At 70.7% G+C, this 54,496-nt stretch carries 57 protein-coding genes; 26 read left to right on the plus strand and 31 right to left on the minus strand.

Translation table 11 applies throughout. The features are described 5' to 3' along the window. Window positions 1-1,201, plus strand: a 1,201-nt coding sequence (locus tag G537_RS45505; RefSeq protein WP_162146175.1) for a calcium-binding protein, incomplete at its 5' end; no start/stop codon positions are given. A gap of 58 nt (window positions 1,202-1,259) precedes the next feature. Here the strand turns inward: G537_RS45505 and G537_RS0129725 are convergent. The 8 genes from G537_RS0129725 to G537_RS0129760 all read right to left on the minus strand — a co-directional run bounded on the left by G537_RS0129725 (window position 1,260) and on the right by G537_RS0129760 (window position 9,838). Beyond that, window positions 1,260-2,261, minus strand: coding sequence for an ABC transporter substrate-binding protein (locus G537_RS0129725; RefSeq protein ID WP_026873143.1), 1,002 nt, complete (start codon window positions 2,259-2,261; stop codon window positions 1,260-1,262). Between the two features lie 30 nt (window positions 2,262-2,291). Continuing rightward, the gene (locus G537_RS0129730) at window positions 2,292-3,245 is read right to left on the minus strand and encodes an ABC transporter permease (RefSeq protein ID WP_245579167.1); all 954 of its coding nucleotides are present in this window, start codon (window positions 3,243-3,245) and stop codon (window positions 2,292-2,294) included. Next, complete coding sequence (locus G537_RS0129735) at window positions 3,242-4,162, minus strand: ABC transporter permease (protein ID WP_034853499.1); 921 nt, start codon at window positions 4,160-4,162, stop codon at window positions 3,242-3,244. Before G537_RS0129735 ends, G537_RS0129730 begins: the two co-directional genes overlap by 4 nt. A 229-nt stretch (window positions 4,163-4,391) precedes the next feature. After that, window positions 4,392-5,222: an ABC transporter ATP-binding protein gene (locus G537_RS0129740; RefSeq protein ID WP_051249304.1), complete on the minus strand. Its 831-nt coding sequence runs from the start codon at window positions 5,220-5,222 to the stop codon at window positions 4,392-4,394. Between the two features lie 3 nt (window positions 5,223-5,225). Further along, entirely contained in the window at window positions 5,226-6,482 is a 1,257-nt protein-coding gene (locus tag G537_RS0129745) for a Zn-dependent hydrolase (protein WP_026873147.1), read from the minus strand. Window positions 6,483-6,524: 42 nt separating this feature from the next. Beyond that, complete coding sequence (locus G537_RS0129750) at window positions 6,525-7,046, minus strand: hypothetical protein (RefSeq protein ID WP_034853500.1); 522 nt, start codon at window positions 7,044-7,046, stop codon at window positions 6,525-6,527. A 94-nt stretch (window positions 7,047-7,140) separates the two neighbouring features. Then, window positions 7,141-8,421, minus strand: a complete 1,281-nt coding sequence (gene preA / locus G537_RS0129755) for an NAD-dependent dihydropyrimidine dehydrogenase subunit PreA (protein ID WP_026873149.1) — start codon at window positions 8,419-8,421, stop codon at window positions 7,141-7,143. Window positions 8,422-8,479: 58 nt separating this feature from the next. Then, on the minus strand, window positions 8,480-9,838 hold the full coding sequence (locus G537_RS0129760; RefSeq protein WP_026873150.1) for an NAD(P)-dependent oxidoreductase: 1,359 nt from the start codon (window positions 9,836-9,838) through the stop codon (window positions 8,480-8,482). Between the two features lie 236 nt (window positions 9,839-10,074). Here G537_RS0129760 and G537_RS0129765 point away from each other — a divergent pair, with 236 nt between their 5' ends. Then, entirely contained in the window at window positions 10,075-10,626 is a 552-nt protein-coding gene (locus G537_RS0129765; protein WP_026873151.1) for a putative glycolipid-binding domain-containing protein, read from the plus strand. Window positions 10,627-10,636: 10 nt separating this feature from the next. Here G537_RS0129765 and G537_RS0129770 read toward each other — a convergent pair whose 3' ends face one another. Both G537_RS0129770 and G537_RS40720 read right to left on the minus strand, forming a co-directional pair. Continuing rightward, entirely contained in the window at window positions 10,637-11,566 is a 930-nt protein-coding gene (locus G537_RS0129770; RefSeq protein WP_026873152.1) for a bifunctional helix-turn-helix transcriptional regulator/GNAT family N-acetyltransferase, read from the minus strand. Window positions 11,567-11,619: 53 nt separating this feature from the next. Beyond that, a complete protein-coding gene (locus tag G537_RS40720) occupies window positions 11,620-12,213 on the minus strand; it encodes a CGNR zinc finger domain-containing protein (RefSeq protein WP_051249305.1) in 594 nt (197 codons plus the stop codon). 76 nt (window positions 12,214-12,289) lie between these two features. On the opposite strand from G537_RS40720, the gene G537_RS40725 reads away from it, so the two are divergent. Genes G537_RS40725 through G537_RS0129790 form a run of 3 tightly spaced genes read left to right on the plus strand, consistent with a single transcriptional unit; the run spans window position 12,290 to window position 14,582 of the window. Beyond that, window positions 12,290-13,180 (plus strand): DMT family transporter, encoded by an 891-nt coding sequence (locus tag G537_RS40725; RefSeq protein ID WP_051249306.1) that lies wholly within the window; start codon window positions 12,290-12,292, stop codon window positions 13,178-13,180. A gap of 46 nt (window positions 13,181-13,226) precedes the next feature. Further along, a complete protein-coding gene (locus G537_RS40730) occupies window positions 13,227-13,919 on the plus strand; it encodes a TetR/AcrR family transcriptional regulator (RefSeq protein WP_245579168.1) in 693 nt (230 codons plus the stop codon). A 60-nt stretch (window positions 13,920-13,979) separates the two neighbouring features. Further along, on the plus strand, window positions 13,980-14,582 hold the full coding sequence (locus tag G537_RS0129790; RefSeq protein WP_026873153.1) for a hypothetical protein: 603 nt from the start codon (window positions 13,980-13,982) through the stop codon (window positions 14,580-14,582). 4 nt (window positions 14,583-14,586) lie between these two features. Here the strand turns inward: G537_RS0129790 and G537_RS0129795 are convergent, their stop codons facing one another. After that, window positions 14,587-15,606, minus strand: coding sequence for a S1C family serine protease (locus tag G537_RS0129795; protein ID WP_034853501.1), 1,020 nt, complete (start codon window positions 15,604-15,606; stop codon window positions 14,587-14,589). 192 nt (window positions 15,607-15,798) lie between these two features. Here G537_RS0129795 and G537_RS0129800 point away from each other — a divergent pair, with 192 nt between their 5' ends. After that, a complete protein-coding gene (locus G537_RS0129800) occupies window positions 15,799-16,278 on the plus strand; it encodes an Lrp/AsnC family transcriptional regulator (protein ID WP_026873155.1) in 480 nt (159 codons plus the stop codon). A gap of 141 nt (window positions 16,279-16,419) precedes the next feature. After that, a complete protein-coding gene (locus G537_RS0129805) occupies window positions 16,420-16,908 on the plus strand; it encodes a peptidylprolyl isomerase (RefSeq protein ID WP_245579169.1) in 489 nt (162 codons plus the stop codon). A 195-nt stretch (window positions 16,909-17,103) separates the two neighbouring features. Here G537_RS0129805 and G537_RS40735 read toward each other — a convergent pair whose 3' ends face one another. Beyond that, window positions 17,104-17,805 (minus strand): hypothetical protein, encoded by a 702-nt coding sequence (locus G537_RS40735; RefSeq protein ID WP_051249307.1) that lies wholly within the window; start codon window positions 17,803-17,805, stop codon window positions 17,104-17,106. 135 nt (window positions 17,806-17,940) lie between these two features. Between G537_RS40735 and G537_RS0129815 the strand changes: the two genes are divergently transcribed. Then, window positions 17,941-18,915, plus strand: coding sequence for a dipeptidase (locus G537_RS0129815; RefSeq protein WP_026873157.1), 975 nt, complete (start codon window positions 17,941-17,943; stop codon window positions 18,913-18,915). Between the two features lies 1 nt (window position 18,916). Here the strand turns inward: G537_RS0129815 and dmeF are convergent, their stop codons facing one another. The 3 genes from dmeF to G537_RS0129830 are packed head-to-tail and all read right to left on the minus strand — an operon-like array spanning window position 18,917 to window position 20,371. Next, window positions 18,917-19,894: a CDF family Co(II)/Ni(II) efflux transporter DmeF gene (dmeF, locus tag G537_RS0129820; protein ID WP_026873158.1), complete on the minus strand. Its 978-nt coding sequence runs from the start codon at window positions 19,892-19,894 to the stop codon at window positions 18,917-18,919. Between the two features lie 17 nt (window positions 19,895-19,911). Beyond that, window positions 19,912-20,097, minus strand: coding sequence for a hypothetical protein (locus tag G537_RS42515; RefSeq protein ID WP_051249308.1), 186 nt, complete (start codon window positions 20,095-20,097; stop codon window positions 19,912-19,914). A gap of 7 nt (window positions 20,098-20,104) precedes the next feature. After that, entirely contained in the window at window positions 20,105-20,371 is a 267-nt protein-coding gene (locus tag G537_RS0129830) for a metal-sensing transcriptional repressor (protein ID WP_026873159.1), read from the minus strand. Between the two features lie 139 nt (window positions 20,372-20,510). Here G537_RS0129830 and G537_RS42520 point away from each other — a divergent pair, with 139 nt between their 5' ends. Next, window positions 20,511-21,218: a phosphatase PAP2 family protein gene (locus G537_RS42520; RefSeq protein ID WP_051249309.1), complete on the plus strand. Its 708-nt coding sequence runs from the start codon at window positions 20,511-20,513 to the stop codon at window positions 21,216-21,218. After that, the gene (locus tag G537_RS0129840; RefSeq protein ID WP_051249310.1) at window positions 21,215-22,099 is read left to right on the plus strand and encodes an AEC family transporter; all 885 of its coding nucleotides are present in this window, start codon (window positions 21,215-21,217) and stop codon (window positions 22,097-22,099) included. The genes G537_RS42520 and G537_RS0129840 overlap by 4 nt, the downstream gene beginning before the upstream one ends. 141 nt (window positions 22,100-22,240) lie before the next feature. Here the strand turns inward: G537_RS0129840 and G537_RS0129845 are convergent, their stop codons facing one another. Beyond that, the gene (locus G537_RS0129845; protein WP_026873161.1) at window positions 22,241-22,420 is read right to left on the minus strand and encodes a hypothetical protein; all 180 of its coding nucleotides are present in this window, start codon (window positions 22,418-22,420) and stop codon (window positions 22,241-22,243) included. Window positions 22,421-22,519: 99 nt separating this feature from the next. Between G537_RS0129845 and G537_RS40750 the strand changes: the two genes are divergently transcribed. From G537_RS40750 to G537_RS0129885, 8 genes are all read left to right on the plus strand, one after another. After that, on the plus strand, window positions 22,520-23,116 hold the full coding sequence (locus G537_RS40750; RefSeq protein WP_034853503.1) for an SCO family protein: 597 nt from the start codon (window positions 22,520-22,522) through the stop codon (window positions 23,114-23,116). A 77-nt stretch (window positions 23,117-23,193) separates the two neighbouring features. Next, a complete protein-coding gene (locus G537_RS0129855) occupies window positions 23,194-23,679 on the plus strand; it encodes a hypothetical protein (protein WP_026873162.1) in 486 nt (161 codons plus the stop codon). A 172-nt stretch (window positions 23,680-23,851) separates the two neighbouring features. Then, window positions 23,852-24,601 (plus strand): electron transfer flavoprotein subunit beta/FixA family protein, encoded by a 750-nt coding sequence (locus G537_RS0129860; protein ID WP_026873163.1) that lies wholly within the window; start codon window positions 23,852-23,854, stop codon window positions 24,599-24,601. A 16-nt stretch (window positions 24,602-24,617) separates the two neighbouring features. Then, a complete protein-coding gene (locus tag G537_RS0129865) occupies window positions 24,618-25,556 on the plus strand; it encodes an electron transfer flavoprotein subunit alpha/FixB family protein (RefSeq protein WP_026873164.1) in 939 nt (312 codons plus the stop codon). Between the two features lie 270 nt (window positions 25,557-25,826). Then, the gene (locus G537_RS0129870) at window positions 25,827-26,609 is read left to right on the plus strand and encodes a GNAT family N-acetyltransferase (protein WP_026873165.1); all 783 of its coding nucleotides are present in this window, start codon (window positions 25,827-25,829) and stop codon (window positions 26,607-26,609) included. After that, entirely contained in the window at window positions 26,606-27,868 is a 1,263-nt protein-coding gene (locus G537_RS42525; protein ID WP_051249311.1) for an aldo/keto reductase, read from the plus strand. The genes G537_RS0129870 and G537_RS42525 overlap by 4 nt, the downstream gene beginning before the upstream one ends. Next, window positions 27,865-28,632, plus strand: coding sequence for a cytidylyltransferase domain-containing protein (locus G537_RS0129880; protein WP_026873166.1), 768 nt, complete (start codon window positions 27,865-27,867; stop codon window positions 28,630-28,632). Before G537_RS42525 ends, G537_RS0129880 begins: the two co-directional genes overlap by 4 nt. Before the next feature lie 8 nt (window positions 28,633-28,640). After that, entirely contained in the window at window positions 28,641-29,930 is a 1,290-nt protein-coding gene (locus tag G537_RS0129885; protein ID WP_026873167.1) for an aminotransferase class III-fold pyridoxal phosphate-dependent enzyme, read from the plus strand. 104 nt (window positions 29,931-30,034) lie between these two features. Here the strand turns inward: G537_RS0129885 and G537_RS40760 are convergent, their stop codons facing one another. The 8 genes from G537_RS40760 to G537_RS0129925 form a co-directional block, all read right to left on the minus strand. After that, window positions 30,035-30,562, minus strand: coding sequence for a PRC-barrel domain-containing protein (locus tag G537_RS40760; protein WP_081689144.1), 528 nt, complete (start codon window positions 30,560-30,562; stop codon window positions 30,035-30,037). A 129-nt stretch (window positions 30,563-30,691) separates the two neighbouring features. Then, window positions 30,692-31,792 (minus strand): DUF4167 domain-containing protein, encoded by a 1,101-nt coding sequence (locus G537_RS45570; RefSeq protein WP_026873168.1) that lies wholly within the window; start codon window positions 31,790-31,792, stop codon window positions 30,692-30,694. Between the two features lie 150 nt (window positions 31,793-31,942). After that, entirely contained in the window at window positions 31,943-32,821 is an 879-nt protein-coding gene (gene prmC / locus G537_RS0129900; protein ID WP_081689145.1) for a peptide chain release factor N(5)-glutamine methyltransferase, read from the minus strand. A gap of 2 nt (window positions 32,822-32,823) precedes the next feature. Further along, window positions 32,824-33,903, minus strand: coding sequence for a peptide chain release factor 1 (gene prfA, locus G537_RS0129905; RefSeq protein WP_026873170.1), 1,080 nt, complete (start codon window positions 33,901-33,903; stop codon window positions 32,824-32,826). An 89-nt stretch (window positions 33,904-33,992) separates the two neighbouring features. Further along, window positions 33,993-35,132, minus strand: a complete 1,140-nt coding sequence (gene ispG / locus G537_RS0129910) for a flavodoxin-dependent (E)-4-hydroxy-3-methylbut-2-enyl-diphosphate synthase (RefSeq protein ID WP_026873171.1) — start codon at window positions 35,130-35,132, stop codon at window positions 33,993-33,995. 106 nt (window positions 35,133-35,238) lie between these two features. Further along, window positions 35,239-36,438: a helix-turn-helix domain-containing protein gene (locus G537_RS0129915; protein ID WP_026873172.1), complete on the minus strand. Its 1,200-nt coding sequence runs from the start codon at window positions 36,436-36,438 to the stop codon at window positions 35,239-35,241. Between the two features lie 156 nt (window positions 36,439-36,594). Further along, the gene (gene ptsP, locus G537_RS0129920) at window positions 36,595-38,877 is read right to left on the minus strand and encodes a phosphoenolpyruvate--protein phosphotransferase (protein WP_034853505.1); all 2,283 of its coding nucleotides are present in this window, start codon (window positions 38,875-38,877) and stop codon (window positions 36,595-36,597) included. 13 nt (window positions 38,878-38,890) lie between these two features. Beyond that, on the minus strand, window positions 38,891-40,111 hold the full coding sequence (locus tag G537_RS0129925) for an aspartate kinase (protein WP_026873174.1): 1,221 nt from the start codon (window positions 40,109-40,111) through the stop codon (window positions 38,891-38,893). 172 nt (window positions 40,112-40,283) lie between these two features. On the opposite strand from G537_RS0129925, the gene ubiG reads away from it, so the two are divergent. From ubiG to G537_RS0129945, 4 genes are all read left to right on the plus strand, one after another. Continuing rightward, complete coding sequence (gene ubiG, locus G537_RS0129930) at window positions 40,284-41,030, plus strand: bifunctional 2-polyprenyl-6-hydroxyphenol methylase/3-demethylubiquinol 3-O-methyltransferase UbiG (protein ID WP_026873175.1); 747 nt, start codon at window positions 40,284-40,286, stop codon at window positions 41,028-41,030. Next, on the plus strand, window positions 41,027-41,926 hold the full coding sequence (locus tag G537_RS40765; RefSeq protein WP_051249313.1) for an NAD-dependent epimerase/dehydratase family protein: 900 nt from the start codon (window positions 41,027-41,029) through the stop codon (window positions 41,924-41,926). Before ubiG ends, G537_RS40765 begins: the two co-directional genes overlap by 4 nt. A 126-nt stretch (window positions 41,927-42,052) precedes the next feature. Continuing rightward, on the plus strand, window positions 42,053-43,195 hold the full coding sequence (locus tag G537_RS0129940) for a glycosyltransferase family 4 protein (protein ID WP_026873176.1): 1,143 nt from the start codon (window positions 42,053-42,055) through the stop codon (window positions 43,193-43,195). Then, a complete protein-coding gene (locus tag G537_RS0129945) occupies window positions 43,183-44,130 on the plus strand; it encodes an NAD-dependent epimerase/dehydratase family protein (RefSeq protein WP_026873177.1) in 948 nt (315 codons plus the stop codon). The genes G537_RS0129940 and G537_RS0129945 overlap by 13 nt, the downstream gene beginning before the upstream one ends. A gap of 166 nt (window positions 44,131-44,296) precedes the next feature. Here G537_RS0129945 and G537_RS0129950 read toward each other — a convergent pair whose 3' ends face one another. The 3 genes from G537_RS0129950 to G537_RS0129960 form a co-directional block, all read right to left on the minus strand. Further along, a complete protein-coding gene (locus tag G537_RS0129950) occupies window positions 44,297-45,250 on the minus strand; it encodes a Wzz/FepE/Etk N-terminal domain-containing protein (RefSeq protein ID WP_026873178.1) in 954 nt (317 codons plus the stop codon). Then, on the minus strand, window positions 45,247-46,629 hold the full coding sequence (locus tag G537_RS0129955; RefSeq protein WP_026873179.1) for a UDP-N-acetyl glucosamine 2-epimerase: 1,383 nt from the start codon (window positions 46,627-46,629) through the stop codon (window positions 45,247-45,249). The genes G537_RS0129950 and G537_RS0129955 overlap by 4 nt, the downstream gene beginning before the upstream one ends. Before the next feature lie 220 nt (window positions 46,630-46,849). Then, a complete protein-coding gene (locus tag G537_RS0129960) occupies window positions 46,850-47,269 on the minus strand; it encodes a DUF1178 family protein (RefSeq protein WP_026873180.1) in 420 nt (139 codons plus the stop codon). A 67-nt stretch (window positions 47,270-47,336) separates the two neighbouring features. Between G537_RS0129960 and G537_RS0129965 the strand changes: the two genes are divergently transcribed. The 4 genes from G537_RS0129965 to G537_RS44815 all read left to right on the plus strand — a co-directional run bounded on the left by G537_RS0129965 (window position 47,337) and on the right by G537_RS44815 (window position 50,510). Further along, entirely contained in the window at window positions 47,337-47,909 is a 573-nt protein-coding gene (locus G537_RS0129965; protein ID WP_211230556.1) for a class I SAM-dependent methyltransferase, read from the plus strand. An 83-nt stretch (window positions 47,910-47,992) separates the two neighbouring features. Beyond that, complete coding sequence (locus tag G537_RS0129970; RefSeq protein ID WP_026873182.1) at window positions 47,993-48,997, plus strand: Gfo/Idh/MocA family protein; 1,005 nt, start codon at window positions 47,993-47,995, stop codon at window positions 48,995-48,997. Beyond that, window positions 48,994-49,686 carry a gamma-glutamylcyclotransferase gene (locus G537_RS0129975; RefSeq protein WP_245579170.1) on the plus strand — a complete coding sequence of 231 codons (693 nt, stop codon included), beginning with the start codon at window positions 48,994-48,996 and terminating at the stop codon, window positions 49,684-49,686. The genes G537_RS0129970 and G537_RS0129975 overlap by 4 nt, the downstream gene beginning before the upstream one ends. A 101-nt stretch (window positions 49,687-49,787) precedes the next feature. Then, entirely contained in the window at window positions 49,788-50,510 is a 723-nt protein-coding gene (locus tag G537_RS44815; protein WP_051249315.1) for a hypothetical protein, read from the plus strand. Window positions 50,511-50,555: 45 nt separating this feature from the next. Here the strand turns inward: G537_RS44815 and G537_RS0129985 are convergent, their stop codons facing one another. The 4 genes from G537_RS0129985 to grxC form a co-directional block, all read right to left on the minus strand. Continuing rightward, window positions 50,556-52,445: an ABC transporter ATP-binding protein gene (locus tag G537_RS0129985; protein WP_081689147.1), complete on the minus strand. Its 1,890-nt coding sequence runs from the start codon at window positions 52,443-52,445 to the stop codon at window positions 50,556-50,558. Window positions 52,446-52,616: 171 nt separating this feature from the next. Further along, complete coding sequence (locus G537_RS40775) at window positions 52,617-53,276, minus strand: YukJ family protein (protein ID WP_051249316.1); 660 nt, start codon at window positions 53,274-53,276, stop codon at window positions 52,617-52,619. A 10-nt stretch (window positions 53,277-53,286) separates the two neighbouring features. Next, complete coding sequence (locus G537_RS0129995; protein ID WP_026873185.1) at window positions 53,287-54,138, minus strand: carbon-nitrogen hydrolase family protein; 852 nt, start codon at window positions 54,136-54,138, stop codon at window positions 53,287-53,289. A gap of 19 nt (window positions 54,139-54,157) precedes the next feature. Then, the gene (gene grxC / locus G537_RS0130000; RefSeq protein ID WP_026873186.1) at window positions 54,158-54,427 is read right to left on the minus strand and encodes a glutaredoxin 3; all 270 of its coding nucleotides are present in this window, start codon (window positions 54,425-54,427) and stop codon (window positions 54,158-54,160) included. Between the last annotated feature and the right edge of the window lie 69 nt (window positions 54,428-54,496).

Here is a 54,496-nt window from a genome sequence, read left to right on the forward strand (position 1 = left end):
CGGCACCGCCTATCGCGACACCCTGTTCGGCGGCAACGGCAACGATTCGATCTCCGGCGGCTCCGGCAGCGACACCCTCGTCGGCGGCAACGGCAACGACGTGCTTCGCGGTGGTGACGGCAGCGACCGGTTCATCGGCGGCGCGGGCGTCGATACCGTCAGCTACTACGGCACCAATATCGGCGTCACCGTGAACCTGCAGACCGGAACGGCCACCGGCGGTGAGGCGCAGGGCGACAACTTCAGCGGCGTCGAGAACGTCAACGGCTCGAGCGTCGCCGACACGCTGACCGGCAACGCCGGCGCCAACAGGCTGCAGGGCTATGACGGCAACGACATTCTCCAGGGTGGGGACGGCCAGGACGTCCTGGTCGGCGGCGTCGGGGCCGACCGTCTCGAGGGCGGCGCCGGCGTCGACACCGCCAGCTACTGGGGCGAGACGGTCGGGGTCACCGTGGATCTGTCCACCGGCAGGGGCAGCGGCGGCAATGCCCAGGGCGATGTCCTGGTCTCGATCGAGAACGTCTCCGGCAGCCGGGGCAACGATACCCTCACCGGCCATGCCGGCGTCAACGCCCTGGCCGGCTATGAGGGCAACGATGTGCTTCGCGGCGGCGCCGGGGCTGACCGCCTCGACGGCGGCACCGGCATCGACACCGTCAGCTACTACACCAGCGGCACCGGGGTCAGCGTGAACCTGACCGCCGGCACGGGCACCGGCGGCGAGGCCCAGGGCGATGTCCTGATCGGGGTCGAGAATCTCTCCGGCAGCCAGGGCAACGACACCCTCATCGGCAATGCCGGCGCCAATGTCCTGCAAGGCTGGAACGGCGCCGACACGCTTCGCGGCGGGGCGGGCAAGGACACCCTGACCGGTGGGGGTGGCGCCGACCGTTTCGTCTATGCCTCGGCCGGCGACAGCATGGTCGGCGCCAATGCCGACCGCATCACCGACTTCAGCCGGGCGCAGGGCGACAAGATCGACCTGTCGCTGATCGACGCCAACACCGGGACGGCGGGCGACCAGGCCTTCACCTTCATCGGCTCGGGCCTCTACACCCATCATGCGGGCGAGCTGCGCTTCGCCGTCAGCGGCGGTCAGACCACCATCGCCGGTGACATCAACGGCGACGGCCAGTCCGACTTCCACATCGTGCTCAGCGGCGCCGTCTCCCTGCAGGCGTCCGACTTCGTTCTATAAGGGACCAAAAGGGGAGGGCCGGCTCTCGCCGGCCCTTTTTTTGTCGACGGATGCCGCCCTACTTGCCCATCGCCTTGTCCCAGGCGGCATGGGTCCAGGCGGCGTCGCCCGGGTCCTTGGTGATCACCGGGTCGCTCTTGCTGGCCAGCAGCACCTGCACCGTACGCTTGTACGCCTCGGGGTCGAGCCAGCCGATCTTGTCGTCCGACACGGTGATCAGCTTGGCGATGTTCTCGGCCATGCGGGTCTGCACCTCGTCGGTGGTGGCGCCCGACGCGTCGGCCTCGGCCACGATCTGGCCGGCCTCGTCCGGATGCGCCTTGGCATAGGCCCACCCCTTCGCCGAGGCCTTGATGAAGCGGGCCAGCCGGTCGACATAGGCCGGGTCCTTGAGCTGGGATTCGAGCGCGTAGAGCCCGTCCTCCAGCGTCGCCACGCCCTGGTCCTCGTAATAGAAGGTGATCAGGTCGCTCTCCGGCACGCCGGCGTCGATCACCTGCCAGTATTCGTTGTAGATCATGGTCGAGATGCAGGCCGCCTGGTTCTGCAGCAGCGGGTCGACGTTGAAGCCCTGGCGCAGCACCTTGACGTCCGGATTCGCGCCCGAGGTCGACAGGCCCAGCTTGCCCATCCAGGACAGGAACGGATACTCGTTGCCGGCGAACCAGACGCCGAGGGTCTTGCCCTTGAAGTCGGCCGGCGACTTCACGCCGCTGTCCTTCTTGCAGGTCAGCATCATGCCGGAGCGGTTGAAGACCTGCGCCACATTGACCAGCGGCACGCCCTTCTCACGCGCGGCCAGCGCCGCCGGCATCCATTCGACGATGACGTCGGCGCCACCCGCCGCGATCACCTGCGGCGGGGCGATGTCCGGTCCGCCGGGCTTGATCGTGACGTCCAGCCCAGCCTCCTCGTAATAGCCCTTCTCGGCGGCGACGTAGTAGCCGCCGAACTGGGCCTGGGTGACCCATTTCAGCTGGATGGTGAAGGGGTCCGCCGCCTGCGCCGGGCCGAAGCCCAGCGCCATCGCCGCGGCCAGTCCCAGAATGGTTTTTTTCATGTGAAGCCTCTCCCGTTCGTCAGAGCCTGTTCAGCGTGTGGTTCCCCGCATCGAAGGGTGCCAGAAGGTCGTCGCCCGCTCCACCAGGGCGAGGAGCCCGTAGGAGGCGGAGCCGGCGACGGCCGCGACCAGGATGGTGGCCCAGACCATGTCGACATTCAGCCGCGCCACCTCGGTCGAGATGCGGAAGCCCATGCCGTAGATCGGGGTGCCGAAGAACTCGGCCACGATGGCGCCGATCAGGGCCAGGGTGGCGTTCAGCTTCAGTGCGTTGAAGAGGAAGGGCAGCGCCCCGGGCAGCCGCAGCTTGCACAGCGTCTGCCAATAGCTGGCGGCGTAGGACCGCATCAGGTCGCGCTCGATCGCCCCGGCGGATTCGAGCCCGGCCAGCGCGTTCACCAGCATCGGGAAGAAGGTCATGACCACGACCACGGCGGCCTTGGAGTGCCAGTCGAAGCCGAACCACATGATCATGATCGGGGCGATGCCGACGATCGGCATGGCCGAGACGGCGGAGCCGAGCGGCAGCAGGCCGCGCTGCAGGAAGGGCGAGCGGTCGATCGCCACTGCCGTCAGGAAGCCGGCGCCGGAGCCGATCAGGAAGCCCGGTATGGCCGAGCGGATGAAGGTCTGGACGAAGTCCACCCACAGCGTGTCGGTGCTGGCGGCGAAGCGCGCGGCGATCTGCGACGGCGCCGGCAGCAGGATCTGCGGCACCTGGAAGCCGGTGACCAGCGCCTGCCACAGCCACAGCAGCAGGGCGCCGAACAGGATCGGCACGGCGATGCCGGCGGTCCGGCCGGGAATCGGCGACAGGCCGCGCAGCGCCGCCCAGGCGGCCGCCACCGCCGCGACGATCGGCAGGGCGATCCAGGCGGTGCCGGAGGCGAAGACCCCGCCCGCGCCGATCCACCACAGGACGAAGCCCGCGAGGATCATTGCCAGGAGCAACCAGCCGAGGCTGTGCAGCACCCGCGCGCTCATCCCTGGCCTCCGCGGCTGACGACCACGGCGCGCTCGGCCAGGGTGACGGCGAAGACGCAGAGCAGGGCCAGGAGCGCCGCCATGACCAGGGCCGACCAGAGCTGGATCATCTGGCCGAAATAGGAGCCGGTCAGGAGCCGCGCGCCGATGCCGGCCTGGGCGCCGGTCGGCAGCTCGCCGACGATGGCGCCGACCAGCGCCAGCGAAATGCCGATCTTCAGGCTGGGGAACAGGAACGGCACCGCGGCCGGCCAGCGCAGTTTCCAGAACACCTGGGCACCGCTGGCGGAATAGGTGCGCAGCAGGTCGAGCTGCAGCGGGTCGGGCGAGCGCAGGCCCTTGACCATTCCGATGGTCACCGGGAAGAAGCTGAGATAGGCGGAGATGATCGATTTCGGGATCACCCCGGTGAGGCCGAGATTGCCGAGCACGACCACGATCATCGGCGCGATCGCCAGGATCGGCACGGTCTGGCTGGCGATCACCCAGGGCATCAGCGACCGGTCGAGCGTCGGCACATGGACGATGCCGACGGCGAGCAGGATGCCGAGCAGCGTGCCGAGGACGAAGCCGAGCAGGGTCGAGCTCATCGTCACCCAGGCGTGGTAGACGAGGCTGCGGTTGCTGGTCACCGGCCGCCCGACGGTGTTGGTCCAGAGGTCGGCCGCCACCTGGTCCGGCGTCGGCAGCAGCGGCCGATCCAGCTTCCAGACGGCCTCGAAGAACTGCGCGGTGGTCCAGTCCGGCCCCGCGCGGTTCAGCCGCTCCACCGCCGCCGGCGCGTTCAGCCAGAACGACCCGAGATACCAGACCACCAGCAGCACGCCGAGCACCGTGGCCAGCGGCAGCGCCCGCCCGCCTTTCAGCCGCGCCCAGGCTCCCGACCGGGCGGGCAGGGATTCGGCGAGGACGGTCATGCGGTGGCCCTCAGGGCGAGAGCCTGCCTATCCGAGTCCCCCCTCCCCTCGCGGGAGGGGGATAGGGGGAGGGGGTTGTCGATCGAAGGGCGGAGGCGCTTTCGACCTATGCCGATCACCCCCGCCAGACAGTCCGATGCAGGCGCTTGCTGCCGGAACCCCCTCCCCCTGCCCCCCTCCCGCGAGAAGAGGGGGGACAAGGAGTGAGGCCGGCCCAAGACGGCGGGGATCATTCGTAGGAATGCCCGGCCCGCAGGCCTTCGCGGACCTGCTGGGCGATGGCGAGGAATTCCGGGGTCTCGCGGATGTCGAGGTCGCGCTGGCGCGGCAGGTCGCTCTCGATCACGTCGAGGATCCGGCCCGGCCGCGGCGACATCACCACGATCTTGGAGGACAGGAACACCGCCTCCGGGATCGAATGGGTGACGAAGATCACGGTCAGGTTGGTGCGGTTCCACAGGTCCAAGAGATGGACGTTGAGGTTGTCGCGCGTGATCTCGTCAAGCGCGCCGAAAGGCTCGTCCATCAGCAGCAGCTTCGGCGCGAAGCCGAGGGCCCGGGCGATCGACACGCGCTGCTGCATGCCGCCCGAGAGCTGCCAGGGGAACTTCTTCTCGAACGGACCGAGGCCGACGGTGCCGAGCGCCGCCCGCGCCCGCTCCTGCCGCTCCGCCGCCGGCACGCCCATGATCTCGAGCGGCAGCTCGACGTTGCGGCGGACGTTGCGCCAGGGATAGAGGGCCGGCGCCTGGAACACATAGCCATAGGCGCGGGCCAGCCGCGCCTGCTCCGGCGTCATGCCGTTCACCGTCATCAAGCCGGCGGTCGGCTGCACCAGGTCGGCCACCACCCGCATCAGCGTGGTCTTGCCGCAGCCGGACGGGCCGATCAGCGACACGAACTCGCCTTCGCCGATGGTCAGGTCGACATCCTGCAGCGCCACCACCGGCGCATCGGCGGTCTGGAAGGTCAGGCCCAGGCGACGGGCCTCGACCACCGGCGGCGCGGCGGAGGCCGCCGCCTTCGGGGACTGCTCCGGCCGGACCGCCGACACCGCCATGGCTCAGGCCGCCTTTCCGGCCTGTTCGAGCGAGCGGTCGTAGTCGAGCACGGCGCGCAGCAGCACATTGGCCCCGGCGGCGGCGTGGTCGAACTCGATGCTCTCTTCCTCGTTGTGGCTGATGCCCTCGCGGCACGGCACGAAGATCATCGCGGTCGGCGCCACCCGGGCGATATAGGCCGAATCATGCCCGGGGCCGGAGACGATGCGGCGATGGGTGAAGCCGTTGGCCCGGGCCGCGTTCTCCACCGCGTCGATGCAGCCCGGGTCGAACTTCACCGCCGGCGAATCCCAGATCGCCTCGACCTTGACCTCGAGCTTCAGCTCGGCCGCGATCCGGTCGATCGCCGCCCGCGCCTCCTTCTCCATCACCCCGATCTTCGCATCGTCGGGGTGGCGATAGTCGATGGTGAAGAACACCTCGCCCGGGATGACGTTGCGGCTGTTCGGCCGCACCTCGACCAGCCCGACCGTGGCGACCGCATCGGCCGTGGCGTCGCCGACCGCGATCACCGCCTCGATCATCCGGGCGGCGCCGCGCAGCGCGTCGCGGCGCAGCCGCATCGGGGTCGAGCCGGCATGGCTCTCGCGGCCGGTCACCGTCACCTCGTACCAGCGCATGCCCTGCACGCCGGTGACGACGCCGATCACCTTCTCCTCGGCCTCGAGGATCGGCCCCTGCTCGATATGCAGCTCGAAATGGGCGCCGAGCTTGCGCTGCCCGACGGGGGCGGGGCCCTTGTAGCCGATCCGCTCCAGCTCGTCGCCGAAGCGCCGGCCCTCGCGGTCCTCGCGGCTGTAGGCGTACTCCTTGGTGAACACCCCGGCGAAGACGCCGGAGGCCAGCATCGCCGGGGCGAAGCGGGAGCCCTCCTCATTGGTCCAGTTGATCACCTCGATGGGCGCGTTGGTCTCGTAGCCGGTGTCGTGAAGCGTGCGCAGCAGCTCCAGCCCCGACAGCACGCCGAGGATGCCGTCGAACTTGCCGCCCGTCGGCTGGGTGTCGAGATGGCTGCCGACGCAGATCGGCGGCAGCGAATTGTCCCGGCCCGGCCGGCGGGCGAACATGTTGCCGACTTCGTCGACCGTGACGGTGCAGCCGACCGCCTCGCACTGGCGCCGGAACCAGTCCCGCACCTGCTTGTCGAGATCGGTGAGGGTCAGGCGCTTCACGCCGCCCTTCGGGGTCTTGCCGAACTCCGCGGTCTCCATGATCGCGTCCCAAAGGCGCTGCGGGTCGATCTGGATGTTCTGCTGCATCGTCACGTCCTCGGACTCACGTCCTCTGGCCCGATCCCGCGATCAGGCCGGCTTGCGGATGAAGTTGGCTTCGATGGTGGAGGCCGGCTGCCCCGCCACCTCGCGGGTGTAGGCCAGCTTCAGATGGCTGCCGTCGACCAGGGTGCGGCGGTACAGCTGGCGCTCGACCTTGCCGTCCTGGGTGGTGCCGACGACCTCGACCGTCAGGGTCGGGCCGGCCAGGCTGGCGGTGGCATAGGCGCGGTCGGCCGGCACCGTGGCGGTCCAGAAGTTCGGCCGGGTCGAGGGTTGGAAGGCCAGCTCGCGCTCGCGGAACTCCAGCCCGTCGCCGGGCTGCCCGGCCTGGACATTGCGCCAGAACAGCCGGAAGCCGCCATCGGTCCGCGGCTCGACGATCACCGCCGCGGCCCGCTGCACCTCCTCCTCGCTCGAGCCGATCCAGGAGCCGGCGAAATCGTCGATCTTCGCCTCCGCCACCGGCCGGGAGGCCGGTTCACCGCCGGCGCATCCGGCGAGCGCCGCGGCCATGATCCCCACCAGCACCGCGCGTCGCATGAGAGCCATTATTCCCCTCGCTTCGTGTCGAATGATCGGAAGGCCGCCATCATGACCGATCGCTCCCGAACCGACGATGCCAAATCGCATCAGAATGAGGGGTTTATTCGGCGGCGTCCTTGCGCATCGGGTTGTTGGGGTGGTGCTGCCAGTTCAGATAGGGCAGGCCGGTGTCGACCGGCTTCATGGTGATGCAGTTGTCGACCGGGCAGACATGCATGCACAGGTTGCAGCCCACGCACTCCGCCTCGTTGATCTCGTAGCGCCGCGCGCCCTCCGGCGTGCGCAGCTTGAAGATCGACTGGTGCGAGGTGTCCTCGCAGGCGATGTAGCACTTGCCGCACTGGATGCAGGCGTCCTGGTCGATATCGGCGACGGTTTTGAAGTTGATGTTCAGGTCCTGCCATTCGACGAAGTTCGGCACCGCCAGGCCCTGGAAGGCCCGGGTGTTCGCATAGCTCTTGCCGTCCATCCAGTTGGACAGGCCGGACGCCATGTCCTCGACGATCTTGAAGCCGTGCGTCATAGCCGCGGTGCAGACCTGGACGTTGGTGGCGCCCAGCGCCATGAACTCCGCCGCGTCGCGCCAGGTCGAGACGCCGCCGATCGCCGAGATCGCCATGCCGCGGCATTCCGGGTCGCGCGCGATCTGCCCGACCATGCGCAGCGCGATCGGCTTCACCGCAGGGCCGCAATAGCCGCCATGGGTGCCCAGGCCGTCGACCGTCGGCGTCGGCGCCATCAGGTCGAGGTCGACCGACACGATCGACTGGATGGTGTTGATCAGCGACACCGCGTCGGCGCCGCCGCGCTTCGCCGCCCGGGCGGGCCCGAGGATGTTGGTGATGTTCGGCGTCAGCTTGACGATCACCGGCATCCGCGAGTGCTGCTTGCACCAGCGGGTGACCATCTCGACATATTCCGGCACCTGGCCGACGGCGGAGCCCATGCCGCGCTCGGACATGCCGTGCGGGCAGCCGAAGTTCAGCTCGATGCCATCGGCGCCGGTGTCCTCGACCAGCGGCAGGATCGCCTTCCAGCTCGCCTCCTCGCAGGGCACCATCAGCGACACGATCAGCGCCCGGTCCGGCCAGTCGCGCTTGACCTGCTTGATCTCGCGCAGGTTGAGCTCGAGCGGCCGGTCGGTGATCAGCTCGATGTTGTTGAGGCCGGCGACGCGGGTGCCGTTGTAGCTGACGGCGCCGTAGCGGGAGGAGACGTTGACCACCGGCGGATCCTCGCCCAGCGTCTTCCACACCACCCCGCCCCAGCCGGCACGGAAGGCGCGGACGACGTTGTACTCCTTGTCCGTCGGCGGCGCCGAGGCCAGCCAGTACGGATTCGGGGACCGGATCCCCAGGAAGTCGTTGCTCAGATCGGCCATGGAAGCCTCCTGCCAGAATCCCGCGGCTCTGCGGCCGTTTGATGCGTGCGGGCCGCGGTCAGCGCCGCAGCGCCCGGTCGATCGACAGCGCCGCCAGCTTGCCGTCTTGCACGGCGCTGACGGTCAGGTCCTTGCCCGGCACGCAGTCGCCGCCGGCCCAGACGCCGGACAGCGAGGTCTGCCGCTCCTCGTTCACGGCGATGCGGTTGCCGGCCATGTCCAGCGTCTCGGCCTCATGGGCGAAGGCCGAGGGCACGAGATACTGGCCGATGGCGGTGAAGACCTGGTCGGCCAGCACGGTGAAGCGGTCGCCGGTGCCGACGAGGCGCCCCTGGGCGTCGAGCTGGGTGTGCTCGAACTCCACCTCCTTCACCGACGGTCCCTTGCCGTTGGCCGGCCAGCCCAGGATGCGGCGCGGTTGGGCCCAGTGGCGGATGGTGACGCCGTTGACCTGGGCCCAGTCCTGCTCCTTCCAGGTGGCGGACATCTGCTCGGCGCCGCGACGATAGACCAGCGTCACCTCCTCCGCCCCCAGCCGCCTGGCCTGGGTGGCGGCGTCGATCGCGGTGTTGCCGCCGCCGATCACCACCACGCGGCGGCCGATCGGGACCGACCACTTGTCGGGGGCCTGGCGCAGCCGGGCGATGAAGTCGACCGCGCTCTCCACCCCGGCCATGGCCTCGCCGTCGCAACCGAGGGCGTTGACGGCGTTGTGGCCGAGGCCGAGGAACACCGCGTCGTAGTCGCGCCGCAGCTCGCTCAGGGACATGTCGCGGCCCAGCGCCATGCCGGTGCGGATCTCGATGCCGCCGATCTCCAGGATATAGGCCAACTCGGCCTGGGCGAAGCCGTCCGCCATCTTGTAGGCGGCAAGGCCGTATTCGTTCAGCCCGCCGCCCTTCTGCTTGGCCTCGAACACCACGACGTCGTGGCCGAGCACGGCGAGGCGGTGGGCGCAGGCGAGACCGGCCGGGCCGGCGCCGACCACGGCGACGCGCTTGCCGGTCGACGGCGCGCGGCTGAACAGCTGCTCGTTGCGCAGGAACACATGGTCGGTGGCGTAGCGCTGCAGGGCGCTGATCGCCACCGGCTTCTCCTCCTGGTGGTTGCGGACGCAGGCGTCCTCGCACAGCTCCTCGACCGGGCAGACCCGGGCGCACATGCCGCCCATGATGTTGGCGTCGAGGATGGTCTTCGCCGCGCCCTTCACATTGTCGGTGGCGATGCTCTTGATGAAGGACGGGATGTCGATGCCGGTCGGGCAGGCCTCGACGCAGGGCGCGTCGTAGCAGAAGTAGCAGCGGCTGGATTCGATCAGCGCGGTGCGGCGGTCGAGCGGCGGATGGATCTCCGTGAAGCTTTCGGCGATGCGTTCGGCGCCGATGCGCCCAGCCGCGATGTCGGGTCCCGTCGTCATTCCCAGCCTCCGCTGGCCGCATCCGCCGGGCGAGATGCCCGCCGGCCCGGCCCTCAAGCCCGGCGCCGCGCCCGGTTTCCCCGGTTTTCGCCGCGCCCGCCTCTCCTGACCGAAACGGTATCGAAAACCTGACCAAATGGTCAACTCTATTTTCAATTGATAATCAGTATCATTATCGTTTGTTGCGCGGCGCCGGAATCGTGCTAGAACGTTTCAGGAACAGCAGGAGACGGCGCATGGACCGACATGTCCGATGGGCCCCGGCCGAAGGCATCGGCCTGGAGCATCTGCGGCTGCATCGCAGCGGCGCCTGGATCCAGGCCGACAGCGTGGTGATCGGCGGCGATGAGGGAGTCGAGTGGGCGCTGACCTACACCATCGTGATGGACGCCGAATGGCGGGTGCGGTCGGTGGCGGTGACCGATCATGCCGGCGACCGGCGGCTGCGGCTGCTGGCCGATGGCGGCGGCACCTGGACCACCGGCGACGGCACGCCGCTGCCGGAGCTGGAGGGCTGCATCGACGTCGACCTGGTGGCGACGCCCTTCACCAACACCCTGCCGATCCGCCGGCTGGGGCTGGAGCCCGGCGAGTCGGCCGAGGTCAGGGTGGTGTATCTGCCGCTGCCGGAGCTGGCGCCCTTCGCCACGCCGCAGCGCTACACCGCGCTGGCGCTGCGGCGCTGGCGCTTCGAATCGCTGGACGGCAGCGGCTTCATCGCCGAGATCAGCACCGACGCGAACGAGCTGGTGCTGGATTATCCCGGCCTGTACCGGCGGGTGGAATGAAACGCCGGCCTCAGAGCTCCAGCTCCCAGGTCTCGCCCACCATCTCCGGGCCGAAGTCGCGGTGCGGCTTCGCGTCGACTAGGCGGAACCCGGCCTTCTCGTAGATCCGCCGGGCCGCGGCCAGCACGTCGTTGGTCCAGAGGGTGAGGCGGCGATAGCCGGCCCGGCGGGCGAAGCGGATGCATTCCTCGACCAGCCGGGCGCCGATGCCGTGGCCGCGCGCCGTCGGCTCGACCAGCAGCAGCCGCAGCTTGGCGGTCTCGTCGGACTGGCGCACCAGCATCACCGTGCCAGCCATCTCCCCGTCCAGCTCCGCCACCCAGCACTGCTCGCGCTGCGGGTCGTGGTCGCGCAGGAACTGGGCCGCGATCTCGGCCACCAGCGCCTCGAAGCCTTCGCCCCAGCCGTATTCGCGGGCATAGAGCACGCCGTGGCGGTGCACGATCCAGCCGAGATCGCCCGGCCGGTGCGGCCGCAGCAGATAGGAGACGACCTTGTCGCGAGGCTCGCCGAGCAGCCGCTCCACCGTGCGGAAGGCGTCGGTGAGCTGCGCCCGATCCCCGGCGGAGAGCGGCTGCAACAGGCGGCCGAGCACCTCGTTCGACCGCTCCTCCAGCGGCGCCATCGCCGCCCGGCCGGCCTCGGTCGCGGCCAGCAGGCTCTGCCGCCCATCCTGCGGCGAGGGCGTGCGGACGAGCAGGCCCTGCTGCTCGAACCGCGCCAGAATCCGGCTGAGATAGCCGGCATCGAGCCCCAGCGCCCGCCCCAGCTCGCTGGCCGTCGGCCGGTCGCGATGCACCAGCTCGTACAGCACCCGCAGCTCGGTCAGCGAGAACGGGCTCTGCAGCAGCCCTTCCTCCAGAACCCCGATCTTCTGGGTGTAGAAGCGGTTGAAGTGCCGCATCGCGGTCACATGCTCGGCCAGCTCCGCCTCGGCCATTCGATCCCTCCGTCGCGAATCGGATGACAGAGTCAATCTTCTATTTGACCTAGTCAACTATCCCGAGCCGACGCCGACCGCTGCCTTTGCCGGAAGCGGCGGACCTTGTCGGCCGTGCCGCAATCGCTCATCAGGCACCAGCGGCGGCTGGCGTTCTTGCTGCGGTCGTAGAACAGCCAGCCGCAGTCGTGGCCGGCGCAGCGCTTCAACCGCGCCGGCTCTCCCCGCAGCAGCAGGTCCAGCGCGTCCATGGCCAGCCGGTGGCGGACCGCCGTTCCATCCGTGGGCGGCGCGTCCCGCCAGCTCGCCCCGGCGGCGGTGACGGCCAGCCGGCGCCGGGCCGCCGCCTCCGCCACCTCGGCCTGCACCAGGGCCACCGCCTCCGCCGGCGGATCGCCCCCGGTCGCAATGGCGTCGAACACCGCATGCAGCGTCTCGCGCAGGCGGATCAGCCGTGCCCACTCTTCGCGGTCGATGCGGGGTATCTCGCCGAAGGCCTGCGCGCACCAGACGGCCAGCGCGGCGGGGTCGCCGGCCCGCTCCCGCGGTCCCGGCCCGCCCCATCCGGACAGGGTGTTGCAGAAGTCCAGGCAAACGAAGCCGCCGACCAGGGGCAGTTCAGGAGGCGTCGTCTGGTCCGATAGCATGAAACCAGCATAACCACTTTGACAGGTTTCCGCGAGACCTATATCGTTACCAGCAAATGCCAGAAAGGTGGTTACGATGCGCTGGAACTCCCTCGGCCAGCTCTATGCCGGTGTCGGGCTGTCGGGCATCGGCCCGATCCTGGTCCGCACCGCCCCGGTCGACCCCGCCGCCACCGCCTTCTGGCGCCTGACCCTGAGCTGCATCCCGGCCGCGATCCTGGCCTGGCGGTCACCCCGCATGCCGGCGCGCGACATCGGCCTCGCCCTGCTGGCCGGGGTGATGCTGGCCGCCGACCTGGTGCTGTGGAACGCCTCCATCGTCCGCACCAGCGTGATGGAGGCCACGCTGCTGGTGATGATCTATCCGCTGCTGGTGGCGCTGCTGCCGACGCTGTGGCTGCGCCGCCGGCCGGACGGCAGGGTGATCGGCGGCGGCCTGGTCGCCTTCCTGGGCATCGCCATCCTGGCCGGCGCCCGCGGCGCCGACGGCGGCGACCTGCTGGGCAACGGCATGGCGCTGCTGGCCGCCCTGTTCTACGCCGTCTGCTTCCTGATCTCGGCGGCGCTGTGCCGCCGCCAGGCCGCCGCCACCGTCACCTTCTGGACCCTGATCGGCGCCGCGCTCGGCGCCCTGCCGGTGGCGCTGCTGCAGGACCGGATCCTGCCGGCCGCCCCCTCCGGCTGGGTGAACCTGGCGGCCCAGGCGCTGATCGCCTTCGCCTCCCAGCTTCTGGTCGCCCGGGCCCTGCGCACGCTCGACGCCGGCTTCTCCGCCATCGCCGGCTACGGCCAGCCGGTGGTGGCGACGCTGCTGGCCTGGCCGATCCTCGGCCAGGTACCGCAGGCGGCCGCCCTGGTCGGCAGCGTCTTCATCGTCGTCGGCATCGCGCTGGCCGGGCGCGGCGAGGCCGAGGCGGCCCCCGCGCCGGCCCGGCCGGGGACCGCGGAACCGGCGCCGGGCCGCTGACGCATCGCTATCGACGCCGCCGGCCTTTCCGGCCGATGATGCCGGCATGACCGACGCCGAGATGCTGGATTCGCCGGAGGACACCGGCACCGCCCTGGACACGCCGCGGCCGAGTGTGGGCAGCCGCCTGCGCCGCGCCCGCGAGGCGCAGATCCTGGATGCCGCCGAGGCCGAATTCGCCGAGGCCGGCTTCTCCGGCGCCACCATGCAGGGCATCGCCGAGCGCGCCGGCCTGCCGAAGGCCAATGTCCACTACTATTTCGGCACCAAGGAGGCGCTGTACCGCGCCGTGCTGGCCCGCATCCTCGACCTCTGGGTCGACGCCTTCGACCATCTGGTGCCGGAGCGCGACCCGGCCGAGGCGCTGGCCGCCTATATCCGCGACAAGATGCGCTGGTCGCGCACCCGGCCGCTGGCCTCCAAGGTCTTCGCCAACGAGATCATCCACGGCGCGCCGCAGGTCGCCGACTACCTGTCGGGCAAGCTGAAGCGCACGATCGACGAGAAGGCGCGGGTGATCGAGGGCTGGATCGCCGCCGGCCGGATGGCGCCGGTCGACCCCCGGCACCTGGTCTTCACCCTTTGGGCCGCGACCCAGACCTATGCCGATTTCGAGGCCCAGATCCGGGCGGTGCTGGGGCGCGAGGCGATGGATGACGACGTCTTCCTGGTCGCCGGCCGGCACGTCACCGGCCTGATCCTGCGCGGCTGCGGCCTGAAGCCGCCGCGCGGCGGCTGATCAGTCGCCGGGGATGAGGCATCCGTGGCGGCGCACGCCGCTTTGCGCTAAGGATGGGTCATGCTGACGCGCGCCCTGATCCCGCTGGCCCTGTTCGCCCTCGCCGCCTGTGGCGCCGAACCGCCGCAGCCGCCGCTGCCGCCCGACGTGCTGCAGAGCGCGGCGGCGCCCGGCCAGGGCTTCGACCGCAACCGGGGCGAGGCGCTGCTGGCCCAGGCCAAGGCGGCCGAAGCCCGCAACCCGGCCGAGGCCAAGAGTCTGTACCGCCAAGCCGGCATGGCCTGGCCGGACCTGGCCGACGCCTGGGACGGGCTGGAGCGGGTGGCGGCGAAGCAGAACGACGCGGCCGAGGCCAAGGCCGCCGGCTTCATGGCCGAGCGGGTGAAACTGTATCCCGGCACGGCCATCGCCTCGCAGCGCGAGGTCAATATCGCGCTGCAGAGCTACATCCAGGCCCAGACGCAGCAGCCGACCGACGGGCCGGAGCAGCTGGCCTATGCCAAGCGGCTGGGCGAGTTCTACGACGCCCAGTATGCCCGCGCCGGCTTCTACACGCGCGAGAAGGACTTCGGGAACATCGAGGCCCACGACATCCCGGCGGTGGCGCTGACCGGCGGCGGCATCCTGGGCTACGGCGTCAGCCTCGGCACCAAGTTCAACTAGGCGGTCAGCCCGCCCGCTCGCGCGGGGTCACCGTCACCTCCTGCACCCGGCCGTCGCGCAGCAGGCGCAGCACGGCGGGGACGCCGACACGTTCCACCCCGAGCAGCCGGTGCAGCGCGTCGACGCCGTCGACCGGGTTCCGGTCGATCGCCAGGATGACGTCGCCGGCACGCAGCGCCGCGGCCCCGGCGCCGCCGGGCAGCAGCTCCGCCACCCGCACGCCGCCGGCGGCCGGCAGGCCGAGCGCCAGCTGCAGTGGTCGCGGCAGCCGCACCGTCTGCGCGGCGATGCCGAGCGAGGCGCGCCGCACCCGGCCGTGGCGGATGATCTCCGACGCCACCACCACGGCGGTGTCGCTGCCGATGGCGAAACACAGGCCCTGGGCGCCGGCGATCATCGCGGTGTTGATGCCGACCACCCGGCCGGCCGCATCCACCAGCGGGCCGCCGCTGTTGCCGGGGTTGAGCGCCGCATCGGTCTGCAGCACGCCGTCGATCAGGCGGCCGGACCGGCCGCGCAGCGACCGGCCGAGGGCGCTGACCACCCCGGCCGTCACCGTCGCCTCGAAGCCAAGCGGGTTGCCGATCGCGATCACCAGCTGGCCGACCTGCAGCGCGGCGGAGGAGCCGAGCGGCGCCCAGCCCGGCACGCTGTCGTGCAGCCGCAGCACCGCGAGGTCGGTGTCGGGATCGTCGCCGACCGGCCAGGCGACGACGCTGCGGCCGTCGCTGAGCGTCGCCGTGATCGAGGCCGCGCCGCGCACGACATGACTGTTGGTGAGGACGAAGCCGTCGGGGGTGAAGATGACGCCGGAGCCGCTGCCGCGCGGCACCGCCATGCCGTCCGGCCCCTGGCCGGAGACGCGGAGATGCACGACCGCGGGGGCGGCGGCGCGCACCGCGTCGGTCACCGTGCGGGAATAGGCGTCGAGGGCATCGGCCCCGGCCGGGGCGGGGGATGGCGTCGACGCCTCGGGCCCCGGCGCCGGGGCGTCGAGGAGGAAGCGGGTTTCGTAGCCGGGCATGGGAATGGCCTTGGGATCCGGAAGGGGCGCGCCAGCCGGCTCGCCCCGTTCGCCTAGATGTGGGCACGCCGGGAATAGAACCCAAGGGGAACGCCGCCAGGTCGCCCTCTGGTGACGCCGCAGGCGCGCCGGCGTATCGTCGACCCTCTGGATGCGCGATTCACGCATCGATCACGGCGGGAATGCCCGGATATGGCGACGGACGCGCTGGATGGCTTCGATTGGCGGATCCTGGCCGCGCTGCAGGACGACGCCCGGATGAGCAACATCGCCCTGGCGGAGCGTGTCCTGCTCTCGCCGTCGCAGTGCGCCCGGCGGCTGCAGCGGCTGGAGGAGGCCGGGGTGATTCGCGGCTATGCCGCGCTGCTGGACCCCGACCGGATCGGCCTGTCGGTCGCCGCCTATATCTCGATCACGCTGGAGAAGCACGGCGCCTTCACGGCGGAAGCCTTCCGCGAGGCGGTGCAGCGCCACCCCGAGATCGTCGAATGCTGCGCCGTGACCGGCGACGCCGACTACGAGCTGCGGGTGGTGGCGCCCGACCTGAAGGAGCTGTCGCGCTTCATCATGGACAGCCTGATGCGGATCGACGGCGTATCCGCCATCCGCTCGCGCATCGTGCTGGACACGCTGAAGGACAGCAAAAGGCTGCCGCTGCGGCCGGCCACGTGAAGCCCCGGCATCGGGCCGCATGCCGCACCGGGTTGTGCCGCGCCGCCGCCCGTGCTTGTTTCTCGCCCACTTCTCGCGACCGTCTGGAGCGCCCAGCGCATGACGCGTTTCTTGCAACTTCTCGGGAGCCTTCTCCTCGCCATGGCCATCACCCAAGGGGCTTCGGCCCGCGACCTCGAAAACACGCTCTATCTCGACCTGAGCTACGGCCGGGTGGTGATCGAGCTGCGCCCCGACCTGGCGCCCAAGCACGTCGCCCGCATCAAGGAGCTGGTGCGCCAGGGCTTCTACGACGGGATCGTCTTCCACCGCGTGATCGAGGGCTTCATGGCCCAGACCGGCGACCCGACCGGCACCGGCATGGGCGGCTCCGGCCAGAAGCTGCCGGCCGAGTTCAGCAAGGAGCCGTTCAAGCGCGGCACCGTCGGCATGGCCCGGGCGCAGGACCCGAACAGCGGCGACAGCCAGTTCTTCATCATGTTCGCGCCGGGCGACTTCCTGAACGGCCAGTACACCGTCTGGGGCCAGGTGGTCGAGGGCATGGAGTTCGTCGACAAGATCAAGCGCGGCGAGCCGCCGACCAACCCGGACAAGATCGTCAAGATGCAGGTCGCGGCCGACGCCAAGTAAGGCGGCCTTTGAGATCGACTCTTCGGCCTTTTTCGTCATGGCGAGGCGCGAAGCGCCGCGGCCATCCAGGGGCCGGGGCCGCTGGATGGCCGCGCCCCTGCGGGGCTCGCCATGACGGTCAATATTTCGGGCCGTCGGTTTAAGACAAGGCCACCGATCGAAGCGAAGCCCGGCCCTCGGCCGGGCTTTTGCTTATCACAGGAAGCGGAACGCGATCAGCGCCATCTTATAGGTCTCGCGCACCTCGGAGATCGGCCTGCCGTCCTGGCGCAGGACCAGGGCGCGGTTCTCGAACAGCGGGGCGGCGGGATCGTAGGACGGGGCCGGCGCCGCGGCGGCCCAGCCGGCCAGCCGGTCGGCCGGCATCCTCTCCCACCCCTCGGGCAGCGCCTGCCACAGCACGGTCGAGGACAGGGTGCGGCGCGAGGGCCCGAGCGGCCGGATGGCGCGGCCGAAGGGTGTGTCGGTCTCGGTCAGCAGCGTGTTGATCTCCGGCGTCAGCCGGTTCGGCAGGTACCAGTTGTCGGCCTCGGACAGCACCTGGTCGCCGCAGACCAGCTGGACCCGGCGGTAGACCACGGGCTCGTCGCCAACGATCTCCAGCTCCTTTCTCTGCTGTTCCGTCAGCGGCACCTCGCCGGGCACGCGCCTGGCCACGATCTTCGCCGCGGGCGCCAGCCCGTAGCGGCCGCACCACTCCTCCAGGAACAGGGTGGCGCTGTCGGTGGCGCCGAGCCCGGCGCGCAGCGACTGCACCAGGGCGGTCAGCGCCAGCCGGTCGGACAGGGCGGCGGCGCCGGCCTCCTGGCCGGCCGTCACCTCCGCCCGGACCAGGGCGAGCGGCGCGGTCAGCGCCAGGGCGGCAGCGGCGGCGACGATCGGTAGGCGGCGCAGCATCGGTCTCCTCATCTCGGCGGCGCAGGATGGCTGCATAGCGGGCGGAAGGCGCCACGGCAATCCGCCGCAGGAGGGCTTGACCGCGGCGACGGGTCGGGCTGGGCTGGCGCATCTGGTCCGCCCCGGAGGCCCGCCATGCCCACCCTGTACGACCGCGCCCTGGTCTGGGACGCGCATAGCTGCCTGCCGCTGGTGCCCGATGCCGACGTCTCGCTGCTGGCCCGGCACAAGGCGGCCGGGATCGACTACGTCTCGATCAATATCGGCATGGATATGACGCCGCTGGACCGGGTGATTCGCACCGTTGCCCATTTCCGCGACTGGATCCGCCGCCACCCAGAGGACTATGCGCTGGCCGGCAGCGTCGCCGAGATCCGCGCCGCCAAGGCGGCCGGGCGGCTGGCCGTCAGCTTCGACCTGGAGGGCGCGCTGCCGCTGATGGGCGACCTCGCCATGGTCGGCCTGTACCACGATCTCGGCGTGCGCCAGATCCACTTCGCCTACAACCGGAACAACCCGGCTGCCGGCGGCTGCCACGACGAGGACATCCCCCTGCCCGCCTTCGGCCGGGCCCTGGTGGCCGAGATCAACCGCGTCGGCCTGCTGCTGGACTGCTCGCACACCGGGCATCGCAGCAGCCTGGACATCATGGCGGCCTCGACCCGGCCGGTGGTGTTCAGCCACGCCAATCCGCGCGCCCTCATCGACCATCCGCGCAACGTCACCGACGAGCAGATCCGCGCCTGCGCCGCCACCGGCGGGGTGGTCGGCATCAACGGCATCAGCCTGTTCCTCGGCGATGCGAGGAGCGAGACTGTGGCCCGGCACATCGATCACGTCGCCCAGCTGGTCGGCGCCGCCCATGCCGGCATCGGCCTCGACTTCCTGTTCGCGCCGGAGGTGGACGATGCGCCGCCCGGCCGCGACCGCGACTACTGGTGGCCGCCCGAGGCCGGCTACGGCACCGCTCACAGCGCCATCGCCCTGGTGCAGCCGGAGCAGTTGCCGGATCTGGCGGAGATCCTGCTGCGCCGCGGCTATGGCGAGGCGGACGTGCTGGGCATCCTCGGCGGCAATTTCTTGCGGGCTGCGGAAGCGGCTTGGGGATAGGTCACGCAGCCGCGCGGTGGTCGCAGAGATTGACCTCGACGGTCACATGCGACAGGCCGGGCAGGCCGCCGAGCCGGGCCTTGTACTGCACCGGCGGCTGCGGGTGGTCGCTGACCAGCGCCACGATCGCGGCGGCGTGGCCGGGGCCGACGCGCCAGAGATGCAGGTCGGCGATGCGGTCGCCGCCGGTCTCGAGGCGGTCGCGGATCGCCTCGGCGAGGCCTGGATCCGGCACGGTGTCGAGCAGCACCGCCCCCGAGTCGCGCAAGAGGCCCCAGGACCAGCGCGCGATCATCACGCCGCCGGCGATCCCCATCAGCGGATCCATCCAGGCCCAGCCGTAGAGCCGCCCGGCGAGCAGGCCGAGGATGGCGCCGACCGAGGTCACGGCATCGGCCAGCACGTGGAAATAGGCCGCGCGCAGATTGTGGTCGCGGTCATGGGCATGGTGGTGCCCGTGATCGTGATCGTGGTGGTGGTGATCGTGGTCGTGATGATGGCCATGACCGTGATGGTGATGGCCGTCGTCGTGCAGCAGCCAGGCGCTGGCGAGGTTGACGGCGAGGCCGACCACGGCGATGACGATCGCCTGGTCATAGGCGATGTCGACCGGGTTCAGCAGGCGCACCGTCGATTCCCAGCCGATGCCGAGGGCGATCACCGCCAGCACCAGGGCGCTGGCGAAGCCGGCGAGGTCGCCGAGCTTGCCGGTGCCGAAGGCGAAACGCGGATCGCGAGCGTGGCGGCGGGCGTAGCGGTAGGCCAGGGCCGCGACGCCCAGCGCCCCGGCATGGGTCGCCATGTGCAGCCCGTCTGCCAGGAGAGCCATCGAGCCGAAGGCGAGGCCGCCGACGATCTCGCCCACCATCATGGCCGCGGTCAGCGCCACCACCCAGCGGGTGCGGCGTTCGTTGCGGGCATGATCGGCGCCCAGGAACAGGTGGTCGTGCCGCCAGGCGTCCAGGGAACGGCTGTGCATCGGCGCCTCCCGAGAGCTCAGTGGAGCAGGAGAAGGGCCGGATGGCCGGTCCAGTCGCAGACGTCGCGCTGCGCCACCTCGACCGGCACGTCCGGGTGGTTGTGGCGGTACAGCCTCAGCGCCGCCTGGAAGGCCCATTCCGGCGGCTCGGCCCGGGCGCAGAGTTCGCGATAGACCCGTTCGACGGCGACGCGGCAGCACATGGCGCCCTCACAGATATTTGGTGATCTCGCGCAGCGACGCGAGATGGGTCTCGCGGCCCTCGGCCGACCCGTTGGAGAGATGCGCGACGCAATGGTCGACATGATCGAGGATCAGCATGGTCTTCGCCTTCTCCACCGCCTTGATCACGGCCTGGAGCTGCTGGGCGATGGCGAGGCCGTCCTCGCCGGCCTCGACCATGCGCAGCGTCGCGGCGAGATGGCCCTGGGCCCGCTTCAGCCGGCCCAGGATCTCGGGGTTGTTGGCATGGCTCATGGCATGAACCTATCCCCCTGGAGGGGATGTGGCAAGGATGCCCGCGAGAGCACTTCCATTTGCGCGACCCTCGGATGACCGGAACGCCGTTTCCCGAACGCGCCGATCCGTCGTAAACGACGGACATATCGGAGGGGCAGTGGGTCCATCGGAGAACATCGCGGCATCGGGGCCAGACCCGGCGGGCCGCTTCGGCCTGGCTGGACGGCCGGTCCTGGCCAGCGGCCTTGCGGTCGCCCTGCTCTGCCTGATCCTGGTCGCTTTCGCCGACCGGCCGGCGGCGCTGTGGTTCGAGGCGCATCGCGGCTCCGACGTCATCGCCGCGGTCAAGATCTTCACCGATATCGGCCTGGGCGTCTGGTGGTATGCGCTGGCGATCCTGGGCTGGCTGGGCTTCCGCTTCACCGCCTTCCTGGCCGCCTATGGCGACGTCCGCGGACAGCGGCTGAAGCGTGCCCGCGGCTTCGGCTTCATGCTGACGGCGCTTCTGGCCACCACCCTGACCAACTGGATGCTGAAGGCCGTGATCGGACGGCCGCGGCCGCGCCACCTGTTCCGCCAGGACGCCTTCGCGCCGCACCCCTTCGGCTGGGACCTGTTCTCGAACAGCTTTCCCTCCGGCCACGCCCAGACCATGGCCACGGCGATGACCGCGCTGTGGATTCTGTTCCCGCGCTGGGGCTGGGCCTTCGGCCTGCTGGGCGGGCTGGTGGCGCTGAGCCGGGTGGTCGTCACCTCGCACTACCCGGCCGACATCGTCGCCGGCGCCTGGCTGGGCGTGGTCGTGGCGCTGGCCGTCCGCCGCTGCGTCGAGGCCACCGGCGGGCCGGTGACGGTGACCCGATGATCGCGCTGATCGCCGCCCTGATCCCGGTGCTGGCGCCGGTGATCGCCTCGGCCGGGGTCGGCTATGTCTGGGCCCGGTCGCGCCACCCCTTCGATCTCGGCTTCGTCACCCGCCTCGTGACCTATGTCGGCTCGCCCTGCCTGGTGTTCTCGACCCTGACCCGGTATCACGTCCCGGCCGCGGAGATCGTCGGCCAGGCCGGCCTCGCCATGCTGTCGGTCTTCGCCTGCGGCCTGGTCGGCGGGCTGGCGCTGCACCTCTCCGGCCGCAAGGTGCGGCCGCTGCTGCCGACGGTGATGCTGCCGAACGCCGGCAACCTCGGCCTGCCGATCGCCTATTTCGCCTTCGGCGACCAGGGGCTGGCGCTGGCCCTGCCCTTCTCCGCCGCCATGACGATGCTGCAGTTCACCGTCGGCGTCTCCTGCGCCTCCGGCCACAGCCGGTGGACCGAGATCGTGAAGACGCCGACGATCTACGCCATCCTGCTGGCGATCGCCTTCGCCGCCGGCGGCATCGAGACGCCGCGCTGGCTGGCCAACGCGACCGAGCTGCTGGGCGGCGTCACCCTGCCGCTGATGCTGATCGCGCTGGGCGTGTCGCTGGCCAGCCTGCGCATCGCCAATCTGGGCCACGCCCTGTGGCTGGCGGGGCTGCGCCTGGTCCTCGGCCTCGCCGCCGGATACGGCGTGGTCTGGCTGTTCGCCATCCCGCACCCGACCGCGGCCATCCTGATCCTGCAGTCCGCCATGCCGCCGGCGGTGTTCAATTACCTGTTCGCCGCCCGCTACGGCGGCCCGGTGGAGGAGGTGGCCGGCGCCGTCGTGGTCGGCACCGCCATCAGCCTGCTGACCTTGCCCGTGCTGCTGGCGGTGCTGATGTAGGAGCCGCCCGACAATGCTACTGAAGCGGCCGTCTGACGGTGATTTTTCCGCTTCCGGTGCTCACGGACTTTAACGTCCGCTGCGCCCCGGTTCTCAAAATCACCGCCAGCCGACTCGCTCCAGCGCATTCTCGAACGGCTCCTATGCCCCCTCTATCTCGCGCCGCCGCGCCTCGTAGGTCGCCTGGTCGATCAGCCCGCGCCGGCGCATCACCTCCAACGCCGCCAGGGCCTGGCGGCGGTCGTCGCCGCCGGCCGAGCCGCTTTCCGCATCCGCCGCGCCGCTGGCCGCGGCCGGCTGCGCCCGGTTCCTGTCCGCCATGATATCGTCCGTCCGTTCTGCGACGCCGCGCGCGCTTCCGTACGGACGGCGCGGCGCCTATGACAGCACCATATGAGGCAAGGAGGACGGCCGGTCGAGATGTGGACGAAGCGGATCCTGCGGGCCCTGGCGCTGGCCGTGCCCGCCCTCGTCATCGCGGCGGCCGTCGCCTTCTGGCTGGGCCCGCCGGGCGGCCGCGGCGTCACCGGCCAGGGCTTCGGCTCGGTCGGCGGCCCGATCGCGCTGGTCGACCCGGGCGGCAAGCCGGTCACCGAGAAGGACTTCGCCGGCAAGGACGCGCTGGTCTTCTTCGGCTTCACCAATTGCCCGGACGTGTGCCCGACCGAGCTGTCGACCATGGCGGCGGCGCTGGATACGCTGGGGCCGAAGGCCGACGGGGTGGTGCCGGTCTTCATCACCGTGGATCCGGAGCGCGACACGCCCGACGTGGTCGGCGAATACGCCCAGGCATTCCATCCGCGCATGATCGGCCTGACCGGCACGCCGGAGCAGATCGCCAAGGCGGCCAAGGCGTTCCGCGTCTACTACCAGAAGGCGCCGCGCGACGATGGCTCTTACTCCATGGACCATTCCGCCTTCGTCTATCTGATGGGCCCGGACTGGCAGGTGCTGGACATCCTGCCGCCGCAGCTGTCGCCGCAGGACATGGCGCAGAGGATCGGGAAACAGCTCTGACCGGAAGCGGGGTTGCGATCGCGCCCGACGTGCTATCGTGGCCCGAACCACGATCGTTCGCTCTCGGGAGTCGCCTCATGACCCTTCGCCACGCCGTCCTGGCCGGGCTCGCCTTCCTCGTCCTCAACGGCTGCTCCGAGCGCGAGGCCCGGCAGCAGCAGGCGTTGGCGGCCCAGAGCGACCTGGTCGGCACCAGCGAGGCGCAGCTGCTGGCCTGCGCCGGCACGCCCGCCCGCAGCCGGAGCGCCGGCAACACCCGCTACCTGACCTATCAGAGCGCCGGGATGAGCGCGGACGAGGCCGCCGGCGTCGGCGGCTTCGGCGGCAGCACCGCCGGGACCGCCATGGGCGTCAACCCGGTCAACCGCGGCGTCGGCATGCCGATCGGCACCAGCGCGCTGGACCCGAACTACTGCGAAGCCACCTTCACCCTGGTCGACGGCCGGGTCGCGGAGGTTCGCTACCGCACCTCGGGCGGCTATTTCCGCACCGCGTCGTGCTCCGACATCGTCGCGCCCTGCATGGGCGGGCCGACCTTCGACCCCGGCCAGCCGACGCAGTAACCGGCCCGCCGTCGGCGGCGGAGCACAAACCGTCGCGGATCGGATGGAGCCGGGGCGCGGAAATCGGGCCTCTGTTCGCAATCCGCCCGCGCCGGTTGCCGATCCCGGCCGCGGGCACTAAAAGCGTCATATTGCAGCGCGGAAAGCGCGCCGTCCCATGGAGTGCGAGCCGATGAAGATCCTGGTCCCGGTCAAACGGGTGATCGACTTCAACGTCAAGGTCCGGGTCAAGGCCGACGGGTCGGGCGTCGACCTGGCGAACGTCAAGATGTCGATGAACCCCTTCGACGAGATCTCGGTCGAGGAGGCGATCCGGATCAAGGAGGCCGGCAAGGCGACCGAGGTGGTGGCGGTCTCGATCGGGCCGGCCCAGGCGCAGGAGACGATCCGCACCGCCCTGGCCATGGGCGCCGACCGCGGCCTCCTTGTGCAGACCGATGTCGAGCTGCAGCCGCTGGCCGTGGCCAAGATCCTGAAGGCGCTGGTGGAGCGCGAGCAGCCGCAGCTGGTGATCCTGGGCAAGCAGGCGATCGACGACGACGCCAACCAGACCGGCCAGGCGCTGGCGGCCCTTCTGGGCTGGGGCCAGGCGACCTTCGCCTCGAAGCTGGTGGTCGAGGACGGCGCGGCGCTGGTGACCCGCGAGGTCGACGGCGGCCTCGAGACCATCCGGGTCAAGCTGCCGGCGATCGTGACCACCGATCTGCGCCTGAACGAGCCGCGCTACGCCTCGCTGCCGAACATCATGAAGGCGAAGAAGAAGCCGCTCGACACCCTGACCCCGGCGGACCTCGGCGTCGACCCGGCGCCGCGGCTGAAGACGCTGAAGGTGGTCGAGCCGCCGAAGCGCAAGGGCGGCGTCAAGGTCGCCAGCGTGCAGGAGCTGGTGGCCAAGCTGAAGACCGAAGCGCGCGTGATCTGAGGGCGGGGACAAAGCCATGTCGATCCTGATCGTTGCCGACCACGACAACGCCACGCTGAAGCCCGCCACGCTGCACGCCGTCACCGCGGCGCAGAAGATCGGCGGCGACATCCACATCCTGGTCGCCGGATCCGGCGCCCGCCCGGCGGCCGAGGCCGCGGCCAAGGTGGCCGGCGTCGCCAAGGTGCTGCTGGCCGAGGCGCCGGCGCTGGAGCACCAGCTGGCCGAGACGGTGGCGCCGCTGGTGGCCGACCTCGCCAAGGGCTACAGCCACGTGCTGGCCACCGCGACCAGCGCCGGCAAGAACCTGCTGCCGCGCGTCGCCGCCCTGCTCGACGTGCAGCAGATCTCCGACATCACCGCGGTCGACGGGCCCGACACTTTCGAGCGGCCGATCTATGCCGGCAACGCCATCGCCACGGTGCAGTCGGCCGACCCGATCAAGGTGATCACGGTGCGCGGCACCGCCTTCGAATCGGCGGCGGCCGAGGGTGGATCGGCCACGATCGAGACGGTGGAGGCCAAGCCCGATGCCGGCCTGTCGAGCTTCGTCGGCCAGGAGCTGACCAAGTCCGAGCGGCCGGAGCTGACCTCGGCCCGGATCGTGATCTCCGGCGGCCGCGCCCTCGGCTCGGCCGAGAACTTCAAGATCCTCGAGGGCATCGCCGACCATCTCGGCGCCGCGATCGGCGCCAGCCGCGCCGCAGTCGACGCCGGCTACGTGCCGAACGACTACCAGGTCGGCCAGACCGGCAAGGTGGTGGCGCCGGAGCTGTACATCGCCGTCGGCATCTCCGGCGCGATCCAGCACCTGGCCGGGATGAAGGATTCGAAGGTGATCGTCGCCATCAACAAGGACGAGGAGGCGCCGATCTTCCAGGTCGCCGATTACGGCCTGGTCGGCGACCTGTTCAAGGTCATCCCGGAGCTCGAGGCCGAGCTGAAGAAGGGCTGAGGGCCGGCCGTCCGGCCCCTCTCCCGCGACGCGGAAGGCGCATCCTTCGGGATGCGCCTTTTTGCTGCCGGCCCTCCATACCGGGATATGGCGGACGGCGGTCTTGTTCCGCTTGACAGGACGGGCCGGTTGCCCGCTGCTAGGGCGTTTTCGACCACCGATTGCGGATCGCCGATTTGCCGATCATGCCGCGCCAGGGCGAGAGGATTTCCGGCAGGCTCCGGGCCGGATCGCATGCGCGACCGCAGAGCAGCAGAAGGATCCGTCCGGATGCCGGATGAGACGCCGCGCTATTCCATCTTCATCGAGGGCGAGACCATCGATCTCTGCGTCCCGTCCGAGGCGGCGATCACGGATGGCTGGGCCGACTGGTTCAACGACGCCCGGACGACGCGCTGGCTGGCCCAGGGCATCTTCCCGAACCACATCGAAGATCAGCGCGCCTTCCTGGAGTCGATCCGCAAGCGCGACCGCTTCGCCGCGCTGGTCTGCGGCAAGGGCGGCGGGCCGCTCTACGGTGTCATCTCGCTGTCCTCGATCGACTGGGTGTCGCGTTCGGCCCAGATCGCGATGGTGATCGGCAAGCAGCTGCCGCCGCGGCAGCTGATGCAGCTGGAGGCCATGGCCCGGGTGACCGAGCATGCCTTCCAGCGCATGGGGCTGGACCGGATCTGGGCCGGCCAGGCCCATCCGGCCCTGGCGCGCTGGAACCAGCGGCTGGAGCTGCTGGGCTACTTCACCGACGGGCTGATGCGGCGCGGTTTCGTGAAGGGGCGCGAGACCGTCAACAACGCGGTCGTGATCAGCTGCCTGTACGAGGATTACGAGGCGCTGAAGGCCCGGCGCGGCGGCCAGTACTGGCCCGGCAACGAGGCCATGCTGCGCCTGGTCAAGGCCCTGCCCGAGCACGGCTTCGCCAGCCGGGTCGTCGAGTTCCTGGAGCGCGAGCTGCCGCTGTACAAGACCGAGATCGAGGCGTTCGAGCGCCGCGTCCTGGAGACCGAGGACGACGATGCCGAGGCCGCGCCGAGACGCCGCCTGGCCGGATCGTGAGCGCCGCGCCGAATGCCTCGCCCTGGCGGGGCGCCCTGGCGCTCGGCCTCGGCACCGCCCAGTTCGGGCTCGACTACGGCATCGCCAACGACCGCGGCGTCTGCCCGCCCGAGGATGTGGCCGCGATTCTGGAGACGGCGGCCGCGGCCGGAATCGCCGTGCTGGACACCGCCCCGGCCTACGGCACTGCCGAGCGGGTGCTGGGCGAGGTGCTGCCGGCGGCGCACCGCTTCCGTATCGTCACCAAGACGCCGCATCTGACCGGGCTGCGTGACGAAGGCGAGATCCGGCGCGCCGTGCTCGACACCTTCGCCGGGTCCCGGACGAAGCTGCGCCGCGACCGCCTGGCCGGCCTTCTGACGCACAACGCCAACGATCTGCTGCGGCCCGGCGGCCCGGCCCTGTGGGCGGCGATGGAGGATCTGAAGCGGACCGGGGAGGTCGAGCGCATCGGAGCCTCGATCTACAGCGCCGGGCAGCTCGATGCCCTGCTGGCCCGCTATCCGGTCGAGATCGTGCAGCTGCCCTGGAACGCGGTCGACGGCCGCATCGCCCCGTCCCGGCTGGCGGAGCTGGCCGGCCAGGGGATCGAGCTGCACGCCCGCTCCGTCTTCCTGCAGGGGCTGCTGCTGGCCCCGCCGGACCGCGCTGCCCGCGTCTCGCCGCAGGCCGAGGCCCTGATCGGGCGCTGGCACGACGCCGTCGCCGCTTTGGGGGCCGAGCCGCTGGCCGCCGCGCTGGGCGCCGTGATCGGGCAGCCGGAGATCGGCACCGCCCTGGTCGGCGTGACGCGGCCGGAGGAGCTGGCCGGCATTCTTCGCGCCGCCGCCGCGCCCCCGCCGCCCATGGCGCCGGTCCGGTCCGTCAACGACCTGGTGCTGAACCCGGCGCTGTGGCCGTCCGGCGGGCGCCCGGCCGCGATCCTGACGGGTGCCGCCGTCGCGCTGCGCCCGGCACAGTCCGGCGACACGATGGTGCTGGCCGTGCAGGCGAAGGACGGCGGCGACCCGATCGGCGCCGTCCGCATCGGCCCGGTCGACCGGGCCGCCGGCGAGGCCGCCATCGCCCTGCAGGGCTCCGACGCCATGCCCGCCGCCTGGCGGGACGAGGCGGTGGCGCTGGCCGCGCGGATGGCCTTCGAGCAGCTGGGGCTGCGCCGCCTGATCGCGATGGAGGCAGAGCCCTTCGCGCGCGCCGGCTGGCCCCCGGTGGAGGGGCGCTTCATCCTGGACGACAAGACCTATTGGGAGCGGACATGACGGTGCTGGCGATCCTGCAGGCGCGGATGTCGTCGTCGCGGCTGCCCGGCAAGGTCATGGCCGACCTGCTCGGCGAACCGATGCTGGCGCGGCAGGTCGAGCGGCTGCGCCGCTGCCGGAGACTCGACCGGCTGGTGCTGGCGACCAGCACCGAGGCGGCGGACGACGCGCTGGTCGAGCTCGCCGCCCGGATCGCTGTCGAATGCTTCCGCGGCAGCCTGGACGACGTGCTGGACCGGTTCCACGCCGCCGCGGCCGGGCGCGGGGCGGAGCACATCGTGCGCCTGACCGCCGACTGCCCGCTGACCGACCCGGGGCTGATCGACCGGCTGGTCGAGATGCATGTCGCCGGCGGCTACGACTATTCCTGCAACACGCTGACGCCGCGCTGGCCCGACGGGCTGGACGCCGAGGTGATGCGCGCCGAGGTGCTGGAGGCGGCGTGGCGGGAGGCGACGCTGCCGTCGGAGCGCGAGCACGTCACCCGCTTCATCTACACCCGGCCGGAGCGGTTCCGCCTGGGCAGCCTGGTCGGCGAGACCGACCTGTCGGACCAGCGCTGGACCGTCGACACGCCGGAGGACCTGGCCCTGGCGCGCGCGGTCTACGCCGCGCTGTATCCCGCGGACCCGGCCTTCGGCACCGAGGACATCCTGACCTTCCTGGCGGCGCATCCGGAGATCGCCGCGCTGAACCGCGTCCACCGGCGGAACGAGGGCCTGGCGCGCTCTCTCGCCCAGGACGCCGCCCTGACCAGACCGTGAGGACCAAAGTGGCAGAACGCTATGCGGCATCCGAGGCGATGCTCGACCGGGCCCGGCAGACCATCCCGCTGGGCGCCCAGACCTTCAGCAAGAGCATCACGCAGTATCCGCACGGCGTGTCGCCCTATTTCGCCGCCCGCGGCCAGGGCAGCCGGCTGTGGGACGTCGACGGCAACGAATACATCGACTTCATCAACGCCCTGGCGTCGGTGACCCTCGGCTACAACGACCCGGACGTCACCGCCGCGGTCAAGGCGCAGGTCGAGCAGGGGACCATCTTCAGCCTGTCGAGCCCGCTGGAGTCCGAGGTGGCGGAGCGGCTGGTGGCGGTCGTGCCCTCGGCCGAAATGGTGCGCTTCGGCAAGAACGGGTCGGACGCCACCGCCGGAGCCGTCCGCGTCGCCCGCGCCTATACCGGCCGCGACCACGTCCTGGTCTGCGGCTATCACGGCTGGCAGGACTGGTATATCGGCGCCACCGCCCGCAACCGCGGCGTGCCCGAATCGACCCGGGCGATGACCCACACCTTCCCCTACAACGACCTGCCGGCGCTGGACCGCCTGCTGGACGAACATGCCGGCCAGGTCGCGGCCATCGTGCTGGAGCCGATGAACGTCGCCTTCCCGGCCGAGGGCTATCTGGAAGGGGTGCGGGAGCGCGCGACGCGCCACAGCGCGGTGCTGGTGTTCGACGAGACCATCACCGGCTTCCGCGTCGCCAATGGCGGGGCGCAGGAGCTGTTCGGCGTGACCCCCGACCTGACCACGCTGGGCAAGGGCATCGCCAACGGCTATCCGCTGTCGGCGGTGTGCGGCCGGCGCGACCTGATGATGCTGATGGAGGAGATCTTCTTCTCCTTCACCATGGGCGGCGAGACGCTGTCGCTGGCCGCCGCGCGGGCGACGCTGGACAAGCTGGTGCGCGAGCCGGTGACCCGGCACATGGCCGCGCTGGGCACGACCCTGCGCGACGGCACCGCGGCGCTGATCGAGCGGCACCGGCTGGGCGAGGTGCTGTCCCTGTCCGGCCACCCGTCCTGGACCTTCCTGGCGATCAAGGACCAGCCCGACGCCACCGCCTTCGAGATCAAGACGCTGTGGCTGCAGGAGATCTTCGCCCGCGGCATTCTCTCGCTGGGCAGCCACAATATGAGCTATGCCCACAGCCAAGCCGATGTCGACCGGCTGCTGACGGTCTATGACGAGGTCTTCGCCCTGCTCGCCGCCGCGATCGGGCAGCGCCGGGTGCGCGCCGAGCTGCGCTGCGAGCCGCTGGTGCCGCTGTTCCGGGTCCGCTGAAAGGCTTCCGAAACGACACCACCCCGCCGACCGGTTTGGAACCCGATCGCGCGGGGTGGCTCTTTCGCCGCCCCTGCCGGCGGCGAATCAGCCGGGCGGGTGGATCAGCCGCCCGAACCGGTGCCCGTGGTGCCGCCGGTTCCGCTGCCGCCCATCGTGCCGGTGGCCGGCGCCGCCGGCGGCGGCTCCTCGGCCTTGCGGCCTTCGAAGGCGGGCAGCGCTTCCAGCTGCTCCTTGGTCATGCTGGTCTTCACGCCCTCATCGGGCCGAGCCCCGATGGTCAGCTTGTCGAGCGGGATGGCCACGGATTTCGAGCCGATGCCGAGGAAGCCCCCGACATCGATGACCACGGCATCGACCGTCTTGCTGTTCTTGTCGACCAGCACGTCCGAGGTCTTGCCGATCGAATCGCCATTGGCGTTGGTCACGCTGGCGTCGATCAGGTCGGAGCCGAGCATATGGGTGTCGGGGAGCTGCTGCTGCCCCTCCGGAACCGAGGTGCCGGGGGCCGCAGCCGGCGGCGCTGTGGTTTCGGGGGGCTGAGTCCCGGGCTGTGTTCCGGGCGTCTGCGCCATTGCCGGCAAACCCAGCAGGGCCACCGCCGAGGCGGCCGCCAACAAGGTCCTGCGCATGATCCGGTCCTCCTTTCTCCGAGGAACTCAAGGAGATACCTGGGCAACAGGAGGTTCCGGGGCGCGGTTCCCCGAAACGGCGAGAGCCCGGCGAAGCGCCGGGCTCTCGGTTCGGATCGGAAGAAAATCTCACTCGCCCGACGGTGGGTCCGCGGGGCTCGCCTCCGCCGCCTTCACCTTGCGCGGCCGGCCGGGCCGGCGCTTCGGTGCCGGCGCCGCTTCCTCCGTCGCGACCACGCCGGGCAGGCCCGGCTGCGACGAGGCCTCCGGCTGGGACGGCGCGGCCTCAGGGGCCGCCGGCTGTTCCGCGGGGGCCGACGACGGCGCCGGCTCCGCGGCCGGGGCGGCGGCCCGCGGCGGGCGGCCGCGGCGGGGACGGCCGATGATCGACGCCGGCAGGCCGAGCTCGGTGTCGAGGCCACTCACCTCCTGGTCCCGCGGGTCGGCGCCGAAGCTGGCCGAGGCGGAGGCGATATCGACCGACTGCGGCTCCAGCGGGCTCGGGATGTGCGGCTGCGGCGCGTTCAGATCCACCGGCGCCGGCGACACGTGCTCGCCGCGGTAGTCCGGCCGGCCTTCGCGCGGGCCGCCGAAGCGCTCGCGCTGGCCCGGCTGGTCGCGGCCCTGCTCGCGATCACGATTGTGGTCGCGGAAGCCCTGGTCGCGGTCGCGCGGCGGACGGCCGTCGCGGAAGCCCTGCTCCCGGTCGCCGCGGAAGCCCTGGTCGCGCGGCGGGCGGTCGCCGCCCTCGCCACGTCCCTCGAACTCCCGGCGTTGCGGGCGCTCGCCATCGCCGCGCGGCTCGAAATCGCGGCGCTGCTGGCGGTCGCCGCCGTCGCCGCGGCCTTCGAACTCCCGGCGCTGCGGCGGCGGGCTGATCAGCGGGTCGTAATCGGCATCGACGCCCGGCTGCTCGCGGCCGCCGTCCTGGCCCTGCTGCTGGTGCGGCTGGCCGTAGGCCTCGTTCATGGCGTTGATGATGCGGACATAATGCTCCGCATGCTGCTGGTAGTTCTCCGCCATCACGCGGTCGCCCGACGCCTGAGCGTCGCGGGCCAGCGCCATGTATTTGTCATAGACCTGGAAGACGTTGCCGCGGATGCGGACGTCCGGTCCATTGCTGTCGATGGTCTGGTTGCGGTTCGGCAGCGCATTCGGCCGGCGCTGCTGGCCACCGCCACCACCGCCGTTCCTGCCGCGCGCACGACGCGAATTCGGTCCTGGTCTCATCAGCCTTGCTTCTGTGCAGGTCGCTGTTTGCCGCGCTGCCGTCCCTCGCCGCCGCCTGACGCGGCCGGGCCCAGCGTCATCGTCGCTTCCGGCGCCGGAATGGCGGCCGCCTCACGCGGTCAAGCCCGGAAATGACGGAATAGGGGGACCCTAACGGTATTCCGGCGTCGGGCCAAATGCTTTTTTCGCCACGACGCAGCGCTCTATGCCTGCCAGATCGTGCGGCGTGCCGGCGATGTCAAGACCTGCGCCGCGGAACATCTCCGTCACCGCCGGCGCCTGGCCGATGCCGAGCTCCACCACGGCGGTTCCGCCCGGCTCCAGAAGGTCCGGAAGCGCCGCCGCCAGGGCGCGATAGGCATCGAGCCCGTCGGCGCCGCCGGACAGGGCGAGGCGCGGATCGTGGTCGCGCACCTCGGGCTCCAGCGCCGCGATCTCGCCCTCCGGAATATAGGGCGGGTTGGAGAGCACGAGGTCGAAGCGGACGCCGAGCGCCGTCGCCCAGTCCCCGACCAGGAAGGCGGCACGATTCGCCAGGCCGAGCGCCCGCGCATTGTCCCGCGCCACCCGCGCCGCCGCCTCGCTGCGGTCGACCCCGACGCCGAAGGCGGCGGGCCGGTCGTGCAGCACGGCCAGCAACAGGCAGCCGGTGCCGGTGCCGAGGTCGAGCACGCGCAAGATCCGGTCCGGCGCGGCCGCCAGCGCCGCCTCGACCAGCGTCTCGCTGTCCGGCCGCGGGTCCAGCGTCGCCGGGCCCAGCGCGAAGTCCAGGCTCCAGAACTCGCGCCGCCCGAGGATCCGCGACACCGGCTCGCGCCCCGCCCGGCGCGCCAGGAAGCCGGCATAGCGGGCGGCGGCCGCCTCCGGCAGCGCCTCGGCGGCGCGCGACAGCAGGGCGGTGCGGTCCCAGCCCAGCGCCGCCATCAGCAGGACGCGAGCGTCGGACATGGCGCTGTCGATGCCGGCGACGGCCAGCCGGGCGGTGCCGTCGCGCAGTGCCTCGGCGATCTTGGGAGCGCCCGGGGCCATGTTCAGGGCTGGTCGGCGAGCGCGGCGAGGCGCGCCGCCTCGTCCTCCGCGATCAGCGCCTCGATCAGCTCGTCCAGCGCCTCGCCCGCCATCACCCGGTCGATCTTGTAGAGGGTCAGGTTGATGCGGTGGTCGGTCACCCGACCCTGCGGGAAGTTGTAGGTGCGGATCCGTTCCGACCGGTCGCCGGAGCCGACCTGGCTGCGCCGGTCGGCCGCCCGCGCCGCGTCCTTGGCCGCGCGCTCCGCCTCGTACAGCCGGGCGCGCAGGATCTTCATCGCCTTGGCGCGGTTCTTGTGCTGGGACTTCTCGTCCTGCATCACCACCACGATGCCGGTCGGCAGGTGGGTGACGCGGACCGCGCTCTCGGTCTTGTTGACGTGCTGGCCGCCGGCGCCCTGGGCCCGGAACACGTCGACCCGCAGGTCCTTCTCGTCGATCTGGACGTCGACCTCCTCCGCCTCCGGCAGCACCGCGACGGTGGCGGCGGAGGTGTGGATGCGGCCCTGGGCCTCGGTCTCCGGCACGCGCTGGACGCGGTGGGCGCCGCTCTCGAACTTCAGCCGGGCGAAGACGCCGCGGCCGCTGATCTCGGCCGAGGCCTCCTTGTAGCCGCCGAGCGGCGTATCGGCGATGTCCAGCACCTCGAAACGCCAGCCGCGGATGGCGGCGTAGCGCTGGTACATCCGGAACAGGTCGGCGGCGAACAGCGCCGCCTCGTCGCCGCCGGTGCCGGCGCGGACCTCGAGGATGGCGTTGCGTTCGTCGGCCTCGTCCTTCGGCAGCAGCAGCACCTGGACCCGCCGCTCCAGCGACGGCAGGCGCTCGCGCAGCTCCGTCAGCTCCTCCTGCGCCAGGGCCCGCATCTCGGGATCGGTCTCGGCCGCCGCCATCGATTCGAGCTGCGTCAGCTCGGCCCGGGCACGGCGCAGCGCCGCGATCTCCTCGGCGATCGGCTCGAGCTCGGAATATTCCTTTGAATAGGCGGTGAACTGGTCCGGCGACAGCTTGCCGGAGCCCATGCCGTCGCGCAGCTCCGCCACGCGGGACAGGACACGGTTCAGATTTTCGTCGAGTTGCACGGAAAGCTCAAAATCAGGGGAACGGGCCGGTCGGACGAGGCGACAGGCCCGCTAGCGGCCTCTCAGGCGCAAGGTCACTCCGCCGGCGGTCATTCGGCCGCCTGGGCCGCGGCCGCTTCGGCGGCGGCGCGCTCGGCCTCGATCTGCTTGGCCTTGTCCTCGACCAGCGCGACCAGGTGGTCGACGATGCCCTCGTCCTTCAGCCGGTGGTCGGGCAGGCCGTTGATGTAGACCTGATGCGTGCCCTTGCCGCCGCCGGTGAAGCCGATGTCGGTCATCGTCGCCTCGCCCGGGCCGTTGACGACGCAGCCGATCACCGAGACGGTCATCGGGGTGGTGATGTGCGCCAGCCGCTGCTCCAGCACCTCGACGGTCTTGATCACGTCGAACTGCTGCCGGGCGCACGACGGGCAGGAGACGATGTTGACGCCGCGGTGGCGCAGGCCGAGCGACTTCAGCAGGTCGAAGCCGACCTTGACCTCCTCCACCGGATCGGCCGAGAGCGACACGCGCACCGTGTCGCCGATGCCCGACCACAGCAGCATGCCGAGGCCGATCGAGGACTTCACCGTGCCGCTGCGCAGGCCGCCGGCCTCGGTCACGCCGATGTGCAGCGGGTAGTCGCAGGCCTCGGCCAGCGCCTGGTAGGCGGCGACGGCGAGGAACACGTCCGACGCCTTGCACGAGATCTTGAAGTCGAAGAAGTCGTGGTCCTCGAGGATCCGGATGTGGTTCAGCGCCGACTCGACCATCGCCTCCGGGCAGGGCTCGCCGTACTTCTCCAGCAGCTCGCGCTCGAGCGAGCCGGCATTGACCCCGATCCGCATCGAGCAGCCATGGTCCTTGGCCGCCTTCACCACCTCGGCCACCCGCTCCTTCGAGCCGATGTTGCCGGGGTTGATGCGCAGGCAGGCGGCGCCGTTCTGCGCCGCCTCGATGCCGCGCTTGTAGTGGAAATGGATGTCCGCGACGATCGGCACCGTCACTTCCGGCACGATCTGCTTCAGCGCCGCGCTCGACTCCTCGTCCGGGCAGGAGACGCGGACGATGTCGGCGCCGGCGATCTCGAGCTGCCGGATCTGGTCGATCGTCGCCTGGATGTCCGTGGTCCGGGTGTTCGTCATCGACTGCACGGTGATCGGCGAATCGCCGCCGACCGGAACCTTGCCGACATGGATCAGGCGGGACTTCCGGCGTTGGATCTGGCGATAGGCGCGGACGGCGCTCATGACGGAACCTTAACTGCTGGGCGGGCGCTGCGCGACAACATGGCCCCTTTGCGCCGATCCTGCAATCCGGCAGCCGGCGTTGCGACCATATGCATGCGCAGCGCGTTCAATTGGTGGCGGTCGGCCTGTCCCGCAGCTTCTGGGGGTCGAGAGCGACGTTGCGCACGACCTGGCCGGGGCCGCCGAGCGCGGCGACAGGCTGGCCGTCGATCTCGATCTGCAGGCCGCCGGCATTGCCGGTGGTGAGCCGCTGCCCCTCCTGCGCCGGAACGGTGTAGCTCTCGCCCGCCGCCATCACCCGAGACATCAGCACGCCGCCCTGCCGGTCACGGATCTGGACCCAGCTGTCGGCGCTGGCCTTCAGCACGATCCGGCCCTCGCCCGCCAGCGGCACCTGCGGCGCCGGCGGCTCGTTCGCCAGGGCGGCGCCGAGCGGACGGTCGGCCAGCGCCAGGGTGGCCGGCAGCGGCGGCTGGGCCGCGGGCTGCGGCGCAGCCGCGACCGGCGGCAGCGCCACCTGCGGTGCGGCGGCGGGGGTGGGCGCCGTGGCCGGAGCCGGCGCGGTCTGGGCCATTACCGACGGGGCGGGCGTCGCGGGCTGCGGCAGCGCCGGGGTGCCGGCCGGGGCGGTCGGGCCGGGGACGATCGGGCCTGCGGTCATGCGCTCGCCGGGGCCGGGTTCGGCCGGCGACGCGGCCGGCTGCAGGCTGGGGCCGCTGTTCGGCGCCGCCGGCTGCACCACCGGGCCCGGAGCCGACTCCGGCTGGGTGTTGCCGTCGAGCAGCGCCGCGAAGCGCGCGGGCAGGGCCGCGATCTCCGCCGCCACGTCGCGATTGGCCGAGGACAGATAGTACCAGCCGGCATAGGCCAGCCCGCCGATCAGCACCGCGATCATCAGGATCGCGCCGCCCGGAACGCGGCTGCCCTCGGGCACCGGCGCCGGAAACACCAGATCGGGCTTCTTCTCGACCGCGGTGGATTCGCGCTTGAAGCGGGCGACCATCTGGTCGCCGTCGAAGCCGAGGAACTCGGCATAGGTGCGGACGAAGCCGATGGCGTAGACCGGACCGGGCAGATCCTGGTGGCGGCCGTCCTCGATCGCCTGCAGGAGTCCGTGGCGGATGCGCAGCGCCGCGGCCACGTCGTAGAGGCTGTAGCCGGCGATCTCGCGCGCCTGGGCGAGAATGCGGCCGACCGGGGCGCTCATATCGATCACGTGGTCCACCGCCCCGGCGTCGAGAGAATTGTCAGGGGAGTCCGCGGCCTCATGCACCACGGCGAGGTGTTTGCGATTGCTCTGGGCCATGTCGTTCCAGCCGCTTTGTGCTGACCGAAGTGTTACAGATGAAAGCCGGCACGTCGCCCTGTCATGATGTCGAGGCCCACTCCCCCACGACCGAGACGACTGTCTTTATTTAGACGATTCCGGACGCACAGCAAAACGAATCCGAGATTCGTCACACTATATTGCAACGTCATGATCACGGGCATAGGCACGAATTGCGGAGCGAAGCGAACCGCGAGCGCTGGTCCGGGTCTGGGACAACCAGCGCGAGAAGTGTCCGAGATCGAGGCTTCGGATCATAGTCCTGACCGCGCCGATCGCCGTGGCCGGCATCGACAGGGTGCGAAATCCTAGGCCCAGGAGCGTCATCGCCTCGATCGGCCGCGACGCCATCTCGCCGCACAGGCTGATCCGCCGGCCGGCGGCGTCGCAGCGCGCCACCGCCTCGGCCAGGGCCGAGATCAGCCCGGGCGACAGCGTGTCGAAGCGCTGCGCCACCCGGGTGTTGGTGCGGTCGGCGGCATAGAGGTACTGCATCAGGTCGTTCGAGCCGACGGCGACGAAATCGGCCGTGCGCAGCACCTGGTCGAGCTGCCACAGCAGCGACGGCACCTCCAGCATCACCCCGACGCTGATGTCGTCCGAGACCGGCACGCCCTGGGTCGCGGCCCGCGCCACCTCGCGGTCGAACAGCGCCCGGGCGGCGTCCAGCTCGGAGACCTCGGCCACCATCGGGAACATCACCCCGAAGGGACGCCCGGCGGCACCCTGGATCAGGGCCCTGATCTGCTGCCGCAACATCGCCGGCCGGTCCAGGCCGATGCGGATGGCGCGCCAGCCCAGCGCCGGGTTGTCCTCGTCGATCTCGGCGAAATAGGGCAGCCGCTTGTCGCCGCCGACATCGAGGGTGCGGAACACCACCGGCCGCCCCTCCGCCAGGTCGATCACCCGGGCGTAGAGATCGGTCTGGGTGGCGACGCTGGGATATTCCGACCGCACCATGAACGGGATCTCGGTGCGGTAGAGGCCGATGCCGTCGGCGCCGACCGCGTCGAGATGCGGCATGTCGGAGAGCAGGCCGGCGTTCAGCATCAGCGACACGGCGACGCCGTCGCGCGTCACCGCCGGCAGCCGCGCCTCCTCGGCGTAGAGCCTGCGCTGCCCGGCCTGGACCTGGATCGCCTTGCCGATGGTCTCGATCACGTCCTCGGACGGGCGGACGAAGACGTTGCCGTGGTCGCCGTCGACCACGATCGGGTCGAGCGGCTCGATCAGCCGCATCGCCTCGACGCAGCGGCCGATCACCGGGATGTCGAGGGCGCGGGCGATGATCGCGACATGGCTGGTCGCCGAGCCCTCCTCCAGCACCAGGCCGCGCAGCTTGCGCCGGTCGTAGTCGAGCAGCTCGGCCGGGCCGATGGCGCGGGCGACCAGGATCGTGTCGTCGGGCAGGGTGCCGAGCGCCGCGGCCGAGGTGCGGCCCGCCAGATGCAGCAGCAGGCGGTTGGCGAGGTCGTCGAAATCGGCCAGGCGCTCGCGCAGATAGGGGTCGGTGACCCGCGCCATCCGCGCCGCCATGTCGTTCTGCACGCGCTGCACCGCCGCCTCGGCCGACAGGCCGGTGTCGATCGCCTCGTGGATCCGGCCGAGCCAGCCGCGGTCCTCGGCGAACATGCGGTAGGTCTCGAGGATGTCGCCGCCCTCGCCGATGCCGCCGGCGCGGTGGTCGGCCACGAGGTCGTCGAGCGAGCGGTGCATGTGCTCGACCGCCTGGCGCAGCCGCTCCAGCTCCACCGCCGGGTCGTCGGCGACCATCTGGCGGACCGTGATCTGGGTCCGGTGCAGCACCGCCAGCCCCTGGGCCAGGCCGCCGTTGAGGGCGATGCCGTGCAGCCGGGCCGGCAGCGACACCGCGGTCGGGCTCGCCACCTCGTCCGGCCGCGCGATCTCGCCGCCGACGATCAGCTCGGCCACCACCATGGCGATGGTCTCGAGCGTCTCGACCTCGTCCTCCGAGTAGTTGCGCCGCATCTGGTTCTGGATCACCAGCACGCCGCGCACCTTGCCGCCGCGCAGGATCGGCACGCCCATCAGCGATTCGTACGGGTCCTCGCCCGTCTCCGGCCGATAGGCGAACTTCGGATGGGCGGGGGCGTTGGCGATGGCCAGCGGCCGCGCCGTCGCCGCGATCTCGCCCACCAGGCCCTCGCCGACCCGGAGGCGGGTGCGGTGCACCGCGTCGGGGTTGAGGCCGATGGTGGCGAACAGCTCCAGCACGTCGCCCGGCCGGGCGACGTAGCAGGAGCAGACCTCGGCCACCATCTCGGCGGCGATCAGGGTGACGATCTTGTCGAGGCGCGACTGCGCCGTGCCCGAGCCCGCCATGACGTCGCGCAGGCGGGCGAGGAGGCGACGCGACGGCCCGATGCCCGGGGCGGGCCCGCCCGCCGGCCGGGTCATCAGGCCTTCTCCATCAGGCCTTGTCCAGGCCGTAGGCGGTGTGCAGCGCCCGGACCGCCAGCTCGGTGTACTGCTCGGCCACCAGCACGCTGATCTTGATCTCGGAGGTCGAGATCACCTGGATGTTGATGCCGTTCTCGGCCAGCGCCTTGAACATGCGCTGGGCGACGCCGGCATGGCTGCGCATGCCGACGCCGATCACCGAGATCTTGACCACGTTCTCATCCGGGATCAGGTGGCTGTAGCCGAGCCCGTCCTTGTGCTGGGACAGCACCTTGACCGCACGCTCCAGATCCGCCTTGCCGACGGTGAAGGTGAGGTCCGTCGCCTGACCGTCCTCGGAGATGTTCTGGACGATCATGTCGACGTTGATGTTGGCGTCGGTCAGCGGCCCGAAGATCGCCGCCGCCACGCCCGGCCGGTCCGGCACGCGGACCACGGTGATCTTGGCCTCGTCCCGGCTGTACGCGATCCCGCTGACGACCTCTTTCTCCACGATCTCGTCCTCGTCCACCACCAGGGTCCCTGGCACATCCTCGAAGCTGGAGAGCACCTGCACCCGGACCCGATGGTTCATCGCCATCTCGACCGAGCGGGTCTGCAGCACCTTGGCGCCGAGCGACGCCATCTCCAGCATCTCTTCGTAAGTGATCTTATCGAGCTTGCGCGCCTTGCGCACGATCCGCGGATCGCAGGTGTAGACGCCGTCGACATCGGTGTAGATGTCGCAGCGATCCGCCTTCAGCGCCGCCGCCAGCGCCACCGCCGAGGTGTCGGAACCGCCGCGGCCGAGGGTGGTGATGCGGCCAGAGGTGGCGACGCCCTGGAAGCCAGCCATCACCGGCACCTCGCCGCGCGCCAGCGATTCCTCGAGCAGCTGCGCGTCGATGTCGAGGATCCGGGCCTTGGCATGCGACCCGTCGGTGTGCACCGCGACCTGCCAGCCCTGGAACGATCGCGCCGGCAGCCCGATCTCCTGCAGCGCCAGCGCCAGCAGACCGGAGGTGACCTGCTCGCCCGAGGCGACCACGGCATCGTATTCGCGCGGATCGTGCAGCGGCGAGATGTCGTTGCAGTACTTCACCAGCTGATTGGTGACGCCGGACATGGCCGAGACCACGACGGCGACCTGGTTGCCGCGCGCGACCTCCGCCTGCACCCGGCGGGCGACGTTCTTGATCCGCTCGACATCGGCGACCGACGTGCCGCCAAACTTCTGAACAATGCGCGCCATCGGCCGCCGCGGGTTGAAGTGACAGGGGCGCCGCGGGCCGGAATGCCGGCATTGCGGCCGCGAGGCCCGCTACCCATACTGCGTCGCCGAGACCGACGCAACGGCCCCTGTGTTGCGTCGCGCTCGCGACGCAAGGTTTTGGCGCAACTGTAAACACGAGGACTCTTCTTTCATGGCGCAAAGCCCGGCGGCGACGATCGATTCCGCCGAGATCGCCCGCTTCGAGGCGATGGCGGCGGACTGGTGGGATCCGGACGGCAAGTTCCGCCCGCTGCACCGGATGAATCCGCTGCGCATCGGCTATGTCCGCGACCGGATCTGCACCCGGCTGGGCCGCGACCCGCTGGCGCCGAAGCCGTTGTCCGGCCTGTCCGTCCTCGACATCGGCTGCGGCGGCGGCCTGCTGTCGGAGCCAATGGCCCGGCTGGGCGCCACGGTCACCGGGGTCGATGCCGGCGCCGAGGCGATCGGCGTCGCCCGCGCCCATGCCGCGGAGTCCGGCCTGGACATCGACTATCGCTGCACCAGCGCCGAGACGCTCGCCGCCGAAGGCGCCCGCTTCGACGCCGTGCTGGCGCTCGAGATCGTCGAGCACGTCGCCGATGTCGAGGCCTTCTGCGGCGCGCTGGCCACGCTGCTGCGGCCGGGCGGCACGCTGGTGATGTCGACCCTGAACCGCACCCGGCGAAGCTGGGCCGTCGCCATCCTCGGCGCCGAGCATGTGCTGCGGGTCATCCCGCGCGGCACCCATGAGTGGCGGAAGTTCCTGAAGCCGCACGAGCTGGCGGCGGCGCTGCGCCGGGCCGGGCTGGCCGTGGAGGACATCGCCGGCATGGTGCCGGACCCGCGCGGCGGATGGCGGCTGGCGCCGCACCGGCTGGGGGTGAACTACATCCTGGCGGCGGCCAGGCCGGGATGATCGTCGTCACGGGCAGCGCCGGCTATCTCGGCTCCCGCATCGTCACCTCCCTGCTCTGCGCTGGCCCGGTGGCCGGGGTCGACCGGGCCGAGGCGCCGACCGTGACCCATCGCGCCGACATCCTCGACGGCGTCACGCTGCGCCGGGCCTTCCGCGGGGCCCGCGTGGTGATCCACACCGCCGGGCTGAATGGCGGGCCGACCGGCGGCCCGGGCGCGCCGGCGCCGGCCGAGGAGATGCGGCGGATCAATGTCGGCGGCACAGAGGCGGTGATCGCGGCGGCGCGCGATGCCGGGGTGCGGCGGCTGGTGCTGACCAGCACCACCGCCCTCTATGGCGGCGCGATCCGCCCGGCCGCGGCCGCGGTCTGGGTGACCGAGGAGCTGCCGGCGGCACCGGAGACGCCGTATGAGGAGAGCAAGCGCGACGCCGAGGCGCTGGTGCTCGCGGCCGCGGGGACATTCCCGGAAGGCTGCCTGATCCTGCGCTGCGGCCGCTTCTTCCCGGCGCCGCCGAACGAGACGGTCAACGACCGGCTGTACCGCGGCGTCGACCCGCGCGACGTGGCGGCGGCGCATATCGCGGCGGCGGAGCGGCCGGGCGGCGGCGCCCATGTGCTGAACATCGCCGCCGCCAGCCCCTTCACGCCCGGGGATTGCGCGGCGTTGCGCCGGGACCCGCTGCCGGCGCTGCGCCGCCGTCACCCCTTCGTCGAGGGCGCCTATCGGCAGCTCGGCTGGAGGCTGCCGACCACGATCGACCGCGTCATTTCGATCGAAAGGGCCCGCGGGGTCATCGGCTACACGCCGCAGCACAATTTCCGCGAAGCGCTGGCCGAGCAGCTCTGGCTCGACGCCTGGCCGCGCCGGTCCGACGCCGGGCCGGTCCGGGGCTGAGGCCGAACCTGCAGCATTTCCTTGGAATTTGCTCTTGCGGTAGGTCCGACCCGTGTTATCTAATTCTCGCGACTGATACAACAACATTAGCGCATTCTATTTTATGCGCGCCTGCTGGTGGCCGGGATGAATATCGGAATTTTTACCGAGTTGTATCCTCCGAGCATTGGAGGACAGGAAATTCGCTTTGCCGAACTCGCACAAGTCTTTCGAGAGCGCGGCCACAATGTCTCAGTATATTGTATAGCGCACAAAAGAGATTTGCTGAATCGCGAGACCCTGAACGGTATTGAGGTGCATCGGTTTCCGGTGGACGAGCACTACCAGAGGCCGCAGTCGCGCCTAGTACCTCGGAATCCGGTTACCATATTAAAGTATGCAACCTGGGTGCGAGGCGTTCTGAAATCGCGCAGCTTCGACCTCAGCCTGTTCAACCAATGGCCCCTGGCCCATATCGCCTTCGCGCCGCGCAGCGCCCGGCAGCGCGCGATCCTCGATTGGTGCGAGGTGCGCGACGCCGGCTTCTACCGCCTGATGCAATGGATGCTGCCCCGCCTGAGCGGGCAGAACATGGGCGTGGGCCCGGCGGTCTGCGCTCGGATCGGCGCCGCGTCCGGGCGGCCGGTCTTCTATCTGCCGAGCGGCATCCGCCGCGCTGCCTATCGCAGCCTGCCGGCCTCCGAACGCCGCGGCATCCTCTATCTCGGCCGCATCACCGCCCATAAGAACCTGACCTTCCTGATCGACGCCTTCGCCCGGCTGAAGGCGGCCGGCCACAACCGGCAAGGGCCGCTCGGCGATGACGAGCTGGTGATCGCCGGGGACGGCCCGGAGCTGCCGGCGCTGCGCGCCCATGCCGCCGGCTCGCCGGCTGCGGGCCAGATCCGGATCCTGGGCCCGGTCAGCGAGCAGCAGAAGATCGAGCTGCTCGGTACCGCCAGGCTCCTGGCGATCACGAGCCGGCGCGAGGGCTTTCCCCGTATTGTCGCCGAAGCCATGGCGAGCGGTCTGCCGACCGTGACCGCGCGCTTTCTCGAGAACGGCACCGCCGACGTCGTCGAGCATTACGGCTGCGGCGTCGTCACCGCGCCGGAGGTCGACGCCTTCGCCGACGGCCTGATCGCCGTCACCGACGGCTGGGATGATCTGTCCCGGCGCGGCCTGGCCCGCGCCGATGAACTGGATTGGCAGGCGCTCGCGGAGCAGATCGAGAGCCGGGCCGTGGCTGGAATTTCAAGAATGAAGGTCCAGGATTCATGCGCATTCTGATCACGGGCGCGGCCGGTTTCATCGGCAGCCAAATCACCCGGCGCCTGGCCCGGGAAGGCCATGAGATCCTGGCCGTCGACAACCTGTCCTTCGGCCGCGAAAGCTCCCTGCCCGAGGAGGCGGTGTTCAAGCGCCTCAACATCGGCACCTGCGGCAGCACCGAGCTTCTGGAGCTGGTCGAGGAGTTCCAGCCGGACGGGGCGATCCATTTCGCCGCGATCCATTTCATCCCCTATTGCATGGCCCATCCGGACGAGACCTTCGCCACCAATGTCCGGGGCACCGAGCTGGTGCTGCGCTCGCTCGAGCGGACCCCGGCGCGCAAGGTGGTCTTCGCCTCGACCATGGATGTCTACGCCCCGGTCGACCGGGTCCATCGCGAGACCGACCAGGCCGCCCCGGTCAACGCCTACGGCCTGTCGAAGCTCTTGGGCGAGGATCTGCTCGCCTATGCCACCCGCACCAACGACCGGCTGTCCGGCGTGGCCCTGCGCTTCGCCAACGCCTTCGGCCCGGGCGAAACCAACCCGCACCTGATTCCCGACGCCCTGAAGCGCATGCGCGACCCGTCGCAGCCGGAGATCCGCATGGGTTATCTCGGCGCCACCCGCGACTTCATCCACGTCTCCGACATCGCCGATGCGGCGATCGCCGCCCTGTTCCAGGACACCGGGCGGTTCGAGGTGTTCAACGTCGCCTCCTCGGTGCCGACGCCGGTGCGCGACGTGGTCGAGACGATCCGGCGCCTGGTCGGCGACCCCCGGCCGATCGTCGAGGACAAGAAGCAGTTCCGGAAGTTCGACCGCCCGTCGCTCTCCGCCGACACCACCAAGATCCGCGCCGGGCTCGGCTGGGCCCCGAAATGGTCGCTCGAGGAGGGGCTGCGCGATCTGGTACAGCACACCTTCGGCGCCGAGCTGCGCCTGATCGCCTGATCCCCGGCGACGTCCGGGCCCCATACGGGCGAGCCGATCGTCATCATCGCGACCCCGAAGGGCGTGGCGATCCAGCGGCAAAGCTGGATTGCCACGGCGCTTCGCGCCTCGCGATGACGGTCTCGCTCTGCCGCGCCCGGACGACCTCCGGTGAAGATCGCCGGGCTCAGCCCCGGCGATTCCGGTCGAGGCGAAAGGCGATGGCGGCGCCCAGCAGGAGGCCGAGCAGCCCGGCGAGGGCGAGGATACGGCCCTTCCTCGGCGAAGTCGGCTCCGACAGCACCTCCGGCTCCTCCAGCGCCTCGGCGGCGAAGGGCAGGTTCGGCTGGATCAGCATCAGGATCTTCTCCTGATCCAGGATCAGGCCGATCAGGGTCTGACGATAGTCGTTGACGGTGACGTTCTGCAGCCGCCGCTGCAGATATTCGAGCTTGCTCTGGGTCTGCTGGTAGATCGCCTGCTTGATCTGGTCGTCGCTGTAGCGGTGCAGATAGCCCAGGGTCTGGCGCGCGACCTCGGAATCCTCGGCGTCGATCGACAGGGTGGTGATCGGCGAATCCCGGTCCTGCTCCTGATTGAGGTTCCGGCGCAGGAACTCGGCGACCGCCTGGGCGCTGGTGTCGACGCCGGTGTCGAGGCCGAGGGCGGCCTTGACCGGGGTCAGGACCGAAGCGCTCTCCCAGATCTTGCGCTCGTCGTTCCAGCGCAGATTCATCAGGCTCTCGACCAGCCCGGCATGCTGCTTCAGCGCCGTCGCGGTGCTCACCGAGGTGAGCTGCTTGGAGAAGCGGTCGAAATAGGTGATCTGCTCGGTGCCCGTCAGGCTGCTGAGCGAGTTGGCGATCATCGAGGCGCCGGCGTTGCGCAGCAGGTCGGACAGCTGCTGCGACGCCTCGGTCGGCATGACCACGAGCCGCGCGGTGTAGCGGGTCGGCGACATCATGATCCAGAGGCCGCCGAGGCCCAGCGCCACCAGGACGGTCAGGGCGACCAGCCAGCGATGGCGCCAGGTCGAGGCGATCACCTCCTGGGCGATGGATTCGCTCGAGCGGATCCTCTCCGGCGCGGCGTCGGTCGCGCTGGGCGCGGGGTCGAGCAGATGGTGGGTGGCGACGGTCATGCCGCACTCGCATTCGGTTGCCGACGCGCCTCCACGACCCGGAGCGCCGCCATGAAGCCGTCGACCACGGCCGAGACATTCTCCTCGGTCGTGCTGCCCGGGTCGTGGATCGGGTCGCCGACCCGGCCCGGGAAGGACTGGGCGTGGAGCCAGCTCAGGAAGGCGGCGGGATCGGCCCGGCCGTCGCGGTCGTCGCGCTGCAGCAGGCGCTCGAACGCGGCGCGGCTGAGCGTCGACAGGTCGATCGTGCCCGGCGACATCACCGGGGCGAAGTACATCGGCGCGAAGGTCGCGGATTTGAGGCCCAGCAGGCCGGCCTCGAGGCAGACGGTGCCCGAGGGCGACAGCACCAGCCGCGCCGCCTCCATCAGCCGGAAGGTGTCGGCGTAGGGGTCGATCAGGCGCACGCCCGGGATCCGCCGCAGCTCGTCATAATAGTGCGGCGCGCGGAAGCCGATCGCGTTGGAATGCTCCTTGACGTAGATCTCCCAGCCATGCGGGATCACCCGCGACAGGGCGCGGACATTCTCGATCTGGTCGGCATGGCGATGGGCGAAGACGTCGATCGACCCTTCCGGCTGCATGTGCAGCGTGACCAGGACGAAGGGCCGCTGGCCGGGGATGCCGTCGCGCTCGAAAGGCTTCTTCCAGCGGGTGCGGTAGGTGTTGACGATCCGGTTGAAGCGCCAGCGCGAGCGGTGCGCCAGGGTCGGCAGGGTCTCGTCGCCCTCCGTGGCCTTCGAGAAGGCCTGCACCACGGATTCGGCGAGCCAGTGGCTGCGGAAGAACCGGATCTTGTTGTTGATGTGGAAGTAGTAGGGCCGGTAGGCGCGGCTGCGCAGCGCCTCCAGGATGGTCTCGGCGGCCTCGCGGTCCGACCGGTCCGGCTTGCGGATCTCGAAGACCTCGGCCTGGTCGTAGCCGGTGAAGAAGCCGAAGCGGTCGGACGGCACCCGGACCGTCGACGGCGAGAGATAGAGCCGGCCCTGCGCCCTGCACAGCTGGGTCGTGGCCAGCTCGAACGCCCAGGTCTGCTCGCCGAAGGCGGCGTGGATGTCGTGGCGCCGGAGGAAGCGCGAGATCTCCCGCGCGGCCACGGCCAGATAGGCCTTGGCGTAGGGCCGCTTGCGCAGCTCGCGATCCATCAGGATCACCTCGTTGGCGGCGAGACCGCCGGCCTCGAGCTCGGTCAGCCCCGGATCGGCCGGATCCGTCGGCAACGCCCGGCGCCATTCCTCCTTGAAATCGGCGAGGCAGAGGATCCGATCCGGCTGCCAGCCTTCCCGGATCAGCGCGTCCGCCCATCGGCGGCTGGCCGCGATCCAAGTGACCCCGACCCCCTTCCGTTCGAGGCCACGCCCGATCCTCTCGAACAACATCGTACGGTAATTATTGGATAAAAGGCATATATTCATTATTCCGCGCCATGCGTCCGAGGACAGGCTGCCGGCGACTCGACGCGGTTCCGCGACGGCCGACGGCACATAACCCACTAACCGCAAGCGGGGACGGTGACAAGAGACCACGGCACGGAAGGCGGGAAGAAATCGCCGGCCCGATCAAATCAGGGTAGTGGCGGGCCGATCCGGCCGGCGCGGATCAGGAATCGGTCCGCGATACCCAGGGAATGCGGGCGACCCCGATCCCCTCTTCCTCCAGCTCGCGCGCCTCGGCCTCGGTCGCCTCGCCGTAGATGTCGCGATGCCCGGCTTCCTCGTAGTGGATCTTGCGCGCTTCCTCGGCGAAACGGTCGCCGACATACTCGCAATTCTCTTCGATCTTGCGGCGCAGGGCCTCGAGCTGGCGGCGCGCCTCGGCCATGGTGGTGTGGGGCCGCCGGCCGTCCTCGGCCGGGCGCTTGGCGATCGCCGGCGCCATCAGCGCCTTCTGCACCGAGCTGCTGCCGCACACCGGGCAGTTGACCTCGCCCGCCGCCACCTGCGTGTCATAGGTGTCGCTGTTCCGGAACCAGGCCTCGAAGCCGTGGCCGGCCTCGCATCGCAATTCGTACAGGATCATCGCATTCCATGCTCCGCTTTCGTCATACGATGGTCCGTTCCGGGCCGCAAAGAAAATGACGTCTCAAATGCTGCATATCCCCCCTGTGTCCGCCTGGGTCGCGCGCTTCGCCCCGCTGGTGCCGAAAGCCGCGCCGGTGCTGGACCTCGCCTGCGGCAGCGGCCGCCATCTGCGGCACTTCCGGGCCCGCGGCCACGCCGTGGCCGGCGTCGACATCGACCTGCAGGGCGTGGCGGATCTGGCCGGCGCGGAAGGGATCGAGATCCTGCAGGCCGATATCGAGGGCGGCCCCTGGCCCTTCGCCGGCCGCCGCTTCGCCGGCATCGTCGTCGCCAACTACCTGCACCGGCCGCTGCTGCCCGTGATCATCGATGCGCTGGCCCCGGGCGGCGTGCTGATCTACGAGACCTTCGCCCAGGGCAATCAGCGCTTCGGCCGGCCTTCCACCCCCGCCTATCTGCTCAAGGCCGGGGAGCTGGTCGACGCCGTGGCGGGTCGGCTGCAGGTGATCGCCTATGAGCACGGCGAGGTCGCCTCGCCCCGCGCCGCCGTGGTGCAGCGGATCTGCGCCGTCGCCGACCTGGCACCCGTGCCGGCGCTGGACGGGTCGCCCGAGCCGCATCCTTTGCCTGCGCCCTGAGCGCTCCTCATCGGCATCCGGAGCCGGTACGATCGCCCGGATCTGCGAAAACGTCGGGCATTTGCAGCCGAGAGGAGACAGGCGTGGCCGAAGGAACGATCGTCTGGGGCGTGCTGGGCGCCGCCAAGATCAACGACAAGGTCGTCCCGCCGATGACCCGTGCCCGGCACTGCCGGGTCAAGGCGATCGCCTCGCGCTCGGCGGAGAAATCCGCGGCCGCGGCGGCGACATACGGGCTGCCGGTGGCCTATGACAGCTACGAGGCGCTGCTGGCCGACCCGGAGATCGACGCGGTCTACATCCCGCTGCCGAACCACCTGCATGTCGAATGGACCATCAAGGCGGCCGAGGCCGGCAAGCACGTGCTGTGCGAGAAGCCGATCGGGCTGAACGCCGAGGAGGCGCGGCGGCTGATCGCGGCGCGCGACAAGAGCGGCCGGCGCATCCAGGAGGCCTTCATGGTGCGCACCCATCCGCAATGGCTGAAGGTGCGCGAGCTGGTGCAGGAGGGCGCGATCGGCGAGCTGCGGGCCGTCACCGGCGCCTTCACCTACCGCAACATCGACCCGAACAACATCCGCAACAAGGCCGATATCGGCGGCGGCGGCCTCCTGGACATCGGCTGCTACCCGATCACCACCTCGCGCTTCATCACCGGGCGCGAGCCGCGCCGGGTGGTGTCGCTCCTGGACCGCGACCCGGTGTTCAAGATCGACCGGCTGGGCAGCGTTCTCCTGGACTATGACGGGGTGCAGGCCAGCTTCGTCTATTCCACCCAGATCCCCGGCTATCAGCGCATGCAGTTCCTGGGCACCAAGGGCCGGATCGAGGTGGAGATCCCGTTCAACGCCCCGAACGACCGGCCCTGCCGCCTGCTGCTGGACGACGGGTCGAGCCTGTCCGGCGAGGGCATCAGGCCGATCGAGGTCCCGGTCTGCGACCAGTACGGCGTCGCCGCCAGCGCCTTCGCCGAAGCGATCCTCGCCGGCACGGAGCAGCCGGTGCCGCTGGAGAACACGCTGGCCAACATGCAGGTGATCGACGCCGTCTTCCGCTCCGCCCTGTCCGGCCGGTGGGAGACGCCGTGAGCGAGGTGCCGTCGGTCGCCGAGCCGGCCGCCATCACCCGCGAATCGCTGAAGAACGGCATCCTGCAGCGCATGATCGCGGCCGGCGACCCGACGGCGGAGGTCCTGTCCTTCGAGGCGCTGGCCGAATCGCGCCGGGCGATGCTGGCGGCGGAGGGCGCGGCCGGCGACGTCTGGGTCTTCGGCTACGGCTCGCTGATCTGGAACCCCGCCTTCCATTTCGTCGAGCGCCGCACCGGCGTGATCCACGGCTGGCATCGCCGCTTCTGCCTGTGGACCTCGCTCGGTCGCGGCACGCCGGAGCGGCCGGGACTGGTGCTGGGCCTCGACCGCGGCGGCACCTGCCGCGGCGTCGTGTTCCGCATCGCCGCCGCGGCGGTGGAGGAGGAGCTGGACCTGATCTGGCGGCGCGAGATGGTGACCGCCTCCTACGTCCCGCGCTGGGTGACGGCGACGACGCCGGACGGCCCGGTGCGGGCGATCGCCTTCACCATCAACCGCGCCCAGCCGCGCTATGCCGGCCGGCTGAGCGAGGAGGAGACGGCCCGGGTCGTGGCCGGGGCCCATGGCCAGCTGGGCAGCTGCCAGGACTATTTCCGCTCGACCCTCGAACATCTGGTCGAGCTCGGCATCCGCGATCACGGCCTCGAGGCGCTGCGGCGCCGGATCGCGGCGATCGACGGGGGCTGAGCCGGGCGATCCGCCGATCCCGGGAATAGCCGGCGCGTCTCGATCGTCCTGTGTCGTGAGCCGGGCGGCCTGACCGCCCGCATCACAACCCGGAGATCCCCATGCGCCATTCCTCGCGCACGACCCTTCCCTTCGCCCTGGCGCTCGGCCTGCTCTACGCGTCCGGCGCGACCGCGGCGACCTGGACCCTGGCCGGCCCTTCGAAGGCGGACCCGATGCTCATCACCGTCAAGGACGGGAATGGCGGCGGGCATGGAGGCGGGAACGGCGGGGGCAACGGAGGTGGGAACGGTGGCGGCAACGGCGGTGGGAACGCCGGCGGCAATGGCGGCGGCAAGAGCGATGCCGGAAGCGACCGCGGCAAGAGCGCCGACAGCGCCCGCGGGCGATCGTCCGCGACGTCGGCCGCCACCGCTCTCGACGACGACACCGATGTCGCCGTGACCCGCCCGGGCCGGACCCGCCAGGTCGAGACCGCGGCGTTCCCGAACCATGGCGCCCGGGTATCGACCATGGTCGGGCTGTCCAAGGAGCTGGGCTATGGCGCCCGGGTCGGCGCCATGCAGGCGAATTTCGGCACGCCGCAGGAGACCGGCATCCGGGCGCTGGAGGACCGGATCGCGGCGCTCGAGGCCGACCCGACCGCCGATCCGCACGTCATCGATGCCCTGGAGGCCGAGCTGGCCGAGCGGACCGCGGCGGTGAAGCCCGGCACCGGCCCGGCCGGGGACTGGGAATCGGCCAATCTGGACGTCGACGGCAACGGCGTGGTCGACGAGACCGACCGCTCCCTCGCCCGGCAGGGCTTCCGTCCGTTCGATTGATCCGGCTGGCGGGGCGCGACGGCACCGTCGCGCCCCGACGCCGTCCTAGAAGCTGGCCTGCACCCGGTAGAGGCCGGCATAGACCCCGCCGGCGGCCAGTAGCTGCTCATGCGTTCCCTGCTCGGCGATGCCCTGGTCGGTCAGGACCAGGATGCGGTCGGCATGGCGCACCGTGGACAGCCGGTGGGCGATGACCAGAGTCGTGCGGTCCCGCGCCAGGTCCAGCAGCGCCTGCTGCACCGCCCGCTCGCTCTCGTTGTCGAGGGCGCTGGTGGCCTCGTCGAAGATCAGGATCGCCGGGTCCTTCAGGAAGGCCCGGGCGATGGTCAGCCGCTGCTTCTGGCCGCCCGACAGCTTGACGCCGCGCTGGCCGATATCGGTGTCGTAGCCGTCCGGCAGCGCGATGATGAAGTCGTGCGCGTTGGCCGCCTTCGCCGCTGCGACGATCTCCTCCTGCGTCGCCTCCGGCCGGCCGTAGCGCAGATTCTCCGCCACCGTCCCGGCGAACAGGTAGACGTCCTGCTGCACCACCCCGACGGCGCGCCGCAGCGACGCCAGGGTGACGTTGCGGATGTCCGTGCCGTCGATCAGGATCCGCCCCTCCGTCGCCTCGTAGAAGCGCGGGATCAAGGCGCAGAGCGTGCTCTTGCCGGCGCCGGAGGCCCCGACCAGGGCGACGAACTCGCCGGGCCGGATGTCCAGCGACAGGCCCTGGAACACATGCGGCCTGTCGTCCTCGTAGCGGAAGCCGACATCGCGGAAGGAGATCGCGCCGCGCGGCCGGGCCAGCTCGACCGCGCCGGGCCGGTCCTGGATCTCCGGCTCGACCTCCAGGATCTCCATCATCCGGGTGAAGCCGGTGTAGCCCTCCTGCCAGAGCCGGGCGAAGTTCGCCAGCCGCTTCACCGGGTCGACCAGCGCCGCGACGCAGAGCAGGAAGGTCAGCATGTCGGCCACGGCGAGCTGCCCCTCCGCGACCCTGACCGCGCCGGCGACGATGATGATCACGGTGATGAGCTGCGGGAACGTCTCCGTGCCCATCGAGAAGAAGGCCTCGCTGCGGTAGCCGGCGCGGCGGCTGTCGAGGAAGGCGGCGTTCTGCTCCTCGAAGCGGCGATTCTCGACTTCCTCGTTGGCGAAGGACTGCACCACGCGGATGCCGGCCAGCGAGTCCTCGACCCGCTCGTTCACCGCCGCGATCCGCTGCCTGCTGAGCAGGAGTGCCCGGTTCATGCGGCGGTTGAAGTGCAGCGCATAGGCGACCGCGAAGGGCAGCACCGCCAGGATCATCAGGGCCAGCGGCGGGTCGAGCCAGGCCAGGATGGCGAGCGCCCCGGCGAATTTCAGCACCGCGATGGCCAGGTCCTCCGGCCCGTGGTGATAGAGCTCGCCCAGCGAGAACAGGTCGTTGGTGATGCGGCTCATCAGCTGCCCGACCCGCTCGCGGTCGTAGAAGCCGAAGGACAGCTTCTGCAGATGCGCGAACAGCTCGCGGCGCAGGGCGCTTTCCATCTTCGCGCCCATGACATGGCCCTGGTAGTCGACGAACAGGTTGCTGAGCGCCTGCAGGACGACCACGGCGAGCATGGCCGCGCCGAGGATGTAGACCTCTTCGAGCGCCCCGGGGACGTCGCCCAGGCCGGTGAGCCGCTTGGTGACGATGTTAGCGCCGAGCGGCAGGATCAGCGCCGTCGCCGAGACGACGAAGGCGCAGGACAGGTCGGCCGCCAGCAGCGGGATGTGCGGCCGGTAGTAGGAGAGGAACTTGCGGATCCGCGCCCAGGCGACATCGCGCGGCACGTCGCGGCCGGACCGGCGCGCCGGCGGTGAGGCGAGGGGGAAGCGGGAGGCGTCGGCCGCGCGGCGCGGCCGGAAGGCGAGGCCGCTAAGTGCGGCGTCCTGATGCGCCGGCGACCTCCGAAGTCGGGACAACATGAGGCTTCATGTCCTGGTGGTGGGTGGTCACTCCTTTCTCTTTGGACATGAAGGTCGTCATCTCGCCCTCCTGGGGATCGTTCGGGGCCGGACTATGCGGCAGCGACCCGGATCGGGCAACGCCGATCTGCCGATCCTGTGATCAATTTGCCTCGGTGTGACCGGCCGGCATCAGTCCCGCGGCCGCCGGGCAAGGCGCGGATGGCCGGTGGCGTCGTCGGTGCGCCAGGCCTGGGACTGGAACTTCAGGAACAGCGCCGCCCAGCGCCCCTGCGGGAAGGCGATCAAGAGGGCGCCGTCCTGGCCGGTGCCGTTGTCGCTGCGGAACCGCTCCTCCGGGCTGCCCTGGTTCATGTGGATGTTGTGCATGCCGCGCGACGGCATGAAGCCGAAGCCGTGATCGGCGACGGGATCCGGCCCGAAGGGCTCGCCGAAGGCGTAGAGCATGGCGTCGGGCTCGGCGATCGCGCGGGCGACGATGCGGTCGATCTTCTCGTTCAGGTCGTTGTCCGGCCCCGGCCGCGACGCCGGTAGCGGCCGCATGTGCGACCGGTCGAACAGCCCGTCGCGGACATAGTCGAGGCCCTTCCCTTTCGCGATCGCGGTGAGACCCAAGGGCAGCGCCGCGATCCGGTCCGTCAGGGCATGCGCGAAGTCGGCGTCGAGGGCGTATTCCACCGCCGACGGCCAGGACGAGCCATGGACGTTGACCGCGACGCGGTGGTCGCGGCCGCCGTCGTGAACGCGGATGTGATAGTGGTTCGATCCCTCGGCGGCGAGGCGGCGGTCGGTCGGGCGCCCCTTGAGCACCGCGTAGCGCTCGAGCGCCATCCTCCGGGGGCTATTCCCCGGCCGCGCGCAGGGGCGCCTCGGGCGGGGCGACGCGGCGGTCGTGGCGCAGCGCCGGCACGGCGCTGCGCGCCTCCTCCACCCGCGCCAGGTCGATCTCGGCGGTGACGACCCCGACCGCCTCGCCGGCATCGGCCAGGACCTCGCCCCAGGGGGCGACGATCAGCGAATGGCCGTAGGTCTGGCGGCCCTTGTCATGGGTGCCGGTCTGGGCCGGGGCGATGACGAAGCTGCCGGTCTCGATCGCCCGGGCGCGCAGCAGCACATGCCAATGCGCCTGCCCGGTCTTGCGGGTGAAGGCGGCCGGCACGCTGAGGATATTGGCCCCGGCCTGGGCCAGCGTCCGGTACAGATAGGCGAAGCGCAGGTCGTAGCAGACGGTCAAGCCCAGCACGCCGCCCGCGGGCAGCGGCGCCACCACCGCCTGGTCGCCCGGGTCGAAGGTGGCGCTCTCGCGGTAGCGCTCGCCCCCGGCCAGGTCGACGTCGAACATGTGGATCTTGTCGTAGCGCGCCAGGATCTCGCCCGACGGCGCGAACAGGAAGGAACGGTTGGCGACCTTGCCGTCGGCCAGCCTGATGCCGAGCGACCCGATCAGCAGCGTCGCCCCGGTCTCGCGCGCCAGACCGGCGAAGAAGGGCAGGCCGGGATGCTGCTCCTCCGGCAAGGCGCGCTGCAGGATGGCCTCGCGGCCCTGGGCGATGAAGCCGGTGTTCTCCGGCGTCGCGATCAGATCCGCCCCGGCGTCGCGGGCCCGCCGGATCAGCGCTCCCGCCTCCTGCAGATTCGGCTCGATCTCGGTGCCGACATTGAGCTGGACGCAGGCGGCGGTGAAGCGGGTCATGCGGTCACCCCGGAACGGGTTAGGCCGGCGCGCTCTCGGCCAGCAGCGGATCGAGCCTGCCGGCGCGCTCCAGCGCCTGGAGGTCGTCGTTCCCGCCGACATGGGTCGAGCCGATGAAGATCTGCGGCACGGTGTTGCGGCCGTTGGCGCGCTGCCGCATCTCCTCCCGCCGCGACGGCTCGGCCACCACATCGATCTCCTCGAAGCTGACGCCCTTCTGGGTCAGCAGCTTCTTGGCCATGTAGCAGTACGGGCAGAACGGGCTGGAGTAGACGGTGACGGATGGCATGCGGATCCTCCGAAGAGTTCACCGAATATGAGGTCATTCCGCCATCGATGCCAGGGGTCTGCGCCCGGC

The sequence above is a fragment of the Inquilinus limosus DSM 16000 genome, from assembly GCF_000423185.1.
Lineage (GTDB): Bacteria > Pseudomonadota > Alphaproteobacteria > DSM-16000 > Inquilinaceae > Inquilinus > Inquilinus limosus.

Bases quoted from the DNA above. Each gene is read 5' to 3' on its own strand.
- ubiG (WP_026873175.1), top strand. From the start codon at position 40,284: ATGGCGCAAAGCCCGGCGGCGACGATCGATTCCGCCGAGATCGCCCGC.
- G537_RS0129760 (WP_026873150.1), bottom strand. From the start codon at position 9,838: ATGACGACGGGACCCGACATCGCGGCTGGGCGCATCGGCGCCGAACGC.
- G537_RS0129730 (WP_245579167.1), bottom strand. From the start codon at position 3,245: ATGAGCGCGCGGGTGCTGCACAGCCTCGGCTGGTTGCTCCTGGCAATG.
- G537_RS0129745 (WP_026873147.1), bottom strand. From the start codon at position 6,482: ATGCAGCAGAACATCCAGATCGACCCGCAGCGCCTTTGGGACGCGATC.
- G537_RS40720 (WP_051249305.1), bottom strand. From the start codon at position 12,213: ATGCTATCGGACCAGACGACGCCTCCTGAACTGCCCCTGGTCGGCGGC.
- ispG (WP_026873171.1), bottom strand. From the start codon at position 35,132: ATGAGCGCCGTCCGCGCCTATCGCCAGATCCAACGCCGGAAGTCCCGC.
- G537_RS0129770 (WP_026873152.1), bottom strand. From the start codon at position 11,566: ATGGCCGAGGCGGAGCTGGCCGAGCATGTGACCGCGATGCGGCACTTC.
- preA (WP_026873149.1), bottom strand. From the start codon at position 8,421: ATGGCCGATCTGAGCAACGACTTCCTGGGGATCCGGTCCCCGAATCCG.
- G537_RS40735 (WP_051249307.1), bottom strand. From the start codon at position 17,805: ATGCTGCGCCGCCTACCGATCGTCGCCGCCGCTGCCGCCCTGGCGCTG.
- G537_RS40730 (WP_245579168.1), top strand. From the start codon at position 13,227: ATGACCGACGCCGAGATGCTGGATTCGCCGGAGGACACCGGCACCGCC.
- G537_RS0129865 (WP_026873164.1), top strand. From the start codon at position 24,618: ATGTCGATCCTGATCGTTGCCGACCACGACAACGCCACGCTGAAGCCC.
- G537_RS40725 (WP_051249306.1), top strand. From the start codon at position 12,290: ATGCGCTGGAACTCCCTCGGCCAGCTCTATGCCGGTGTCGGGCTGTCG.
- G537_RS40750 (WP_034853503.1), top strand. From the start codon at position 22,520: ATGTGGACGAAGCGGATCCTGCGGGCCCTGGCGCTGGCCGTGCCCGCC.
- G537_RS0129740 (WP_051249304.1), bottom strand. From the start codon at position 5,222: ATGGCGGTGTCGGCGGTCCGGCCGGAGCAGTCCCCGAAGGCGGCGGCC.
- G537_RS0129840 (WP_051249310.1), top strand. From the start codon at position 21,215: ATGATCGCGCTGATCGCCGCCCTGATCCCGGTGCTGGCGCCGGTGATC.
- G537_RS0129805 (WP_245579169.1), top strand. From the start codon at position 16,420: ATGGCCATCACCCAAGGGGCTTCGGCCCGCGACCTCGAAAACACGCTC.
- dmeF (WP_026873158.1), bottom strand. From the start codon at position 19,894: ATGCACAGCCGTTCCCTGGACGCCTGGCGGCACGACCACCTGTTCCTG.
- G537_RS0129735 (WP_034853499.1), bottom strand. From the start codon at position 4,162: ATGACCGTCCTCGCCGAATCCCTGCCCGCCCGGTCGGGAGCCTGGGCG.
- grxC (WP_026873186.1), bottom strand. From the start codon at position 54,427: ATGCCATCCGTCACCGTCTACTCCAGCCCGTTCTGCCCGTACTGCTAC.
- G537_RS0129765 (WP_026873151.1), top strand. From the start codon at position 10,075: ATGGACCGACATGTCCGATGGGCCCCGGCCGAAGGCATCGGCCTGGAG.
- G537_RS40760 (WP_081689144.1), bottom strand. From the start codon at position 30,562: ATGCGCAGGACCTTGTTGGCGGCCGCCTCGGCGGTGGCCCTGCTGGGT.
- G537_RS0129925 (WP_026873174.1), bottom strand. From the start codon at position 40,111: ATGGCGCGCATTGTTCAGAAGTTTGGCGGCACGTCGGTCGCCGATGTC.
- G537_RS0129855 (WP_026873162.1), top strand. From the start codon at position 23,194: ATGACCCTTCGCCACGCCGTCCTGGCCGGGCTCGCCTTCCTCGTCCTC.
- G537_RS0129725 (WP_026873143.1), bottom strand. From the start codon at position 2,261: ATGAAAAAAACCATTCTGGGACTGGCCGCGGCGATGGCGCTGGGCTTC.
- G537_RS0129945 (WP_026873177.1), top strand. From the start codon at position 43,183: ATGCGCATTCTGATCACGGGCGCGGCCGGTTTCATCGGCAGCCAAATC.
- G537_RS0129965 (WP_211230556.1), top strand. From the start codon at position 47,337: ATGCTGCATATCCCCCCTGTGTCCGCCTGGGTCGCGCGCTTCGCCCCG.
- G537_RS0129830 (WP_026873159.1), bottom strand. From the start codon at position 20,371: ATGAGCCATGCCAACAACCCCGAGATCCTGGGCCGGCTGAAGCGGGCC.
- G537_RS0129795 (WP_034853501.1), bottom strand. From the start codon at position 15,606: ATGCCCGGCTACGAAACCCGCTTCCTCCTCGACGCCCCGGCGCCGGGG.
- G537_RS0129860 (WP_026873163.1), top strand. From the start codon at position 23,852: ATGAAGATCCTGGTCCCGGTCAAACGGGTGATCGACTTCAACGTCAAG.
- G537_RS45570 (WP_026873168.1), bottom strand. From the start codon at position 31,792: ATGAGACCAGGACCGAATTCGCGTCGTGCGCGCGGCAGGAACGGCGGT.
- G537_RS0129960 (WP_026873180.1), bottom strand. From the start codon at position 47,269: ATGATCCTGTACGAATTGCGATGCGAGGCCGGCCACGGCTTCGAGGCC.
- G537_RS0129790 (WP_026873153.1), top strand. From the start codon at position 13,980: ATGCTGACGCGCGCCCTGATCCCGCTGGCCCTGTTCGCCCTCGCCGCC.
- G537_RS0129815 (WP_026873157.1), top strand. From the start codon at position 17,941: ATGCCCACCCTGTACGACCGCGCCCTGGTCTGGGACGCGCATAGCTGC.
- G537_RS0129995 (WP_026873185.1), bottom strand. From the start codon at position 54,138: ATGACCCGCTTCACCGCCGCCTGCGTCCAGCTCAATGTCGGCACCGAG.
- G537_RS44815 (WP_051249315.1), top strand. From the start codon at position 49,788: ATGCGCCATTCCTCGCGCACGACCCTTCCCTTCGCCCTGGCGCTCGGC.
- prmC (WP_081689145.1), bottom strand. From the start codon at position 32,821: ATGGCCCCGGGCGCTCCCAAGATCGCCGAGGCACTGCGCGACGGCACC.
- G537_RS0129940 (WP_026873176.1), top strand. From the start codon at position 42,053: ATGAATATCGGAATTTTTACCGAGTTGTATCCTCCGAGCATTGGAGGA.
- G537_RS0129955 (WP_026873179.1), bottom strand. From the start codon at position 46,629: ATGTTGTTCGAGAGGATCGGGCGTGGCCTCGAACGGAAGGGGGTCGGG.
- G537_RS0129800 (WP_026873155.1), top strand. From the start codon at position 15,799: ATGGCGACGGACGCGCTGGATGGCTTCGATTGGCGGATCCTGGCCGCG.
- G537_RS0129915 (WP_026873172.1), bottom strand. From the start codon at position 36,438: ATGGCCCAGAGCAATCGCAAACACCTCGCCGTGGTGCATGAGGCCGCG.
- ptsP (WP_034853505.1), bottom strand. From the start codon at position 38,877: ATGACCCGGCCGGCGGGCGGGCCCGCCCCGGGCATCGGGCCGTCGCGT.
- G537_RS0129870 (WP_026873165.1), top strand. From the start codon at position 25,827: ATGCCGGATGAGACGCCGCGCTATTCCATCTTCATCGAGGGCGAGACC.
- G537_RS0129845 (WP_026873161.1), bottom strand. From the start codon at position 22,420: ATGGCGGACAGGAACCGGGCGCAGCCGGCCGCGGCCAGCGGCGCGGCG.
- G537_RS0129750 (WP_034853500.1), bottom strand. From the start codon at position 7,046: ATGGCTCTCATGCGACGCGCGGTGCTGGTGGGGATCATGGCCGCGGCG.
- G537_RS0129985 (WP_081689147.1), bottom strand. From the start codon at position 52,445: ATGTTGTCCCGACTTCGGAGGTCGCCGGCGCATCAGGACGCCGCACTT.
- G537_RS42515 (WP_051249308.1), bottom strand. From the start codon at position 20,097: ATGTGCTGCCGCGTCGCCGTCGAACGGGTCTATCGCGAACTCTGCGCC.
- G537_RS40765 (WP_051249313.1), top strand. From the start codon at position 41,027: ATGATCGTCGTCACGGGCAGCGCCGGCTATCTCGGCTCCCGCATCGTC.
- G537_RS0129950 (WP_026873178.1), bottom strand. From the start codon at position 45,250: ATGACCGTCGCCACCCACCATCTGCTCGACCCCGCGCCCAGCGCGACC.
- G537_RS40775 (WP_051249316.1), bottom strand. From the start codon at position 53,276: ATGGCGCTCGAGCGCTACGCGGTGCTCAAGGGGCGCCCGACCGACCGC.
- G537_RS0129880 (WP_026873166.1), top strand. From the start codon at position 27,865: ATGACGGTGCTGGCGATCCTGCAGGCGCGGATGTCGTCGTCGCGGCTG.